We start from the raw sequence: 57671 nt of genomic DNA, 5'->3' as shown, positions 1-57671 counted from the left end.
CTTTTCCTTCACGGGCATCACGTCGTTTCTGTAAACTTCAATAGGAGGCAAGCCCACAGTGGTGGGTTTATCGGTCAAGAAGAACATTAAGAAAATGCTGTAACAAATACCCATAAAAGCAGGTACGATGAAGGCCATTTTCCACATATCCAATTTGAGCAGGTAAGAAATCAACACGCCCACAAAGAACGCGCCGAACGTGTGGGAAGAAGACCACAGCGTCCATTTGGTCGCTCTTTCAGAGGGGGAGAACCAGTACACCAAGCCTTTGGCTACCGGAGGAAACCCCATAGACTGCGCCACACCGTTCAAGCCCCAGGCAAACGCAGCCAAGGCTACGAGCGGCAAGGTAATGCCCATATTGCCCAAGAAGGTTTGGAATTGCGGCAAGAAGGGGAACGCCAAGTTAATAAGCGAAGATACAAACAACCCCAAGGCCATTACGCCGCGGATGTTGCAGCGGTCCGCCAGCACGCCACTTAAAAATTTACCAATACCATAGGTAAGATAAATCGTCGTGCCGATATACCCCAACTGAATTACGTCCAAGCCAAAGTTTTGGCTCAGCGCAGGTTTTACATAATCCAAATTTTTGCGGGTGAAATAAAACAAGGCATAACCAAAGTACATGCCGAAGAACATCTTAATACGCCAGTTACGGTACAAACGCTTAATCTGTGCCTCGTCGGAAATAGGTGTTCCGTCCGGCAAAGGTTTAAGCCAACCTACTAATTTTGCGAACATTCTTGTCTCCTATTTATAATTTAACGTGCAAAAGCCGCGCGTCAACACTCTCCGGCGCTGGCTTCCCGCCGGGGCGCTCCCTCGATTAGAAAGTGGACGAGCAGTAATGCAGAAGTTTAAGCAAATCATTTGCTTACATATCAATTATAACATATATAGGGAGTATAAAATCAAGTGTTTTCACCGTCGGTAAAAAAGATTTTTTCGCGCATTTTTTAAGGTTATTTTTGATGCCTTTTTTAATGCGTTTTTGACTCCATTTTTACGCACAAAAAACCCCGGGCTTTTTAAGGCCCGGGGTAAGGTCAAAAACAACTTGTTTAATGCTCCGCAACCGGCATATCCGGATAGCCTTTCAACACATCGCGCAACTGTAAAATATCAGCCGCGGAGGTCGGTCCGGCGTTTTCCTGCAACATGTTGTGGTTCTTATCCAGCGTTTTGAGCGCACTGCAAATGCGATTCAAGCGCTGAGTTTGTTCCAATACGCGGGGGGAATCGGCCGGGTTGAGTTCGGCGTATTCCTGCAAGGCGCGTTTGGCTTCGTTCTGGTACTGGATGAACAATCTGTACGTACCCGCACTGGTAGTGCCGTGTTTGATATCGGCGGCCAACTGGTCCAGTTCGTTAATCAGCACGAACACATCTTCAAATCTGCCCTTGTCCATAGATTTGACTTTCTTTTTGGGCATCAATCTGGCGTACCACGGTTTAGCGGCTTCGGACATTACCGGTCCGTTGTACATACCTTCCGGCACATAGGCCAATTTGGTATCTTTGGCAGTTGTATCAATTCCCGTCAAGGAATCGGAAAGTTGCTTATATTCACGGTTAAGCATTACGGACAGGTGGTTCTTTTCCAACATCACCCCGTAAGACTTTACAATGTTCTGCAACTTCTGCAACGCCGGCATCACCGTGGAATTGCCTTCCACTTCGCCGATGGCCACCAAGCGGTTGTAAGACTGGGTCATTTGTTTGAGCATATCCGTCATTTTATGCTCGGAACTCACACCGTAGTCCACCATTTGTTTTTCCAGTTTGGAAAGCGTACCGTTCACTTCGGACAGGCGTCTGTACGAGTTCTTTTTGCTGATACCGAAGGAACCCGCATTAACCTTGCCCGCTTCAATCGTTTCGGTCGTAATCTTGGTCTTGCGGAACAGGCCCAAGAAGTCCTTGGTCAATCCCCAGTTGCGCGCGGCCAAAATGCTCGCCACTACTGCGGAGTAACCCAAGATAATGCGGTTCATCCCCAAGGTAAACCCTTCGCCCGCATTGCCCGTCAAGGCGGAAACCTGATTCACCAAGTCCATCGCCCACTGCGGCCCCATATCGGCAAAGCCGAAAGCGATAGCGGACGCGGTCAAAATACCAATCAAACCGTGGGAGTTAAAGACGGAATAATCTTTACCCGCCAAACTGCCCCAAGTTTTTTCGCGGCGTTCAATGCGTTTCAACTGAGCCTCTTTTTCGGCTTCGGTCAAAGAGGTATTTTCCTGAACGGCAACCTTTTCCTTCTGCATTGCCGCAGAAACCATATTCTGCAAGCGGACGGAATCCAACTGACCGGGCACAGCCGTAGCCATATAGTGCATAATACCGAAACCGGCCGTAATTAACGCCAACGGGCCTGAATACGGCATAAGGGCAATCCCAGCCGCCGTGGCGGCCAACAACGGAAGCGAAGCGCCCGTCAATTGGTCGTCCGTCATTTTCTTGCTGGAAACCTGTTTAGAGGCAAACTTACGGGTCATAGCCGTGGCAAACATAAAGCCGGCCACCAACCATTGCCCAACATCGTTACCAAGCACAGCGTTAGCATCCTGGGAAAGCATCATCAAACTGGCCGCATAACTGGCATACACCAATTTCACACGGCTGGCAATGTCTTTCACGTCGCGCGTATTTCTAAAATTCTGTTTATATAAGGCCTTATCTTCGGCTTCTTCCTTAGCCAGTTGTTCTTTGGAAACTTCCGGCACTTTGGCAGCGGCTTTTTCCGCAACTTTGCCGGACGCCTTTACGCCTTTACCCATTTTGTAAATAGGCGTATTGAGGAAGAGCATTTCGGACGCGGCCAACAGCGCAAGGCCTACCGGCACAACAATCGTAAAGTTTAATCCGATAGAGGCCAACGCACCCGTAGCCGCCGTTAAGGCCAAGCGGGACCATTGTTTATTTTCAGAGAAGTCCAAGTGCGCCGCCGTGCGGGCAACCGGGTTCTTATAGTAGTTAAGCAAGGTCTGAATAGACGTATTGGCCATACTCGCGCCCAACACAAGGGCTACCGTCGGCAAAGACAGCGAGAGCAAGGACAAGGTCTTTACATCTATCGTACCATACATCCCAAGGCCCACTAAGGCGAAGGTCAAAGCCGCAGCGGCGCCACCATAAATCAACTGAATCGTGTTTTTATGGCCGATTTTCGTCATAAGCGGCATCAATTTGGCTGCCACTAACGGGGTAAAATACCCGATACCACTGACCAAGTTGGACATCAAGCCCGAATAACCCGGCAGAGATTTCAAGGCGGATTTAAACGGCCCCGTCAAAGAAGCACCGGCGTCATTGCCCACAAAGTAAGCGTGCAAGGTCAGGAACTGTCTTAAAGAGTGCGGCTCGTTGAGTTTAAGTTCCAAGTTGAGGCCTGGGTTCTTTTCCAACATATTGGCCATAGCCAACATATCAGTAGAGTTATACGGCGTATCAAGCGGGACCTGTACAGAACCATTGACCTGGATTTCTTCCAAAAGTTTGGCGGAGCGTTTGTTCGCACGGACCGCGGCCAAATTGCCGGACGGCATTACATATTTCCACTGGCCGGATTCATCCAAGGCAAGTACAAAGCCTTTGGGGATAACCAAGCCCGGTTTTTCAGACAAACCAAATTTGGACAAAAAGCGGCTGTACCAAGAAGCGTGCGGCTGGGACAAAATGCCCACCGGGGCGCTGCTGAGTTTGCCGGAGGCGGAGCGGTAATAGAACGGAATATTGTTGGAATAGAAGACGCCTTTTTTGGTTTCTTTACCCGTAATTCTGTTCTTGGACGCAAAGCCCGTCGGGCGGCAAGAGGAAACGATTAACTTTTCGTTGATATCGGGCATAGACGGTACGATACCCGCAAAACTTTCCGTTTCCAAGGGCAAAACTTTTACATTATCCCACGCACTTTGGACTTTCTTTTCCCAATTCGGATCGGAAATAATCGTTTCCAATTCCTTTTCAAAGGAAGATTGTGCCATAGCATCGGACACCGCGGCAATTGCCGTATTTAACGATTGGGAAGCATACAAGTGATACAACGCCTTACCCAATTCTTCGGGATTTTCTTTTTTAGATTCAATCCAGCGTTGGGTTTCCACCGGCATTTTGCTGATGGCTTCGTTAAATTTACCTTGGTTATACAAGGACACTAACGCCTCTTCTTTGTACTTTTGCGCGGCGGCGCTTTCCAAAATAGTGCGCAACTGCGTGGCCAAGGGGTATTCTTTGGATAAAATGTTTAAAGCCGTATTATTGGCGGCGCTTTCGGCATCGTGGGTGAACCAGCCGCGCACGCGGCTCGTTACTTTGCTCAGCCATTTGGGGCTGACCGGAACGACGCTGCTATATACCGTGCCAGCATTGGAGGAAGCGGCAGGCGTTTCGGCCACGGTGGCTTCGCCTTCCGTAGCAGCAGGCGTATAAGCCACGTGCAACCCGTCCGGCAAGGTAATATCGCCCAGTTTTACATCTACTTTCGGCGTTGCGGAGCCCGCAAATTTACCGGAGGTTTCGGTTACGGGATCGGCCACTACTTGACCTTTTTTACCGTTTAAGGCTACCCAATCGGCCGTGCCTTTGGCAGAAGCGTCCAAGTGGCGGGCGTTTAATTTACTCCAATAAGTAAGCGCCGTGCCCGCATTGGGGGCCAATTTGGCGGAGTTCATTTGCGCGGCGGTTACCTGGGGGAGCGTTACGGGCAGATTGTTAGCCGTAACATATTGGCTGACACCAGCCCAAAAATCGCCATACAATTTACCGTTAATCGCGGAAAGTTGGGCCAATTTTTCAAGCCCCTCATACGCCTGCAACGTAAGGAGCGAACGGCCGATGACCACCTCGCTGAACGTTTTTAAGGCTTGGGGGGTTTTGTTATAAGTATCTAATAAAAGGGAAGCATCCTTGGCAGAACCGTAAAAGCCCAAATCCGCGGCGGCAGCCATTGCCTGGCCCCAAGCGGACAAGTCTTTAAGCCCATCGGAATTAGCGGGCAGACGGCCGATATCCGCCATTGTTACGTCTCTGTTTAAAGCAGAAGAAGAGTGGTAGTCGCGCAGAACGCGCACATACGTTTCTTTGGCAAGAGAGGCCTGTTTTTGCGTAGTGGCAAAGCCCTTTTCCACCGTTACGCGCGTATAAGCGTTTAACAGCAGTTGCTCGTGGGCGGAAGCGGTGCGCTGTACATTAAAAATTTGTTTAAATACGTCGCCCGCATCCTTGGAGGAAAATTCCTTTCCGTCCAAAAGGGTGTTGACTTCTTTTAAGGTTTTAGAGGGAACGACCGCAGCCGCGGCTTGTGCAGCATCAATACTTCTGTTCAACGTGGCAGACAACTGCGGGTTTACACCAACCGTAGGAGCGACAATTCCGCTGGGAGTAACGGAACCTTGCCCATAGGACGGTGTAACATTTGGGGTAGTAATAAGGCCCCCAGGGACAACACCCTTTACCTTTACCCGGGCACTGGCTCCGGCGCGGGCGGCAGCCGCTTTGCCGACTTGTTTTCCAGCGGCTTCGGCTGCCTTTTCGGCAGATTTTACCGCTTTGCCACCGTTTTTGGGTACTTTATACAACTGGGCAAAGGAAGGTGTAAAACTCCCGAAGATGAGCGTAAAACTTAAAACTAACGAGATTAATTTATTCATATACTTGTCTCCCAAGAAGTACACTTCTACTTATATCTTTATACTATCACAAAACCCGACGGATAACAAGGGCCAAAGGTCCCATTTTATATATGGGTCCTTGGGCCTATCTCCGTCGGTAGTGGCTTACAATTATTATTGTAACACAAATTTTCCGCCGTGTCAGCCCCCCTAGCAAGCAAAAACCCCGCCTTTTGGGCGGGGTTTTGCAGTTTCTAAAATAAAAAGCACTAGGCCAAAGCCGTTTGTTTTTTCTTTACCAATCAGCGGCCTTGCCCATTGCGGAAACAGGGAGTTCGCTCCCGAAGGTGAAGGTGCGCGGCAATTCGTGTACGGTCAGGCGCTGGGCCAGATAGGTGCGGATGATACCCAAATGCTCTTGGGTATAGCCTTCGTTCAGCACGATAAACGCCTTTAACCGCTCGCCTTCTTCGGGGCGCATTAAACGCACGCGGCAAGCCTTTACCGCCGGATGCGCGGCAAGGACCTCTTCCACCCGCTTGGGAAAAACATTTATCCCGGCCACCTGCACGCACGCGTCGCTACGTTTTATGGGAATTAAAAAGCGACCCTGTGTAGTTTCCACTTCATCAGGCAAGGTAAGCCAACTATTTTGGCTTTTGCGTTTAATCTGCGGTTGGTCATCCGTCAAAGACAGGTCCCAAAACGGAAATAATTCAAAGGCATCCGTGCTGTGGTGGCGGCGGGCGATAGCGCCCGTTTCGCTTGCGCCGTAAATTTCGGTAAATTGCGAAGCCCCCAGGCTATACAAGGCGTCTATAATTTCCTTTTTGCAAGGCGCGGTGGAGGACATTGCGTGTACGCCCTTAGGGAACGGATTTTCCAAGCGGACCCAATAGTTCCAAAACAGGGGGAACCCGGCTATCAAATCGCCCTCTTGCAAAATGTCGCTCCACGGTTGGGTAGGCAATGCGGGCAACACCAGCGCGGGAACATTTAAGGCGTGCGGGAGCGTAACGGTAAAGGTAAATCCGTACATATGGTTAGACGGCACCAGCGACACCACGCGCTTAACGCCTTTAAAGTCTGGCGCCACGCCGTAGGCTTCTTCTTCAATCATTGCAAGCGTGTGAATACAGCGTTTGGGCGTACCCGTACTGCCCGAGGTCAAAAAGGTAAGTTTCCGCCCGTGTAAAAAAGCGGCGTAGGCGTAGTCCGTCATCAAATCCAAGGATGAAAACACGCGTGGTTCGTAGCCGAAAAAGATAGCGGCCTTATCGGACACGGTTTTTAAAATATCCTGCGGCACCCGTTCAAAAAAATCCGCTTGGCTATTTTCGTCAAACACGGCCAAGGCATCCGCCTTTTTGCGGGCCAACTCCGTGCGAAACATATCCGTCAGTATGCGTTTTACGTCATTTAACAGTAACATAAGGCTCCGCCTCCACTATCATTTCCGCCCCGGCAAAGTTATCCCGCAAACAAAACGCTTTTCCCTGGGATAACAGGCGCGCCGTTTCCACCGCATTATACGCGGCGGACGAATACGCAGTTTGCGCGGGGGCTATTTTATTATCCGTGCGGGTAAATTCAAATTTGGTAACAGTAAACAAAGTATGCGCCGTTGGTTTTAAAGACACCGCAAACGCAGCCGCGGCGCGTGTAAAAGCGCCCTGGCGCACCACAGGCGCAAAAAGCGCGGGATATTTAGGCGCAATTTCGGCGGCTACGGGGTTAATGTCCTCTGCCACCGCCACCAACACGTCCTGGCACAGTCCGCGCTCCATAATTTGCCGGGCCGTCAGTAAGGCTCCCGCAAAGGAAAAATCAAACTGACCCGTGGTAACGCTGGGGCCCGATAAATGCAGGAAAACGGACAAGGTATGCGCCGTAGAATTATGCACGGAGCCCGCAAAGGCGGTGGGGGAAGAAAGTTCATCACCGTCTGCAATAATGGTGTCCATAAATTTGCAGGTGCTTTCCAGAGAACCCGCCCCGACAGCCACACTAAGCCCGGTTTCCTTGGGACTAGCCGGATCTATTCCCGCCTGTTCAAATGCGCGGAACGAACACAACAGCGCATTTTTGGCAATGGCTTCCATACGGCGCAGTTGGCGCGGCTGGGCAAAGGGCGCAAAATCTTCCGCCGCGGCGTCGCCCAGTAAATAAGAAAAACCGTTAATAAAAATTTTACCCATTGTAATCCTCCGCGCCCAAGACAAGGGCCGCGTTGCACCCGCCAAAGGCCAAGGAATCGCTGATAGCCGCTTTTTTGGAAAGGGGTTCTTTGGAAACGGTGGGAATAACTTGCAAGGCTTCATCCGGCGTTGTAAAGCCCGCCGTAGGGGGAAGCAATCGGCGGTTTAAGGCTGTTAAAGTGAGTACGGCTTCCAACGCTCCCGCGGCGCCCAAGGTGTGGCCTGTAACGCCTTTTGAACCCCACACGGGCACGCCCGGCAATACCGCGCGGAAGGCGGCGGCTTCGGCGGAGTCATTGGCTTGGCTTGCCGTACCGTGCGCGTTTACAAAGGCCAAATCGGCGGCGGAGAGTTCCGCTTCCTTTAAAGCAAAGTTTATCGCCTTTTTAAGGCCTTTTCCTTCGGGGTCCGGCGCGGTGGGGTGGAACGCGTCGCACGCATTGCCGTAGCCTAATATAAAACCTTTTGGCGTAAGGGAAAATTGTTCTTTTAGTTGCGGGCTGACAAGCAGCAAAGCCGCCGCCCCTTCGCCAATGTTAATGCCGTTACGGTTCTTATCAAAGGGTTTGCACTTATCCTTGGAAGCCACCAATAAGCGGATAAAACCGTCATAGGGAATTAAATTTATCTCGTCCGTTCCGCCGCAAAGTACGGCATCGCACAGGCCGCTTTCCAGCCAACTTTTTCCAAGGCCCACAGCGTCGGTTCCGCTTGCGCAGGCGGTTACCACCGTTTGAAAGGGCCCGGTAAAGCCAAAATAGCGACTGACGGTTTGCGCAGTAGAGGAAGCGAAGTAATGTGCCAATCGGGCGGGGTCCTGTGCGTCCACCTTTCCGGCGCGCCAATGTTCATATACATTAAAACAATGGAAGGACGCATCCACCGACGTGCCGATAATCACGCCCACACGGTACGGGCGCAGGTCGTCGGGTGTCAAGCCCGCCTGCAAAAAGGCCTCGCGCGCGGCCCTTAAAAAGAAGAATAAACTAATGCTTTGGTCTTGCGGCTTATCCGCTAATACATCATCCGGCACCATAAAAACGGGGTACGAAGACGCATAAGCACTCTTTACACGGTCCGTTGGCAACGCAAAACGCGCACGCCCCAAAAGAGCCTGTTCAAATACTTCGTCCGCCGTTTTTCCGCAGGCGCAAACGCACCCGGTTCCGGCTACCGCAACACCCTTATAAGTCATTATTTTTTCCGGTTCTTTTCCACATATTCAGCCAAGGTGCCCAAATCTTTAAAAATGGCGCGGCCTTGCTGCATATTTTCAATCGTAATGCCGTATTTCTTTTGCAAGAGCATAATCAGTTCCACGGCGTCCAAACTGTCCAGCCCCAGGCCTTGCTCGCCAAAAATCGGGTCGCTTGCGCCAAATTTGGACAAATCCGCTCCGCCCAAATCAATGCCCGTGGCAATCATCTCTTTAATTTCATCAATCGTTTTCTGCATAGTTGCTCCACAAATTAAAATAATTGAAAAACTGATATGGATATTTTATACAAAATTTTTCCAACTCGTCCACGAATTGTTGCGCATACGGAACGTAATTTTCCTTTTTAGGCCCCAATTCGGGGATTCGCAGCACTTTTACGGTCTGCGTGGCAAACCGTCCGCGCTTTTCCCACGGGAAGAACTGCACCACCACCGGGGCCCCCGTGGCCGCCGCCAAGCGGTAAAAACTGTATGGCACTTGTATTTTTCCGCCTAAAAAGTTCACGCTCACCGCGTTCTTTTCCGCCCCAAACACGCGGTCCGCCATTGCGCATAATACTTCGCCCTTTTGCAAGGCAACCATCATTTCCGGCACTCCGCCAAGCGGCCCCGCCGGATTAATCTGGTTCAAACTTGCAAAACGGTGCCCGTGCTGAGCGACGGTTTTGTCGTTATCCTTGGGGTTGCGGTAATACACCACGTTTAAGGGGGCGTTAATAAAAGTAGCCAAATTGACGGCCATTTGCCAGCACCCGGCGTGCGCGGTCAGCAAAATAAGGCCCTTTCCCTCGGCTAATAACTGGCGGCACAGATTACGCTCTTCCTCAGTGGAGGACACGCCTGTTTGCCCTAAAATTCCCAAGGCGGCCCTATCAATAAGCGTGCGTCCAAAGGTTAAATTTAAACGGTAGGTATGCTTAAAAAATTGCCACTTGGAGCGGGGGGAAAAGCGCCGCGCTATATACGCCCGCGAACGCGCGGACACCGACGGCATAAGCGAATACACCAGCACCACAATATACAAAAACGCATACGCCAAAGTTCTCCCGCCCACAAAAATAAGCGCGTACATAAATTGGTGCTTTAATTTAGAGGCCAAACTGCGCCCGGTTTCATTTTTCCCTTGCACACAGCCCCCTGTTTACCAAATACCCAATGCTCCACACCACTAAAAAAGCGCACAGCGCCAGTATAGGCGCCACAATACACGACCCCAGCACCCACTCCCACACACGCTGCCAAAATTGGCGGCCCAAGGTGGTTAAGTTAAATTCCGTTAAAAACCGCCCATAACGCAGGAAAAAGCCAACCTCTATGCAAAGCGCAGGCACAAGGGGGCCAATACAAAACTTTTCAAACGAAATCGTCAAAATACGGTTTAAATTCCACCACCCGGCCCCGCCAAAAAGCATTAGTTGGCGAATCCCCGGCAAGGCAACCGCCCCGCAAAAAATACCCCACGCGGCGGATAGGGCATTTTTGGTAATATTTCCCGGGGTTTTTAAATTTAAAACCAAGGCTTCCCAATACCCGCGCTTTTCCACCTGCCCTGCGTTATCCACAAAATACTGGCGGTGCGGAATAGGGAGCATAGAGCGGACGGTCAAATGCGTATTGAGTACCGTTAGGCGCAGGTTGTCTTTCAGTTTGCTAAAATGCGACACACGCGTTTTGGAATATGATACCGACACAGGCACCTCCACCAGCGGAAATCCAGCCCACAGCGCGCGCACGGCAATTTCCACCTCAAAGGCGTAGCGTTTGGAAAAACATTTGATATGGTTTAAAATTTCTACGGGATAGCAACGGTACCCGCTTTGGATATCGTTTACCGTTTTGCCCGTTTGCAAATGAGCCCAAAAACCGCCGAATTTGCGGCCAAACTGCGAGGATTTGGGAGCGTCCGGGCCAAACTGCCGCACCCCGATAATCAGCGCGTGCGGGTGCTCTTCGGCTGCCTTGGCAATCAACGGGTATTCCGCCGGATCTAACTGTCCGTCCGCATCTATGCTGACGATATGGCTAAACCCGTGCGCCGCCGCCCATTTGGCACTTTCCTGCAAGATAGCGCCCTTGCCCCGGTTTTTTTCAAAACGGACCAAGGTAACCGGGAGCCCCTTTAAAATTTCTGCGGGCGAAACATCACTTCCATCGTCAAACACCGCCACATTTGGATTTTGGTCCAAGCACCGCTGTACCACACTTTTTAAGGTGGTTAAGTGGTTGTAGTGCGGGATGACGATAAGCAGTTTCATTTATTTTCTTTCCAGCGGGCTAAAAAGGTTCGCGTAAAGGCGGGCCACTCAAAAAGCAAATTAAAATCTTTATCCACCATTAATTGTACGGTGCAACCGCGGGCCATTACCTTTTGGTTCTTGTCAAGCACGGTAAAATCGTAATTGAGGCGGGCGGCCTCGGTGTAAAAAAGCCGGGCCTTAATTTCGTATGTTTCGCCGTATTGCAGGGGAGCCAAATAGTCGGTCTCCAAGCGGCGGACGGGAATCATCACCCCGTGGTTATAAAAATCTTGGTAGCCAATACCCAAACTGTCGCCCAACGCCACGCGGGCATCCTCAAAAAATCCCGCGTAATGCCCGTGCCACATAATGCCCATCGGGTCAATTTCGTTAAAGCGCACCGTGCGGAAGACGGATTTTTCAAGCGGTTTTGGGGAACCGGGCGCGGTGGTAAAATAGGATATATTTTTCATAAAACCTCTTTAAAGGAGCAAATCAGTTGGCTTAATTTTTTGCCCGTTTCGTCCGTCAGTTCGGCTAAATATTGGCCGTCCGGGCGAGGGATAAACGACAAGTTTACCTGACAATTTGGCAAAATAGGGCGCATAAATTTAGCGCGGGAAACGCCAGCAATTTCCTGTTTTTTACCGCTTTGGCGGCTAAACGCGTCAGCGCACAGGCCCATTTGGCACACCGCAGGCAACAGCGGGTTCCCCGGGAAATGACCTTTAAAGGCCGGGAAATCCGCCGGAATATGATACAAAAAACGGCCATCCTTCTGCGCTACAAAGCAAGCAGATAAGGCTTCATTTAATAGCATAATAAATCTCCTTGGGTTTTAATGTGCAGGACCCCGCGGCTGGGAGCATCCTTATACACAAACTCCTCTTGCGGGCAAGGGGTTATTAACTGCGCCCGCGCCATACGCCCAAACCCGCCCACCAGCCGCGCCGGGAGTTGCGGCATTTTGGAATAAATGGCTATTTCCGTTGGCGTAACGAATAAATCGGCCAGTTTACCGCCCATTACGGACAATATCACCAAGCGCACGCCGCCCTCTTTCGGTTCGGCAAGTGCGGTAAAATCAAGCCCATACGGCTGATACACACCCGATAAACGCACCGCTTGGCGGGTGTTTACCTGTTCCGCCGGGGCGGTTTTATACACAAGGCCCGATGAACACGCACTTAAAAAAACAGTAAATATAAAAAATGGTAAAAATTTCATTTTTGCTCCAAAAACGCGGGTAAAATAAATAACGACGCCAACATCGCTCCACCCACGCCTAAAAAGGACGATAAACCCATTATAAATAATACCCCGTGATTAGCCCCTATCAGCACGCCAAAGCCCGCCAAGGTGGATAACCCGGCCGCCAGCAGCGCAGACGGCGGGTAAGCGGTGGGCTTTCCGGCTTGGGTTTTCATTACCTGAAAAATACCGTAATCTATCCCAAGGCCCATTAAAAGCGGCAAAAATACCAGAATAAACAAATTTACCTGCACCTGTAACAGCCAAAAGCACCCAAAGGTAAATCCCGCCGCCAACACCACCGGGATAAAGGTTAAAAGCGCGGTTTTTAACTTTTTAAACGTCAGCCAAACGGCCGCCAAGTTAAAAAGAAATGCTAACAGCACAATTTTGAGGGCTTCGCGCCCAACGGCCCCAATTAAATCGCTTTTCAGTTCGTCCGCCGCCACAAAGACCGCGCCCGACTGCTGGGCCGCTTCCCGGTAGCGCCGTTCATTGGGCACAATATTTACCACAGCACTCCGCCCGCCCGGCAGAGAAACCAGCGGATTATAAAGGTCCGTAAAATCAAATGTATCCGGTGCGGGGGCGTTTAAAATACTTTCAAAAAACGGCGCAAACCCGGCCGGTTTTAATCCCAGTTTTTGCGCTTCTTCCGACACCAACAGCCGCGCGTAATTGGCGCGGGACGCGCTCCAAAAACTGCGCCAGCGCGCCACGTTTTCCGACCGCAATTTGTCCGACGGTACCACCCCGCCTACGGCCAGCGGCAGGGGGAAAGATTCGTTGTTTTCCAGTGCGCTTTCTTTGCTATTCCCAAACACAAATAAAAGCGCGTTATTTTGTGCAGTTTTAGCAAAAACGGAATCAAAAACCGCCTTATCTTTTTTAAAGGCGGGGGTGGAAGCGTTTAAATCCTCCACATTGCCGCTAAATTGCACGCGCCACACGCCAAGCACGCCAAACAAAATAAGCCCCGCGCTTACCCATACCGCCACCCGGCGGGACAAGGGGGACACGCTAAAAGCATAAGCGGGCTTTTTTACTTCGCCCAAGTGGGTCCAATAGTGGGGGAAAACATACAGCGCCAGCGCCAAGGAAAGCGTCAACCCTGCCACCGAGAACACGGCAATCTGCCTAAATAACTCCACGGACGAGCAAAAAAGCGCCAAAAAGCACAGCGAGGACGTCATAAAATTGCACAAAAGGTGCTTTTTCATATGGGATAGCGTTTCGCGGGCCGGGGTATTTCCCGCGCCGCGCAAGGCAAAAAATACATATACGGAATAGTCCACCGACAACCCCGCCACCACGCTCCCGAAACCTAGCGTAATGCCCGACAAATGCCCAAACACCGCGTATGTTATCAGCGCGGCGGGCGGCAAAATAAACACCGGGAGCAGGTAAATTAAAAGTGCGCTTTTGTGGCGGAAGAAAAAGATAAAAACAGCGGCCAGCGCAAGCAGGGCCAACACGGAAATTTTAATGAGGTCCGTTTGAATCATACGGACATTTTCCACCGTGTAGCGCAGGGCCCCCAAATAAAACGCGTGGACGGAAGGCCCTAATTTTTTTGCCGTCTGTTGAAAAGCGTCCGCAAAGCGTTGGGCCACCTTAAAATCTGCGGTTTGGCCCGGGAAATCATACGGGCCGATAAGTGTTTTACCGTCCTTGGAGGATAAAAAGCCGTCTTGGTATTCTAGCGCCGTGCCCGCGCCGAAAGCGGCCAGTTTTTGCGCCATTAATTCCGTAAAATTTAAGGGGTCTAATGAAATAAAATCTTTCAGCAAAAAACCTTGAAAGGACAGTAAATTTTCGTAATTGTCTGCCATACGCTTTTTTACAAATTCCGGCGTAAGGCGTAATAACAGCGTTTGCTCATCATCCGCCGAAAAGCGGTACGGGAGCGCACGGTAGAGCGTTTGGGCGTAGTCCGCGCCCGGAGTGGGGGGCAAGGATAATAAATCCGCCTGCGCCAGTTCGGCGCGTAAAGTATCAGCCGCCAAAGAAGCCTCTTCGGCAGACGGGGCGGAAACCCCGATAAAAACTTTTTTGTTAAGCGGGGAATATTCAAACAGTTCCACCCGCTCCCGCACAGAAGCGGGAATCATTGCGTGGATATTTTCGTCCGGTTTTAGGCGCGTTAAACCCCACGCGCACACAAGCACCGCAAGGCCCAACAGGGCGGCAACGGGCTTTTTGTACCGGGCAAAAAAGTTCCACACACTCATTTAAACGTGCCCTCCGCAAGCGGCTTATTAATTTGTGTTTCCGTAAACGACAAAACGGTATAATCGCCGCCGGGCTCCGTCATTTGGATTTTAGATAAGGCCTGCGGGTTATCCGTGGCGAACCAAACGGAAATTTCTTCCAGCATTTTGTTTTTGTCCGAAAGCGGCTTTAAGCGCACTCCGCCCTCAAACACCGTAATTGCGTACGTCTTGGAAAGCGTTTGCAAATCAAACGACAGCCACACCAGTATTTGCGCGGCAATATTGCGCGCCATAACGCCCTTTACGGGTGTTTTCTTGCCCCCTTCCAGGCGGAAGGCGGAAGCGCCGTCCAAGATAAAGCCGTTTTTAAACGGCTTTTCATATTCCCAGCGGATACGCGCCGGGGATTTTTCAAACGAAAAAACGCCCTCGCTGACGACGGGCTCGGTTAAAAGAGTCATATGCTTTTCCTGCGTAAAGCGGCTGTGAATTGTTTGGACGGCGGAAAAGCGCGCGGCAATTTGCGCCAGGTCATCAGTCTTTTGCGCGGCGGACACTTCGCCCGCGCTCGCGGCCTTTTGGGCAGGCTCCGCCCACGCAAACGGGGTAAAAAACAACACTAAAACAAGCAATAAAATTTTCATTTCATCTCCGGCGGGATATTGCCTTCCCACATAAAAATATACACGGTACCTTCGGCCAGTTTTTCACTTCCGCGAAACACCGCTCCCGATACAATACGCGTACCCATAAAGTCGTCCTGTTGGGTTACTTCGGTGGTTAATTCCTCGCTCGCGCGCGCGTAAGAAAAAACGCGGAAATTACGCACGCTGACCAAATACCCGCCACCCTCGGTGGACAGCCCGGCAAATTTGCGGCGTTGGGCCTCGCCGGCGGCGAAACTCTGCGCCATAATTTCGCAAAACGCTTCGGGCGCAAGCGTACCGTCCGCACGCAGGAAAAGATGATTTTTATGAATCACGCTCTTCACGCGGCAGACGGTATCGTCCACGCTTAAAATTTCGTCCACCAGCCGCATCGGCGGCTTATGGGGCACCAAGGTTTCAACAGGGGAAAAGGCGGTCATTATTTACCCGTTATGGCCGCACGGTAAATGGCTAAATCCAAGTTGCGCACCCATTGGTTGTATTTGGGGTGGATTTTATTCTTTTTGGCATTGTAGTGCATATTGTCGCTGCCAGCGTACTCAATAGAATAGGTGTTTTGCGTATAGGGGATATACACTTCCACCGAGTGCCCGCGCGCCACCAAAACGCCCTTCATAAGGCCTGGGCGGACGGCGCTCATCGTCCAGCGTTTGGCAGAGCCACCCTTCAAAATAGCCTGCTGCATAGTGTTTCCAGCGGACAAAACAACTGTTTTGTTTTCCACGTTATATACAGGGGCCAACGAACGGCAACCCGCCGCCATAAGCCCGGCCAATAACACCATTAGTAAAGTTTTCTTCATATATTCTCCTTTTCAAGTTCCTGCATAATTTGCTTTTTGACCGTTTGCGCCATTTCCAAATGCGCAAGCGGCCCTGTAAACGCTCCCGGCATTAACGCCGGAAGGGATTTCAAAACGATTTTGGCGGGGTGCAATTTGATTGTACCCGCGGGCAACATTTTGCCCGTGCCGCCAATCGCCACCGGCACTACGGGCAGTTTTAAAAGTTCCGCCAAATAAAAGGCTCCGCTTTTAAAACGCGCCTGCGGATTTTTGCGCGAACCCTGTGGGAACAGCACAATATCGCACCCGTTTTCCACCGCGGTTTTACAGCGAGCGAGCATTTCCTCGGGCGCGGTCTTTTCCGCGTCCATATAGCCGGCGGCCTGCATTACCGGGCGGAAAAACGGCAGTTTAAATACCCACCCTTTGGTAATATACACCACATTGTTAAACCCCAGCGCTGCCACCGTGTATAAGTCCAAGGCCGAGGCGTGGTTAGCCGCCACAATGCAGGGGCCTTGCGGGCGCGGGGCACGCTCCTCTTTCCAGCCACTGGAACACAAGCGCATACAAAACAAAATACCTTTGGACTGGATAAACACAAATTTCCGCACATTTTTGCCCGATTTACCGGGAAATAACCACAAAAAAGGCCCGGCCGCTAAGCCGGAAAGAAAAAGCCATAATATAGCCGAAGTGCCTATTATGGCTGTGTTAAAAAGGGTGCGCAGGGCGTACATACTATTTGGCTTCGTGTTCGCGGGCCAATTTTTCAATAAAATCGTATAAATCGCCCAACGTAACGATAGAGCGGATATCGTAACCTTGGCGCAAGGTCATACCGAACTTTTGCTCCAATACTACCACCATATCCACCGCATCCAAACTGTCCAAGCCCAAATCGGTCTGCATATGGGAGGTAGGCTTTAACTGTTCGTCGGTCAGTTCAAATTCTTTTTTAAGCGCTTCATTGGTTTTGTTGATAATTTCTTCTCTCGTAATCACAGGGGGCTCCTTAATACGGCGGTGCAGTTGTTTCCGCCAATAGCAAAACTGTTTTTAACAATAATATTTACCGGGCGTTGTTCTTGGGCGCGCACATAGGAAAGGGGCGCGCAACGCTCATCTAACTTTTCCAAATTTTGGGTGGGGAGTAAAACGCCTTCTTCCAGCATTTTAAGGCAGGCTATCGTTTCCAGCCCGCCGCTGGCCCCCATACTGTGCCCCAAGTGGCCCTTTAAACTGTTTATTTTTACGCCGGAGCCGAACACCGTTTGTGCGGCTTGGCTTTCGGCAATGTCGCCGATAATGGTGCCCGTGGCGTGTGCGTTTAATAAGTCCACGGCTTGCGGCTCTATGTGTGCGTCCGCCAGCGCGTTTTGCATACACTCGCGCAGGGTTTGGGCGGACGGATAGGCCATATTTTCCGTTTCCGTATTGGAGGAAAAGCCGATAATTTCAGCCAAAATTTTGACTCCACGCGCCTTGGCGCTTTCCTCACTTTCCACAAATAAAAGTCCGCATCCTTCCGAGGCAACCAGTCCCGTACGGTTTGCGTCAAACGGGCGGCAAGATTCGTTGGGTTTATCGTTAAAATTGTAACTGGTGGCCTGCATAATATCAAAGCAGGCGCTAAACATTGGGTGATATTCCTCGGTTCCGCCACAAAGGGCTTGTTTTACAAAGCCCGCCTTTACCGCTAAATACGCAAGGCCGATATTCATTAGCCCCGTGGCGCAAGCATCACTCGCCCCTACACACGGCCCGTTTATTTTTAACGCCTGCGAAACCGTGGCCAGCGGCGAGTGGTTCATAATTTGCAAAAAATCGGAAGTTTTAACCAGTTCCAAATGGTTCCCGTGGCAGTAGCCCGTGATTTCCATCCATTTGGAAATGCTGTTAAGTGTGGAGCCCATAAAAAAGCCCAAGCCTTGCGGGGCCTTTTCATAGCCGGCCTGCAAAAGGGCTTCCTTGGCCGCTGCATAGGCGTACAAGGCCATACGGCTCATAGAACGGCGGTCCCGGCGGGGAATATAGGAATAATCTATATCCGGCACGGTGGCGGCTACCTTGGTTTTAACCATTGGCAAAGATTGCAAGGCCTCTACCAAGTGCATACAGCCGCGGCCCGCTTTAAGCCCTTCCCATAGCGCCGTTACGCCCACCCCATAAGGGGACGTTGCGCCTGCGCCGGTAATGACAACTTTGGTAGGAATATTCATAAGGATATTATACTATTTATCCGCGCACGGTTAGGCTCACATACACACGCCGCCGTTTACTTGGAAAGCCTGCCCCGTAATGTAGGAGGCCTTGTCCGAACACAAGAAGGAAACCATATCGGCCACTTCCTGCGGGCGGCCCAAGCGGCGCAGGGGGATTAAAGGCAAAATCTTATCCATAGGCAGGCCCGTGAGCATTTCCGTTTCAATAAAGCCCGGGGAAACCGCGTTTACCAAAATATTGCGCTTGGCCACCTCTAACGCCAAACTGCGCGTAGCCCCCACAATGCCCGCTTTGGCGGCGGAATAGTTGGTCTGTCCGGGGACGGGTGCGTGCGCGGCGGCGGAGGCGATATTGACAATGCGCCCCTGTTTGGCGTGAATCATCGCGGCTAAAACGGTTTTGGTTACATTGTGGAACCCGCCCAAAACGGTATTAATTACTTGGCTCCACTCGTCATCTTGCATCCAAATGAGCAAATTATCCTTGCGGATACCCGCGTTGTTTACTAGCGCATAGGGCGTTTGCTTTTCTAAAAGCGGGTTTAAGGCGGCGCGCACGGCGTTGGCGTCGGCTACGTCAAAAGGGAGTAAAGTGCAGGCGGCGCCCTGTGCTTCCACTTGTTCCTTGGCCTTTTGGGCGGCCGCGTGATTGGAGTGGTAATTCAGCCAAATATCAAAGCCGTCCTTGGCTAATTGTACGGCTATGGCCAGGCCGATACCGCGGCTGGCGCCTGTAACTAATGCAATTTTGCGGGGGGTGTGGTTCATTGTAAACTCGTTCCAAATTAATTAAAATAGAAATATAGATATGATAACTAATAATAACACAAAAAACAATCAGCCCTACCGCCGGGCCCGCAAAAACACCCGCACAATGGCGGATATTGCGTTTGACGCGCAGAAAATCGCTTTTGCGCCTATCAGTTTTCAGGCCGCGCTCGCCCTGCGCGATTTGGGCATTTTGGAATTTTTAAATAATACGCCCGCGGACGATAAAACCATCGCCAAAAAATTAAAATTATCCCTTTACGCCGTGCAAACCCTGCTGGAAGTGGGACTTGGATTAGACTTAGTTACCTTGCAAAACGGCGTGTACAACATCAGCAAAACGGGCTGGTTTATTTTGTGCGACCCGATGACCCGCGTGAATATGGACTTTGTAAACGATGTTTGCTACCAAGGGATGTACACCTTAAAGGACTCTTTAATAAAGGGCAAACCTACGGGTTTAAAGGTCTTCGGCAAATGGAAGACGGTTTATGAGGGGCTTTCCAAACTCCCCAAAAAGAACCGCACCAGTTGGTTTGCGTTTGACCATTTTTATTCCGATATTGCCTTCTCGGCTATTTTGCCCTTGGTGTTTGAACTCAAACCGCACACTATTTTTGATATCGGCGGTAACACCGGCAAATGGGCAAAAAAATGCCTGGACCACGACCCGCAGGTACAGGTGGGCATTGTGGACCTGCCTGGCCAACTGGCAGTCGCCAAAAAGAATTTAAAGAAATACAAAAACCGCGTTTCCTTCCACTCCGTCAACCTCTTGGACGGCAAATCGGTTATCCCCGGCGGAGCGGATGCTTATCTGATGAGCCAATTTTTGGATTGCTTTTCTAAGGACGAGATTGTTTCTATCCTTAAAAAAGTAAAAAAAGCGGCTGATAAGAACGCCCGCATCTACATTTTGGAACCCTTATGGGACCGCCAAGAATACGCCGCCAGTACATTTTGTTTAAACCACACCTCGCTTTATTTTACGAATATCGCCAATGGCAACAGCAAAATGTATTCGCTGGGGGAAATGGAGGAGTGCATAAAAAAGGCAGGGCTGAAAACCGAAAAGGTGTTTGACGGGGTGGGCCGTTTTGCCTATACGTTAATCCGTTGCACAAAATAACGCTTATGAAACTAAAAACGCCGCACATTGCCTATAAATGGCTGATTTTTTCCGTAACGGCCATTGGGGTTTTTATGTCCACGCTGGACGGGGGTATTATAAATGTGGCCCTGCCCGTAATGGCAAAGGATTTAAACGCCAATTTGGAGCGAATCCAATGGGTAGTCAGCATTTACCTGCTTACCACCACCTGTTTTTTGCCCGTTTTTGGAAAACTTTCCGATATGTACAGCCGCAAATACCTGTATTTGACGGGCTTTTTGCTCTTTGGTATTGGTTCCTTTTCGGCGACGTTTTCGCAAAGTTTAAGTTGGATGATTTTCTCCCGCGCCCTGCAAGGGTTAGGAGCCAGCGCAATGATTTCCAACTGCCAGGCCATTATTGCCAAGGCCTTTAAAGGCAAGGACCGCGGACGCGCATTAGGTGGTATAGGCGCTATGGTGGCGGCGGGCTTTTTGGCAGGCCCTGCGGTAGGCGGTTTTTTAATCCAGCATTGGGGCTGGCAATCGGTATTTTGGATAAATGTGCCTATCAGTATGCTAGGCATTTGGCGCGGGATACAAATTATTCCGCACTTTAAGCCCGTAGAACAAGTGAAACTGGATTGGAAGGGCGCGGTTTGCTTTATTTTATTCTGTTTTTGCTTCCTTTATGCATTAGACGAGGGCGAAAACCAAAAGTGGACCTCTTTTCTGATCATCGGCTCGTTTGTGGCCGCGCTTATCTTTTTTGCGGGGTTTTATTGGCGCGAAAGAACTAGCAAAACGCCCTTTATTGGCCTATCTTTATTTAAAATACAGGCGATTTCGTACGGCTGTATCGTCTCTTTGCTGGGGTTTATTGCACTAAACTGCAACGGTATTTTATTTCCTTTCTATATGGCTAATGTAATGCACTTAAACCCGGTGCATATGAGTTTGCTGTTAATGCCGTTCCCGGTGGCTCTCGCTATTTCGTCGCCGTTTTCAGGCTGGCTTTCCGAGCGGTACTCGGCGCGCCTGATTACCACCGTAGGCTTTGGGTTTATTATCATCGGTGCCGCTATGTTTGTGGGCATTGGCAAAAATCCCTCTTATACCTATATTGTAATTGCGCAAATGATTATGGGCTGTGGGTCGGGCACGTTTCAGGCGCCCAACAATAACACCATCGTCAGCGCCGCACCCGCCGACCGCTTGGGTATGGTGGTAAGTTTGAGCGCACTTGCGCGCAATATGGGGGCGGTAATGGGAATTGCGCTATCGGTACTTATTTTTTCCACCATACGCCGCCATTATGTAAATATCGGGGCGGATTATGAAACCTCTTTTATGAACGCTTACCAATATTCAATGATTTTCTGCATAGTGGTTTCGCTGGCGGCGGCGTACTTCTCGGCCGCGCGCGACAAACGCAAGAAACGCAAGGCGCAGCCGCGGGGGTTCTATGAAACAACGACCGCTTAACCTTTCGCGCAAGTGGCTTATTTTTACCGTTACCGCCACCGGGACCTTTATGGGTACGCTGGACGGCGGAATTGTAAACATCGCGCTTCCCTCTATGGCGGGGGAATTTAACGCCGATATTGAAAGCATCCAATCCGTTGTAAGCGTATATTTGCTGGCGGTAACCTGTTTTTTGCCCGTATTTGGCAAACTTTCCGATATGTTCAGCCGCAAAAAGATGTATTTAAGCGGTTTTTTACTATTTGGTATCGGTTCGCTGTTGTGTTCTTTGGCAGGCAATTTGCCGCTGATGATTTTGTCCCGTGCCGTACAAGGATTGGGCGCGAGCGCAATGATGGCTAATGCGCAGGCAATTATCGCCAAAGCCTTTGTGGGTAAAGACCGCGGACGCGCCCTAGGCGGCGTGGGGGCTGTGGTAGCCTTGGGCTCTTTGGCGGGCCCGGCGGTAGGGGGCTTTTTAATCCAGCATTGGGGCTGGCAATCGGTCTTTTGGGTAAACATCCCCGTCAGTTTAATCGGCATTTGGCGCGGCATACAGATTATCCCGCGCTTTAACCCGAAAACAAAAATCCGTATGGACATCAGCGGGGCGGCCTTTTTTATCCTGTCCAGTTTAAGTTTCCTCTATGCGATGAACGAGGGACCCAACAAAGCCTGGACTTCGCCCGTTATCTTGTGCGCGTTTGCGGCGGCGGTGCTATTTTTCCTGCTGTTTTACTACCGCGAGCGCACCAGTCAAACGCCCTTTATGGGCCTAGACATCTTTAAAATTCCGGCCATTTCCTATGGGTATGTAGTGGCGGTGCTGGGCTTTATGTCTATTTTTACCAACGCCGTGTTATTTCCGTTTTATGCGGCGGATATTTTGCATATTGACCCGGTGCAAACGGGCCTTCTGGTCTTGCCGTTCCCGGTGGCGCTCGCCATTTCATCCACGATTAGCGGCGTACTGTCGGAGCGGTACTCTGCCCGGATTATTACCACGGTGGGACTTGGCTTTGCCTTTACGGGGGCAATGCTTTTTGCCTTTGTCGGCGCAAAACCGTCCTTTGCCTATATTGTGCTGGCACAGGTGATTTTTGGCTGTGGGTCAGGTACGTTTCAAATTCCCAACAATAATACAGTTATCAGCGCGGCCCCGAAAAATAAACTGGGCATTGTGTCCAGCGTAAACGCCCTAGCCCGCAACGCCGGGATGATTATGGGGATTGCCTGCTCCGTGGCCGTTTACGCGGCGGTGCAAAACCATTTTGTGCGTGCGGGCGCAGATAGCGAAACCGCTTTCTTGCGCGGCTATCAGGCGGCAATGTTTTTAGGTGCGGCCTTAGCGGCTGCGGGGGGAGTAATATCGGCCAAGCGCGACTAGCAGCCCCTTTTTCTACACGAAAAAACCCGCTCCAAGGAGCGGGTTTTTTATCTGTTTCAAACAGCAATTAGAAGTTTTCCGGGTGAATCATAAAGTAAGCCTGCGGATGAGCGCACACGGGGCACACTTCGGGGGCTTTTTCGCCGATGTGGATGTGTCCGCAGTTGGCGCATTCCCACATAACGATACCGGCTTTTTTAAAGACTTCGTTGGTTTCCACATTGTGCAGGAGTTTGCGGTAGCGTTCTTCGTGCATTTTTTCAATCTTGCCGACGGCTTCAAACAAGAAGGCGAGTTTGTCAAAGCCTTCCTCTTTGGCTTCCTTGGCGAAGGTGGCATACATATCAGTCCACTCGTAGTGTTCGCCGTTGGCGGCATCTACCAAGTTTTCAGCCGTGGTGGGGATATTGTTATCGTGCAAGGCTTTAAACCAAAGTTTGGCGTGTTCTTTTTCGTTGTTGGCGGTTTCTTCAAAAATTTTAGAAATCTGCACAAAGCCTTCTTTTTTAGCCTTGGAGGCGTAATACGTATATTTGTTTCTGGCTTGCGATTCGCCCGCAAAAGCCGTCATTAAGTTTTTTTCCGTCTTGCTTCCTTTCAATTCCATATTGTCTCCTATTTTATCCTATTTGTTGCCGCGGCACTTGTTGCAAAGCCCGCGCACTTGTAAATTAATCTGTTTTATTTCGCCCCAATGCGCCACGTCCGCCGGCAAAGGCAAGGACTCGCCTTCCTTTAAAAATACGTCATACACTTCCCCGCAGTTCGTGCACACAAAGTGGCAATGGGGACGCAAATCCCCGTCAAAGCGCGCCTTGGACGAGAGCCCGACACGCATAAGCAAATCCATTTCTTCCAGCGACGATAACGTGCGGTACACCGTATCCAAAGACACATTAGGCATCGTCTTGCGCACCGCCAAAAACACTTTTTCCGCGCACGGATGTTCGCACGAGGCCGCCACCGCACGGAAGATTTCCCGCCGTTGGTTGGTTACTCTTAATCCTCTTGCGCGGCATTGGTCCTCAAAAAAGGCCAAGCGTTTTTGCAATTCGTCGTTTTGTGTGTTGGTTTGCATAGTTTTTAAATTATTAATAATAATTCCTATTAAGAGTATAGCATATTTGAAAACAAAATCAAATTTTTTCTTTTTGTATAATATAGAAAACCTATATATATGAACTACAACGAACTTAAAAATACCGTTTTTCACACCGCTATTATCGGCGCAGGAGCCGGCGGGCTTTTTTGCGCAGGCAGCTTTTCAAGAAGCCCCAAAGTATTAATAGAACACAACACCCACCCGGGCCGCAAAATAAGCGTTTCGGGCGGAGGAAAATGCAATTTTTCCAACCGTTTTGCCCGCGCCACGGACTACGCCTGTGCAAATAAACACTTTGTCAAAAACGCTCTGGCCGCATTAAAACCACAAGATTTTGTTTCTCTGCTGGACGAAGCGGGAATAAAATGGGAAGAACGGAAAGACGGGCAACTCTTTGCTATGGACGCACGGGACATTGTACGCTTTCTCATCCGCCGCGCCCGCGAGGCCAACACCCAAATTTTAACAGACACGCAGGCCCTAGATGTAAAACAGGAAAACGGTCTGTTTGTGGTCAATACCTCGGCCGGGCCTATCCGCGCCCAGCGCGTAGTGTTGGCTACGGGGGGATTATCCTTCCCGGCCTTGGGCGCAAGCAACTTTGGTATCAAAATAGCGCGCCAGTTTGGCCTGAACATTATTCCCCAGCGCCCGGCGCTTGTAGGGCTTACCTTTGAAAAAAGTTTGCGGGAGCAACTTTTTAAACTGGCAGGGAACACGCTAAACGCCCGCGTATCGTGCGGGGAGCACTCTTTTGAGGGCTCGTTGCTATTTACACACGAGGGTATCAGCGGGCCGGCGGTTCTGTCTGCCTCGCTATTTTGGAAGGAAGGGGAAAAAGTAACCGTGGATTTCCTGCCCGGAGAGGATGCACACGCGCTGTTCACCGCGCAAAAAAATACGGCCCACACCTTTTCAGCCGCCTTGCACGGCAAAATAAGTGCAAAAATTGTAAAAGCCCTGCTTGGGGAACTGGACAATAAACTGCCCAACGCTTCCCGCACGGAAATAGAAAAGGCCGCCCAACTGGTAAACCGCTTTACCTTTGTACCAGCGGGAACGGGCGGATTTTCCAAGGCCGAGGTAACGGCCGGCGGCATTGATGTGCGCGAAATCAATCCGTCCACCTTTGAGGCACGCCATATCCCCGGCTTATATGTTATCGGTGAACTATTGGACGTAACGGGCCGCCTGGGCGGGTTCAACCTGCAATGGGCTTGGAGCAGTGGTTTTTCCGCCGCTAAGGCGTTAGAAAAATTATTCTGATTTTCTACGCAACGCGCGCGCGTTTTGCTATAATGTTTGTGTACTCTAATAAGGAGCGGTGAAATGGACCTCCGCGAACAACAAAATATATTTACTCTCTTTCTTAACAGTTTCCGCTTAACCAACCGGGCTGGGGGGGCTATTTTCGCCCTCATTTTATTGGGGATTTTGCTATATGCGCTCATCTTTGCTTTTGCCTGGCTGGGCCTGCCGCTGGTTATTGCCAAAATCTTGGTAATGCCCTTTTCCCTCTTTTGTGGGGCGGTATTTATGCGCCAGTTGGGTATTAAAGCGCAAAACGACGGGGAATCCTTTTCCAACTCCTGCACAAATGCGGCCTTACCCACCGTTTATTTGGTTATCTATTCCCTGATAATGGGTGTAGTAGCGGGTGGCTTGGCTATATTAATGGTGGCTTCCCGCTCGGTGCCGATTGCCGTTATCGGATATATCTTGTTTCTCTTTTTGCAATTCCGCACGATTTTCGTTCCGGCGGCGATTGTGTTAAGAGAACAAGGCCCCATTTCCGCCCTTATTTACAGTTGGCAATTAACCGGCCACCGCTGGGGGATGACCCTATCAATGTGTCTGATTTCCTTTTTAGCCCCTATTTTAGTGGTGGGAGCAGCAGGCTATGCGCTGTATGTGGGGATTCCGCTCTTCTTTGCGGACAGTTTCCATTTAGCCGCCCTTACCGCCCCGTGGCTGGTTGCGGGCGGTGTGCTGCTGGTGTTGTGGTTTCTCTTTTGGGTATCGCTTGCAGGCTTTTACATTTTGGTCTTTTTAAACCTGGACTACGGTGAAAACCGCGGTTCCTATACGCCCGCGCCCGAAGTACAACTGACGGATGAACCCACCCAAGTTTTTGGGGCGGACAATAACGTCCTGCCGCCCGGCATTGGCAAACCCGTTACCGAGCAGGACCTGCACCACCAAGTAGGCTTGCAGGTAACGCGTGCCTCTTTAAAATCCGCCGAGCCGGAAGCGATGAACCAACATTTAGATAAAGTTTACCAACCGCCCAAGAGCGAGGATATCGTTCAGTACGCGGATGAAGACCGTATGCCCACTATTTTGTTTGACGACGAAATGGCCAAACAAATTGAAGCCAATCAGCAAATGTGGGCCCAGCAAACCAAGCACGAAAAAACGGATAAACCGGATGACAATCAAACCTCCATTAAAATGTCCAAGTAACGCTTGCGTTTCTTTATCTATCCCCGCCGTACTTGCGGCGGGCCAGTGTATTTTTGTTACGGAAGGAGCCGATTAAACGGCTCTTTCTTTTTATATGAATTAAGGAGAACTCCCACAAATGTCAACCTTGCTTGAAATTTTAAACTTACTCGGCGGCCTGGCCGTGTTCTTATTCGGTATGAAGATAATGAGCGACGGCCTGCAAAAGGCCTCCGGTGAAAGGATGCGCCAACTGCTGGGCATCGCCACCACGAACCGCTTTGCGGCTACCGCTTGCGGCGCGCTGGTAACCAGCATTATCCAATCGTCTAGCGCCACGACGGTAATGGTCGTCGGCTTTGCGAGCGCGGGCCTTTTGAACCTGTACCAATCCTTAGGGGTTATCTTCGGGGCAAATATCGGTACGACAATGACAGCGTGGATTGTCAGTTTGTTCGGCTTTAAAATGCAAATTTCGCTCTTTGCCTTGCCCGTCATCGCTATTGGCTTCTTTGCGCAGTTCATCCCCAGATTTGCCATTATCCGCCGCATTGGGGAAACCTTGGTCGGCTTCGGCCTTCTCTTTTTGGGCTTGGACATAATGAAGAACGCCATCCCGGCCGATTTTGCGCAAAACCCGCAGGTGGTGGCCTGGATTTCCCGCTTCCGCCCGGACAATTTGTTTAATTTGCTTACCCTCATTTTCAGTGGCACTATTTTAACCGTTATTCTCCAATCGTCCAGCGCCGTTATGGCAATGACGCTCACCTGCGCCGCCGCCGGGATTATTGACTTTCCGACCTCGTGTGCGCTTGTGTTGGGGGAAAACATCGGCACCACCATTACCGCTAACTTGGCCGCTATCGGCGCGAGCAAAACTGCCAAGCGCGCCGCCCTCGGGCACTTTTTGTTTAACATTATCGGCGTCTTCTGGGTGGTGTGCATTTTTAAACACTTTGTGAACTTTGTGGACTGGATTGTGCCCGGCTCGCCTTACACGCAGGATCCGGAGCAACTAACGGCTGTCCTCCCATACCACATTTCCGCCTTTCACACCGTGTTTAACGTGATTAACACGATGTTAATGCTGCCGCTTTTAAAACAACTGGCGCACTTGACCTATTTTATTATCCCCAAATCCAAACGCGAGGACAAAAAGGAACACGAACTTATCTTTTTATCCACACGCTTTACGAGCACGCCTGAACTGGCGTTAATTGCGGTGCGCAAAGAGGTGGAACGTATGATGAGTTTTGTAACCAAAATGACGGATAAACTCATCCACGCCGTAAAAGTTGACGACGACAAAATGTTCTCCCGCTTGATTGAGGACGTAAAAGCCGCCGAAAAAACCACCGACGTTTTGGAACATAAAATTAATATTTACTTAACCGCCCTTACGCACGGGAACCTATCCCGCCAGGCGGTGGCGCAGGCGTTCTCGCTCTTTGACGTGTTAAACAGCATTGAGCATATGGGCGACTGCGGCGAAAAAATCGCCCGCATTTTGGAAAAATTCCACGATAAACAACCGTTTACCGAAGCCGACATTGAGGACTTGGAGGAAATCGCCAAACTGACCAAAAACATCACCAAGCGCACCCGCCGCATTTTGGTAGATATCCAACAGCCCACCCGCCAATGGCATTTGCAGGCGGAAAAAACCTTTGACGAAGCGCTCAAAGATGAGGAACTTTTAAACACCCTGCGCAAACGCTTCTTGCACGATTTGCGCGAACGCATTAACGCAGGCCAAAGTTCCACGCCGGACTCCATTACCGCCTACGCCGACATTTTAAATAACTTTGAAAGAATCGGCGACTATGCTCTGCGCGTAAACGAAAACATTTTGGGTATGCGCGCCGAGGAACGGGCGATGAACGACACGCCGGCCAATGCGCAAAAATAGCAGTGTGGAAAAAATGAAATTTAACCCCTTGGCAGTATTTAAGGACTTTGCTAGTTTCTTCCCAATGGTGTGGGCCATTTTGCGCGGCAAATACAAAATGCCGTGGGCCACGCTCTTTTGGGCGGTGCTGTGCCTGGTGTATGTTATTTCGCCCATTGACCTGTTGCCCGACGTGCTGCCCGTTTTGGGCATTACGGACGACGGGGCCTTTGCCCTATTAGTATTAGCGATGCTTCATAAGGATTTGGAAGCCTTCCGCCGCTCCCGCACCAAGCCGGAAGACGTGATAGAAGCCGAAATCGTCTCCGACGATACACACCCGCAAAAATAACCCTTTTGCGCGCTTGCCGGGCGAAAAAGAAAAGAAATACAATATAGATATGAAAAAATTATTCAAACTACTTGTAAAAATTGCGGTCGTATGCGTAATTTTGCTGGCGGCGGGGTTAATTGCCCTGCGGATTATGTTCCCGCCGGAAAAATTAAAGGCTATGGCCGTAGATTATGCAAAAACCAATTTGCAGCGGGAAATTTCTTTTGACAAAATTTCCTTTAACGTCATTGGGGTAACGCTGGATAACTTTGCCTTGTCCGAAAATACCACCTTTCAAAACGGTACCTTTGTTAAGGCCGATAAATTGGTGGTGAAACTGGCCCTAATGCCACTACTTAAAAAACGGGTGGAAATTTCCACCGTATCGGTGGACGGGCTGGATGTAAACGTCATTAAAAACAAAGACGGATCCTTTAATTTTGACACGCTTATCCCGGCTTCGGACGGGGCTGATACGCCTGCCGAAACCGCCCAAGAGGACAATTCCGGCCTTGCCTTTGTACTGCTGGCTGACAGAATTGTGCTTAACAACTGCAACTTTACCTATAAAGATTTGCAAACGGGTATGGACGCCTCCGTCAACAAATTGCAGGTGGAAATCCGCGAGTTTGATTTGGATAGTCCGTTTGACGTAAAAATCAAATTCACCACCGAATATTCCGCCGCCAGGCTCAATATGACGGTTCCCGTAAGCATTTCCCTGCGTACATTTTTGGCTAATTTAAATATGCCCGAAGCGTATGTAACGGTTAATGACATTTCCGCCTCTTACAAGACGGTAAAACTCCAATTAAAGGGCGGCGTAAAGAACTTTGAAGCCCCGCAGGCCGAACTGACGGGTACGTTAAGCGGCATCAGCAACGCAACGGTAGCCGAAATCCTGCCGGACTTGCCGCATTTCTCGCTCCCGGTTATCAATATGGCGGTAAAGGCTTCGGCGGATTTGGAAAAATCCACCGCGGTTATTTCGCTTATCAAACTCTCGGTAATGGACAGCGCCTTATCCGCTTCTGGCACAGCAGGCTGGGCAAGCGCCACGCCCACCTATTCCGTCAAGGCGGACTTATCCACCGATTTGGGCCAAATCGTCCAAATGACCGACACCGTGGCCGATTTCCAGCCCGGCGGACTGATTACGGGCTCGTTTAAGGCCACCGATAAAAATGACGGACAAGACGTAAGCGGCCAAGTAACCTTAAAAAACGTAAGCGCAATGTATGCGCCGTTTACGGTGAAGGATTTAAACGGCACGGTTAAAATCGCTTCCATTAACGATATTTCCTGCCCGTCGCTTACCGGCCTATTAAACGGGGAAAAATTTTCGTCCTCTTTCTCGTACAAAAACATTAAGGACGTAATGAATATCGTTTTTAACGCGGAACTGGACAAATTTACCTTAAAGGAATTTCCGTCCTACGCGTCGGCTGAAACGGAAGAGGGAAAAACTGCTTCCGCCGAACAAAAAACCGCGGGCCCGGAACTTTTAATGAATATTAAAAGTAACATTAAAGTAGGTCCTATCAGCGTGCCGTATTTCCGCGCGGACGGTTTTACCTTAAATGCCAACTTAACGGGCGTAAGCGAAACGATGAAAAAGGCCAACGGGCAGGTTTCCTTTGTGTTACAGCCAGGCGCCATTACGGATATTGATTCCTTTGTTAAGGGGAATAAATACGTCAAAATTCTGCTCCTGCCTATCACGCTCGTGCGCAAGGTGGCGGGCAAGTTAAATGTGGATATCTTCCCGGCCGAAGCCAACGCGCAAAAGGGTGAAATCGCCTTTACCAACGGCGAGGGCGTATATACCTTTACCAGCGGCGTAATGAAGGTGGATAAGACGACCTTTGCTTCCAAACTGACCAACATTAACGGAAGTGGGAATATCAATTTCCACACGCAGGCCTTGGATATGAAGGTATCCGCTACGGTGCTTACGTCGCAAACGCCTGTCATCATTAAAATCGGCGGGACGATGGATAACCCGTCAGGCAAGTTGGACGTGCTAAACACGGTGGGCTCCGTACTGGGCGGTATTTTAAATTACAAAACGCCCGGTAAGGTAGCCGCCAGCACCGCAAGTACCGCCGGAAACGTCGCCACCGGGGCCGTTAAAACCACAGGCCAAGTAGCGCAAACCGGGGTTGATACCGCCAAAAACGTGATAAAGGGCATCGGCGGGCTCTTTAAAAAGAAAAGCACAGACGATACCGCCACCGCTGAAACAGAAACCAAATAATTCTTTCCCAAGTCCCGGTTCACCCCGGGGCTTTTTTATTCCCCAGTAGCCGACGGACAGACAAATATCATATAATAAGATATATATGGGAAGAGTCCTTTTATTTTTGACTAACCTCATTTTTCCTTTGGCCGCATTAGGCGTGCTACTGGGCTTTTTGTGCTCGCCGCGGCGCGGACTTTTAAAGCACCTGTACCAGGAATTAAAGGAACGCTTCGGGCTTGAAAAAGAGGGGGAAATCCCCCAAGGGGCCCTGTGGCTCCATTGTGCAAGCGTGGGGGAAGTGATGTCTATGAAGGAGGTCATCTCCCGCCTAAAAGCGTTTTACAAAAAAGACGTTATCGTAACCACCACCACCGAGGCCGGCAAGGAAACCGCCCTCAAAAACCCCAACATTACCAAAGCCTTTTTGGCCCCGCTTGATTTTTACCCGTCCTGCAAACGCTTTATCCGTTTGGCTACACCGTACCGCCTGTTTGTGGTGGAGCGGGAAATTTGGCCCAATATGCTGGCCGCCGCGCACCAAGCGGGCGTTCCGGCGGCGGTGATTAACGGGCGCATTTCCGCCAAATCGGCCCGCGCTTACGGGCTTATCAAGCCGCTTTTTAAAGAAACCTTTAACACGCTGTCCTTTGCCGCCCTACAAACGCAAGAGGCCGCCCGACATTACGAAAAATTGGGTATGGATAAAAATAAAATCTTTGTTTGCGGCAACGTAAAGTACGACACCTTAAACGATAATCCCGCCAAGGTGGGCGAGGTGGAAAAAATGCTGACCGCCCTCGGCTGGAACGGGCGCAAAATTTTGGTGCTGGGCAGTACGCACCCGGCCGAAGAAACAATGCTTTTGCGGGCGGCGGCGGACATTATAAAAACGGGCGCCAAGATTATTTTCGCCCCGCGCCATTTGGAGCGCAAGCCGGAAATTGAAACCGCCCTGCGCCAAAGCGGGCTTCATTACGCGTTTGTCAGCCAAGGCCAATTTGATAAAAATACCGATATTCTCTGCGCCGATGTAATGGGACTGTTGCAGTCCCTCTACGCCTGCGCTTCGCTTACGTTTGTGGGGGGCTCGGTCGTACCGCGCGGCGCGCACAATTTGTTGGAACCGGCCATTTTATCCAAAACCGTTCTGTTCGGCCGCTATTTTTATAACGCGCCCTTAACCGCCCAAGCCCTGTTGGAAAACGGCGGGGGAGTGTTGGTAAACGAAACCAATTTTAAAGAAACGGTGCTGCGGTTGCTGGCTGACCCGGCACAACTGGAAAATATGTCCGAAAAAGCGCGCAAAACGGCGCTAAGTTTTAAAGGAGCAACCAACCGTATAATGGAAGTGGTAAACAACTATGAACGAAAATAACCCTAATATTTTAGTCGTGCGTCTTTCTTCGCTGGGGGATATTGTTTTGTCCTCCCCGGTATATAAGAATATCAAGGCCCAATGGCCCAACGCGCGCATTACGCTTATGGTAAAGCCGCAGTTTGCCCAAGTGCTCGCCGGGCACCCGGATATTGACGAAATTATGGTCGCCAAAAAGGGGCTGTGGGCCAACATCCGCCAAATCCGTGCGGGGCACTTTACGCACTATTTGGACTTACACGCTACCTTAAAAAGTATTTTAATGGGCTTTTTCAGCCGTATTCCGCACCGCGTCCGCTACGACAAAAACTCCGTGGCGCGCAGGATGTTCGTAAAATTCCACAAAACTTCCCCGGTACTTGAAAAACACACCTTGGAAAAATATTTGGAAGCCCTTAAACCGTGGGGCATTGAAATTAAATATAAAGAGCCGAAACTGGGCGACTGGGCCTACGAAGATGCCAACCTGGCCGGGAAAAAGGTAAACAAAATCGGTATCTTTCAAACCTCGTTCATCGGCGACAGCGTACTGACTACGCCGCTTATCCAAAAGACGGCTAAACTCTTCCCAGAGGCCAAAATCGTCGTTATTACCCGCCCGCAAACGGAAGATATTTTTAAACCGATGAAGGAAGTCTCCGAAATTATCCTAAACGACAAACGCGGCTGGAATAAAATCGTCGGCGTGTGGAAAACGGCCAAAGCCATTAAAGAGTCCCACATTGACATTTTGCTCGTGCCGCACCGCAGTTTTAGAAGCGCGCTTATTGCTTGGCTTTCCCGCGTGCCCGTGCGCATTGGGTTTACGTCCAGCGAGGGGTGGTTCTTATACACCAAAACGGTGCCGTTCTCTTGGATGATTCACGATGCCGAGCGCAACCTTTCGCTTTTGCAGGGCATTGTAAAGGAAAAATTCAAGGCCGAAAAACTCAATATGCGCTATGCGCCGTCCGCCGAGGAAAACGTCGCGCGCTTAATGAAGGACTTTAACTTGGAAGGCAAAACTCTCGTCGGTATTCACGCCGGAAGCGCGTGGCCGACCAAATGCTGGCCGATGGAGTATTTTGTCCAACTGATTAGCCGCCTGCAAACCGAACTGGGCGTACAGGCCGTACTCGTGGGCGGAGGGCATAAAGACGCCGACTTGGGCGAAAAAATCTGCCAACTGTCCCAAGGCCACGCCGCCAACTTATGCGGCAAAACCAGCCTGGCCGATTTAATGGCGTTAATGAAGCACTTTAAACTCTTTATCACCAACGACTCCGGGCCTATGCACATTGCCACCGCCTTTGACGTGCCGACCTTGGCTATCTTTGGGCCGACGACGCGCGAACTGGGCTTCTTTCCGTATGGGGAAGGGCACAGAGTGGTAGAGGTAAAGGATTTGCCGTGCCGCCCGTGTGCGCTGCACGGGGGGAAGAAATGCCCCTTGGGCCATTTTAAATGTATGCGGGACATTTTGCCCGACCGCGTTTTTGAAAACGCCAAGGAAATGCTGGCAGAACACCACAACTTGCCCACCCCGCACGAAGAATTACACAAATAAACAGACGAAAAGCCCCGCTCGTTTGAGCGGGGCTTTTTAATGTTACAGGGAAACGGCTTAAAAATCATCCTCGGGCTTTTCGTCCAAGGCCTGGCGGGTGGCCGCAAAAAGTTTTTTTATTTCTGGCAGTTTTTCTAGCGGCAGCCAAATGCCTTTTTTGGTAAACCCGACATCTTCCTGCCATTGGCGAAGGTCCAAGCCGCGGCGGCTCTTAAAAGTACCAATAGAAGCCACAATGCAAATGCCGGGGCGCTTGGCAAACTTACCAATCGTGCCGTCCTTTACGGCCTTAATGTCATCTGGCAGCGCAGACAACAGCGGCTCCAAGGCGCGCAAGATTTCCGGCGTCATCGTTACGCCGTCGCGCGTGGCCCCACTAAAAGAGTCCGTCAATAAATACCGCCGCACAGACACATAGCGGAACCCGCGGTACGCGTCAATACTAAAACGGACCTCTTCGTCATTTTCAAGTGGCAACGTACCAATATCCCTAAGTAACGTAAAACTGCTTTCGCTCATATAAAACACCCCCGTAAAAAGACTATAACTATTCCCGTAAAATATGATAAGATTAACTATAACTATATTCTATTGCTTGGTTATCATAAAATCAAGCAATTTTTGCACCATTTATTTAAAGTTTTTTATATTTGGGTTGTAAAGGAACATATGAACAATACTCCCTCGTTGGTTGGAAAAGAAATTTCCGGTTGCGAAATTTTAAACAAAGTCGCCGAAGGCGGTATGGGCGCGGTATATAAAGCGCGCCACAAAGCCTTAAACCGCATCGTCTGCGTAAAGATTTTAAGCCCCGCCTTGGCTAACGATAAAAAAGCGGTGGAACTCTTTTTAACCGAAGCCCGCGCTATTGCGGAATTGGACCACCCCAACATTGTAAACGTGTATAACGTCGGCAAGGAAAAGGGCTATTACTTTATTGTAATGTCGTTTATTGAGGGGCAAACCCTTTCAATGATGTTAAAGCGCAACAAGGTCCTGCCGATTGGGCTGATTTTGGACTTGTTTGAAGGCGTTTTACAGGGCTTGTCCGCCGCGCACGAAAAGGGGATTATCCACCGTGATATTAAACCCTCCAACATTTTAATTAACCCGCAAATGCAGCCCAAAGTGGTGGACTTCGGTATCGCCAAAAAAGTGGATAAAAGCAAAGGCTCCACCAAAACCACCGAACTGGCCGGTACGGCGTATTTTATCGCGCCGGAACAGGCCTTGGGCAAAGATTTGGATACGCGCGCGGATTTGTATTCCGTCGGGGCCAGTATGTACTATGTACTGACGGGCCAATTTCCGTACAATGGCAAAAACACCATTGATATCATCCAAAAGCACATCAACGACCCGGTGCCCAATCCGGCCAAAATCCGCAAGGATATGCCGGGCTGGCTTGCGCTTGCGGTGCAAAAACTGATGAGCAAAAACCCGGATGACCGCTTCCAAACCGCCAAGGAAACCTATCAGTATTTCCAAAAAATGCGCGCGGAGGACCAACTGCGCGTAAAAATGGGCAACTCCGGCCGCGCTATTGATTTGGGCGAGGAAGGTCCGTTAAAAATCGCAAAAGAGGAAATGCCCACCACGCAGAGCATTACCAAAGCCCGCGCACAGGAAGCGGCGGCCCGCCCCAAAACCACCTCTTCGGCCCGTCTGCCCTCGCTTATGCCCAGCATAAACGCGGCGGCGGATATTCCCGATACGCCCAAGGTTCCTAAAAAAGAGCCGGAACCGCAAATGATGACGGCACAAGATGTCAAACCCGTTAATGTGTTTGTACCCGCCAAACAGGTGCGCAAAATGCGCCCAAGCCCAGCACCAGCCATTAAAGCGGCGGCTACGGATATTGTAAAATTCATCCTTTTAGTACCGCTCTTTATGGCGTTTGCCGCCGGGATTATTTACGTTTTCTATACGTTCGGCAAGATTTGCTCCGTGCATACGGATTTAACAGCGGGCTTTTTATCCAACCTGATTAACCCGTTCTTTGCGGCCCAGTACGAACCCAACCAGGCGCTTATGACGGGCGTGGCGACCGTTACCCTGCTGCTTATCTTCGCCTCTTCCGCCATAAAAGCCTTTTCGCGCTCCACCACACTGCTTTTAGTGCTGGCGGCAGTGTCGTATATGACGGGGTTATTCACTCCCGAAGCGGCCTTTATGGACTTATCCCAAGTGGGGCAATACCTCTTTACGCCGGAATATTACCTGTGCTATTTGGTACTGGCCACCGCGTGGGGATTGTCGCTGTGCTGGCGCGTAAACCGCTCTATTGCGCAAGGCGTGCTGGGCGTCGCACTCCTTATCTTTTCTATGGTAACCGCATTTTTGGCGGCGCACTTGTCTATTCCGCCGGCCAGCCAAAACATTACCGTACAGGTAGTCTTTTATGCGGCCCTCTTCTGCGGCTTCTTATCGGCTTATTATTTGCTCATCAAGCGGGAAAACAGTATTCTCTTCCCGTTTGTGCTAATGCTGTTAGCCATTGGCGGAATGTGGGTATATGCGGTGTCCGGCCTGACGGAAACGACCAACAAGACCTTGGCGGCCTTAACCGACCATATTAAAGTAGCCTCTACCCACGACGCTGAATCTAATGCCCGTATGGAAAAATTGGTAGGCATTAAAAGCCAGCGCCAAACCTTTGCGGAAATTAATAAAACCAACGAACTGACTGGAAAGACCGAGGAAGAAACATACGCGTTCTTGGAAACCCGCATCAACCGCGTGGCCCCGGGTGTGTTTAATGAGCAGACAAGACCGATGTTTATCCATTTCTTACAGCAATATTATCACGGCGGGGAAAACAAAATGTACCTCTCTGTGTGGGATTATGCGGTCAGTTTGCCACTCTACAACTTCAACCATTACGCACAAGATAACAATGCCTACGGCTTCTTAATCGTAATGCTTTACCTGTTCGGCGTTTGCTCGTGCGCGGGCACTATTTTGTTTAAAGAGGAGGAGTTATGAGCAGTTTTGACATAGAATTTGCAGCCGTAACCGACATTGGCAAAATCCGTGAAAAAAACGAAGATAACGTCCTCATCTCTTCCGACTTGGGCCTTGGCGTAGTGGCCGACGGTATGGGGGGGCACAGCGCGGGCGAAATCGCCAGCAATATCGCCGTGTCCGTACTGGCGGAAACCATACGCAAGGTAAATACCAACCAATTAAAAATCCCGGAGAATTTTTTGCCCAAACTGGACCCAGCCGAGCGCAAACTGTTAATGGCCGCCAATTTGGCTAACGCCGCCATTTATTCCACGGCGCAATCGTCCGACATTTACCGTATGATGGGCACCACCTTGACGGGCGTACTCTTTGACGGGGATTTCGCCACCGCCGTACACGTGGGGGACTCTCGCCTGTACTTGTTTAGGGATAAAAAGATTGTCCAAATCACCACGGACCACTCATTGGCAATGGAACACGTCCGCCGTGGCCTTTTAACCCGAGCCGAGGCCGACCACTCCAAAATCCAAAATGTCCTCACCCGCGCAATGGGTATTAAAAAAAATATTGAATTTGACCTGTTAAAATTCCCGGTCAAAATTGGCGATACATTGCTATTGTGTTCAGACGGCCTTTATAAGGGGCTTTCCGAAAACGATATGGGCAATATCCTGCGCGAGGGAAGCCAGTTGCCTATTGTTAAACTCTGCAAGCAACTGGTGCGCGTATCTAACGAGAAAGACGGGCAGGACAATATTTCCGCCGTCCTTATTAAAATTCTTCCGGCACGCAAACTTACCTTTAAGCAACGCTTAAAAACGTTCTTTTCCAGAAGGTAATCTCCGCCTGAAAAAACCGTATTTTAACAACCCCTTTATTAGCACTCTAATAAGGGGGTTGACAATTTTAAACAGAAATGCTAAATTAGCATTAAGCCAAAGTGAGTGCTAACAACCTCACAGGCGTTATATTTACAATATCTTCATAAGGAGTGAGTGAAAATGGCAGAAGTAAAAATTAAACCGTTGGGCGACCGTGTAATCGTAAAGCCCATTGAAAGAGAAACGATGAAGGGGGGAATCATCATTCCCGACACCGCCAAAGAAAAACCGATGGAAGGCGAAGTTTTGGCCGTCGGTGCCGGCAAATTGAACGAAAAAGGCGAACGCACGCCGATGGACGTTAAAAAAGGCGACCGCGTGTTGTACGGCAAATACTCCGGAACCGAAGTAAAACTGGACGACGAAACGTATTTAATCATCCACCAAGACGAAATCTTGGGTATTTTAGGGTAATAGGGGGAAATAATCAGTATGGCTAAACAAATTATGTACGGCGACGATGCCCGCGCCAAAATGAAATCGGGTATTGAAAAAGTTGCAAACGCTGTAAAAGTTACGCTCGGGCCTAAGGGCAGAAGCGTAGTATTGGAAAAGAAATTCGGCTCTCCTCTTATTATTGACGACGGCGTAACCATCGCCAAAGATATTGAACTGGAAGACAAGTTTGAAAATATGGGCGCGCAGTTAATCCGCGAAGTCGCCTCCAAAACCAACGACGTAGCCGGCGACGGTACCACCACCGCCACGGTACTCGCCAACGCGATGCTGACCGAAGGGATTAAAAACATTACCGCCGGCGCCAACCCGACCCTCGTCAAAAAGGGTATTGAAATGGCCGTAGAAGCCACCAAGGCTGAACTGTCCAAAATGCACAAACCCGTAAAGACCAAAGAAGAAAAAGCCCAAATTGCTACTATTTCTTCCAACGACCGCGAAATCGGTAATATGATTGCCGAAGCGATTGAAAAGGTCGGCGCGGAAGGCGTCATCACCGTAGAAGAAGGCAAAACCGCTACCACCCAACTGGATATTGTGGAAGGTATGCAGTTTGACCGCGGTTACATTTCTCCTTACTTTGTAACCGATTCCGAACGTATGGAGTGCGTGTTGGAAAACCCGTACATCATCATTACGGATAAGAAGATTTCCTCTATGAACGACCTCTTGCCGGTTTTGGAAAAAATCGTACAAAGCGGCAAGCAGTTCCTCATCATCGCCGAAGATGTGGACGGCGAAGCGTTGGCTACCTTGGTAGTGAACAAACTCCGCGGCACCTTGAAGGGCTGCGCGGTAAAGGCCCCCGGCTTTGGCGACAGACGCAAAGAAATGTTGGAGGATATCGCCATTTTGACGGGCGGCGAAGTGCTTAGCGAAGAACGCGGCATTAAGTTGGACAAGGCCGAACTCGCTATGCTTGGCCAATGCGCCCGCGTAGTGGTAGATAAAGAAAATACCACTATCGTCAGCGGTAAAGGCAGCAAGGAAGCCATTGCGGCCCGCGCCGAACAAATCCGCAAACAGATTGAAAACTCCAAGAGCGAATACGATAAAGAAAAACTCCAAGAACGCTTGGCTAAACTTTCCGGCGGTGTAGCCGTTATCAGCGTAGGTGCTGCTACGGAAACCGAACTGAAAGCCAAAAAAGCCAAAGTGGAAGACGCCAAAAATGCTACCAAAGCCGGTGTGGAAGAAGGCCTCGTGCCCGGCGGTGGTGTAGCGTTGGCCCGCAGCCAAAAGGCCTTGGAAGCCTTGAAAGCCGACAACGACGATATCCGCACGGGTATCAACATTGTTAAGAAAGCCTTGACGGCCCCCTTGAAACAGATTGCCGCCAACGCTGGCCTGGACGGCGCGGTAGTAGTGGACAAGGTGCTTAGTATGAAAGGTGCCGCCGACGGCTACGATGCCGAAAACAACACCTACTGTGACCTTTTGAAGGCGGGCGTAGTGGACCCGGCCAAAGTGGTCCGCACCGCGCTTGAAAATGCGGCCTCTATCACCGGCACGGTACTCCTTACCGAAGCCTTGGTGGCTGATGCCCCCGAAAAAGAAGGTGCTCACGTCCCCGCGATGCCCGGTATGGGCGGAATGGGCGGTATGATGTAATTTAACAGTCTGGACGAAAAACCGGGGCATTTTAAAAGTGTCCCGGTTTTTTTTGTTTTTGGGGAAAAAGCAAGAACGAGCAACCCAGTATTGCCTTTTATAGGTCCTTTGGCCCTGGGGGAAGTGGGCCTTTTGGGAACTGGAAAAATGTTAAATAGTTGTATAGAATATATAAAAGAAACCAAAAGGAGAAAATATGAAAAAACTTTTAGCAGTTGCTTTAACACTTGGTGTATTAACCGCTGTGGCTTCGGCGCAGCCGTATAAGTCTGCTGATACCTACTCTTTCGCCCAATGGGCGCAAAATAACAAAAAGATTCTTTCGTATGTTGACTGGAAAAAAGCCCACGACAAGCAAGCCGCTCGCGAAAAAGCCGCGTCCAAACGGGCTTATAATGCTATCCCGGCCAAGGCAAAAACGCAGGCTCGAATTACTTGGTTTAACGACTATCAAAATATCCGCACAGACGAAATGGAAAGTTCGGCGGAACATTATACTTGCAGCGTAATTTTGATGGATTACCACAAAAAAAATGGCTTGGGTACGGTCAATGTGGCGTTCAAAAACGATTGTTTTAAGGAAATGCAAAAAAGAGCCCAGAAAGATTGGTTCACGTTCAGCATTAATTTGGACAAATTTAATGCACCCTATCAACAAGAAAGTTTTGAATACGAATACAACAACAAGGGCGACGGCGCCGCGGACAAGAATTTAAAAGCATTCAGACACGTTAAAATCGCCAATACCGATTATTACCAATTCGCTATGCCTGTGCGTACTCCGGCGTTGCAAAATGGCTTTAAAGCGCTCTTCCCAACAGCCAAGAGTTTCATTACCGTGGAAAAAGCCGCATACGCATTAAGGGCAATGCCCAGACACTCCCAAGTATCGACCTACGAGCAAAGATAACCACTCATCCGAAATAATTTAAATATCCCCTAGCAAATGCTGGGGGATATTTTTGTGGGCCTATACAAGGCCTGGGCCCTTTGGCCCTGGAAATTTGATACTAAAAATCATATTATTATAGAAAAGGCTATTTTTTAATTATGAGGAACTTTATGAAAAAATTATTAGTTTTGCTGTTTGCCTTTTGCGGTTGCGCGGCCGTCTTGAACGCGCAAACGCCAAATGTGTCCCAAAAACTTAACACCGCGCTTAAAAAGAAATTGGCGGCATCTTCTTCTACCAATGCACATAAAAAAGGAGTCATTATGATTAGAATGACGGTGCAAGCCCGCTTTACCGACGTGTACGCAAACAATGACCCCATTGTAAAAAAATGCCCCGCGGTACGCATCTCGCCCAATGCGCTTTTGGCCTCCCGAGCTTGCATTGATTTAAGTGGCAAAGGGGAGCATATTGTATATATGGGAAACGGCGTAGAACCCCAAATTACCACCCAAAGGGTACAGCGCTGGATTTCCAGCATCAAAGTGGCTGGGGTAACCATTAAACCCCGAGATTTCCGCCAAGAGGGCAAATTATTACTTATCGCTATTGACGGAACTAACGCCAAATTAAAAAAAGAAATTGAAAAATTGCCGATTACGGATCTGTTCGTTGCCAAAGATGCAAAGAAATTGGAAACGACTTTCCCCGAGATGATTCTCAACCGCGACGATATGATTTTTAGCGGACGTGAGTGCGCCGAAGTGGATATTGTAAACGTCTGCACAGGCACGCAATGCTTCCAAGTTTGCTGGAAAGTTATTGACGGCGACACGGGGGACCCGGTCTTTGGAAGAAACCCCAATAGAAGCAATTTGGATTATTTATTGGGATTTAACAATACCAACTCCAAAAAGGACGAACGCAAATCCGGCCGCTGGTATCATTTTTTGACTCAGAATTCTTTGCATTTCCTGCAAAAGAGTTTACCGGCTTCGGAATGGAATTATATTCGTTCTCACGTCAAAGACGAAACCATTTACAAATAACCCAATTCCATTTGCTTTTACACCCGCCCAAAAGGCGGGTGTTTTTTTACTATTTTTAACCAAATTTTTATAAAATAAAAGTATCTTACCAAAAGGGGGAAATATGGCTAATAATCCTATGTTTAACGAAGCCGCGTTTGAACGCGCGCAAGAATCTGCTCGTGCCGTACAACCAATGACGCTGCAAGGCACCATTAACAAAACCTTCTGCCTGCTGTTTTTATGCGTGGTAGGGGCGATGTTTACGTGGACGAACCCGCAAATTTCTGGTCTGGCGATGGGGATATCCGCCATCGGAGCGTTTGCACTGGCGATGGTTACATCCTTTAAACCGTCCATTTCTGCCTTTACCGCACCCATTTATGCGCTCTTGGAAGGGGCTTTATTAGGTGCCATTTCGGCCCAATACAACGCCCAATTTAAGGGCATTGTGTTTAACGCGGTGGCGATTACGTTCTTGGTATTTTTTGCGATGCTTTTTATCTACCGCACAAAAATTATCAAGGTATCCCGTGGGCTAATGATTGGCATTTTCTCGGCCACGCTCGCTATTTGTGTGTTATATATCGGTTCATTTATCTTGTCGCTCTTTGGCGTAAGCACGGCCTATTTAACGTCCAACTCGCCGCTGTCTGTCGGCATTAGCGTGGTGGTGTGCATTGTTGCCGCGTTAAACTTTTTGCTGGACTTTAATTTTATTGACGAAATGACCTCCCGCTTTGCCGCGCCTAAGTATATGGAGTGGTACGCCGCGTTTAGTTTAATGGTTACGCTTATTTGGCTCTACATTGAAATTTTGCAACTGTTAGCCAAATCGCAAAAGCGCTAATCGTGCCGAAGACGTCTAAATTTTGTAAAATTAAAGAGTAGAGAAACCCCGCTTTTACGGCGGGGGAATTATTAAAGGAGCCAAAAGAAACTATGAATTTTGACAGCATCAAAAAAATTCAGGATATGGACCTGAAAAACAAAAAAGTATTGGTGCGCGTAGATTACAACGTACCTTTGAAAGACGGTAAAGTAGATAACAACAAACGCATCGTCGCTACCGAAAAAACCATTAAATACCTGCTTGACAATAACTGCCGCATCGTGCTTATCGCCCACTTGGGCCGCCCGAAAGGCAAAGTAGTGCCGGAATTTAGTTTGGCTCCCGTGGCCGCCGAAGTGGAAAAATTGTTCGGCGTACCGGTGCATTTCGCCAAAGATTGTGTAGGCCCGGAAGCCGATAAAGTAGTAGCCGAAACCAAAAACGGCGAAATTGCCCTCTTGGAAAACCTCCGCTACCACCCCGAAGAAGAAAAGAACGACGCCGAATTTGCCAAACAGTTGGCTAAACACGGCGAAATCTTTGTGCAGGAAGCCTTTGGTACGGTTCACCGCGCCCACGCTTCCACCAGCGCCATTGCGGACTTTTTGCCCGGCTGCGCGGGTTTCCTCGTGCAAAAAGAAGTAGAATTTTTGGGTAAAGCCCTTGAAAACCCGGCCCGCCCGTTTGCGGCGGTGGTCGGCGGCGCCAAAGTGTCCGACAAAATTATGTTGCTCAACAATTTGATGGACAAGGTAAACGTCCTCGTCATTGGCGGCGGTATGGCTTACACGTTCCTCAAAGTACAGGGCCACGAAATCGGCAAGTCCTTGTTTGACGCCGAAAAAGAAAACGAAGCCAAAGCCGTTTTGGCCAAAGCCCAAGAAAAAGGCGTTAAAATCTTGTTGCCCGTGGACCACGTGTGCGGTAAAGAATTTGCCGAAACCACCGAACCCGTGTCCGTGGAAGACATCAACATCCCGGCTGATTTGATGGGCTTGGATATCGGTCCGAAAACGATTGCCGCGTTCCGCGAAGAACTGCTTAAATGCAAAACCATTTTCTGGAACGGCCCGATGGGCGTATTTGAATTCCCGAACTTTGCCAAAGGCAGTTTTGCCATTGCCCAAGCGATGATTGACGCCACCAAAGCCGGCGCGACCACCATTATCGGCGGCGGCGACAGCGTCAACGTGCTCAAAAAAGGCAAATTCAACCAGAAGGAACTTTCCCACGTTTCCACCGGCGGTGGTGCCAGTATGGAATTTGTGGAAGGGAAGGAATTGCCGGGCTTGGTGGCGTTAGCCAAATAAGCCGGAAATTCTGTCCGACCTTGCTTTTTCCCGCGTCCGCAAGGGCGCGGGCTTATTTTATACAGGCAGAACTTCCTGGACTTGTTGCTTTGGCTAAATAGTCTGCTGACACAAACAAAATCCTCCGCTTTGCGGGGGATTTTGTTATTTCGTCCAGAAAGAATTGCCGAGCTTGGTCGCGTTAGCGAAATAAGCCAGACAAGTACAAAACATTTGCTAAAAACCGGGCCTGCTGTTTAGGCCCGGTTTTATATATATAGTTTTTGGCGTCATCCCGTCAGAGTGGGCGGCCCCGCAGGGGCAGTTGGTGCGCTCTCTTGCTCAATATTTAAATAAAAAACCCAGACATTAAGTCCGGGTTTTTTGTGTAATTATAGGGCCTCGGCCACAAGTCGCCTCGTTGACCCTCGGCGCTCGCGGCCCCGCCCGTCCTGCTCGCCTTTCGGCTTTCAGCCTCAAACTCGTATAAGGCTCCGGCTTTCTCGTCCCTACGCAGGCAAAGCAGTTTGCCTGCTCTCTTGCTCAATATTTAAATAAAAAACCCAGACATTAAGTCTGGGTTTTTGTGTAATTATGGGGCCTCGGCCACAAGTCGCCTCGTTGACCCTCGGCGCTCGCGGCCCCGCCTCGCCATACTCGCCTTTCGGCTTTCAGCCTCAAACTCGTATAAGGCTCCGGCTTTCTCGTCCCTACGCCTTTGGCGCCCCCGCAGGGGCAGTTTGCCTGCTCTCTGCGTATAAATTAAAAAAACCGGACTTTCGTCCGGTTTTTAAATTTATTGCGCAGAGAGGGACTCGAACCCTCAAGCCTTGCGGCATGCGCCCCTCAAACGCACGCGTATACCAATTCCGCCACCTGCGCGAAAATCTTACTACTGAGGGTTTGAAAGAACATCTTTGCGACTACATATATATATTACTAAAAAACTATGCGCCGCGCAACTAAATTACCGCTTTTTTAGGCGGAAACTTAATTATTTGCCGGGTACAGCCGGGGCCGTAGCGGCCGGAACTTTTACCGAGTCCAACACCGAGGCGGACGATTTTTTATTGGAAGCAATCGTCAGCACGACGGAGGTGCACATCAAAATAAGCGCCAAAATAGCGGTAAATTTGTTAATAGCGTTAAAGGCAGTAGGGCTGGCAAACAAGTTATCCGCGCCCGACGCGCCGAAGATTCCAGCGGCGGAGCCTTTGCCGCTCTGTAAAAGGACGAGCAAAATCAACAAAATACAAACAATAAAGTGCAAAACCAAAGTTAAGGTGTACATTTGCAAATCTCCTATAAAAATAACACTCTTATTATACAAATTTTTTTTATTTTTGGCAGTATTTCTTGGCCTTGATAAATGGGGATATTTTAGTTACAATATCCACAGCAGTACAAAAGGAGGACCTTATGAAAAAAGGGTTTACATTAATTGAATTATTGGTTGTCGTATTAATTATCGGTATTTTGGCGTCGGTAGCGTTGCCGCAATACCAAAAGGCGGTAATGAAAGCGCGCCTGATGAAATGGGTTCCTGTGGTGCGCAACATCGCCGATAACGTGGCCGTGTGCAAACTGGCGACGGGAAACTCCCTGTGCACCTTGGACGAAATGGGTATTGAAATAAAGGATAAAAACGGTAATATCATTACCACCGGTGGGGATAATACGATGTTAGATGATTTCTTTTATTTCAAACGCGAAGGCGATGCTTGGTATGCAGTGGGCACTTATCCCTATGGGGGGGAATATATGATTCAGTTACTGGCAAGAGCAAACGGGGAGTTCAGGGTTCGCGCTAATTCCAGTTCCAGCCACGCTAAGGGATATAAGTTAGTTAGAAGTATGTGGAGCGATTGCGAGCAAGATGGCGGCTGGGTATATTGCAAATAATGTTTAATATGTTTTAGAAAACCCCGGGATATCAATATCCCGGGGTTTTTCATTTATATCCTTACGGCAGTTCGTACATACGGTAACCCCAATTTGTCGCCACATAATGCCCCTGCATTACACGCTCGCAAAAATCACCCGACTGGGCCGTATAGTGGCTGCCCGCCCATTCCCAGCAATACATTTTGTCTTCACTTATCCCGGTGGCTACCGTATTTGGGTGGACATACGTAAACCCGCCACATTTATAGGGTCCCTTTAAAAACATAGAAGAGGATAAAAAGTGCCTAGAACCCCAATTATTATTTACAATCAGTTCATAATTATCATTTCCGCGGCTATCCTGCGTGGTTAAACCGCATTGGGAATACCGCCCGCGGTTAGGTAAGTTAATATCCAAATCCAATTCGTCAAACTGATGCGGATAATCATTATTAGCCAAATAAAAGGCTTCCTGCGCCGTAGCCAAAGTACGCGTATTGGTCCGCAGTTCCGCCGCGCGGCTTTTCCAAACGGCCTTTTCGTATTGCGGTACAGCCACCGCCGCCAATATGCCAATAATCAAAACCATCACCAATAACTCAATGAGCGTAAAGCCGCCTAATCGGCCCGTAAACAAGTTTTTCACACGACACCTCATTTTTGATAAATTTTACTACATCTTAAAATTTATCAAAAAAAAAAAACGATACAACCCCCTTTAAAAAACGGCAGCCAACAAAGCCAAAGTCTAGCGTCCAAAATGCTATAATATAGCATCTTAATTACCGTCGGAGTTTTACAAAAATGAAACCTTTACTAGCCGCCTGGGTCTGCTGGGCCATTGTGGGCCTGTCGCCCGTAGCGGGCAAATATGCCGTTGGCGTGATTAGCCCCGCCTTACTCGTTTTTTTGGGCACGCTTATCGGCGTACTGTATTTTACGCCGTGGATTACCAACAACCACAAATGGGGGGAACTCTTAGCCAAGGAAACCTTATGGAAATTCCTCTTTATCGGCACCTTTGGCACGGCTCTGCCGTTTACCATTTCGCTTATTGCGCTCCACTACACCACGCCGGGCAACGCGGCTATTTTACAGCAGAGCGAACTTTTTTATTCTCTTTTATTTGCGTGCATTTTCCTGCGCGAATTTCCCAGCCGCCAACAACTGGCCGGAAGCGCGCTTATCGTGCTGGGCGTGCTCATCATCCTCGTCAAAGAGCAATACACTCCGCGCTGGACGGGCGATTTGCTCATCGTCGGCAGTACCTGGATGTTGCAGGCGGGCTCCACATTAGCCAAAAAACTCCCTCAAAACTTGGACCACCGCGTAATCGGTATGGCGCGCAACTTGTTTGCCTTGCCGGCGCTCGTGGTAATTTTAGCCGTAATGTGGGCAATGAAGGAAACCTTTGTTTTAAAACCCAATGTGCAAATGTTCTCCGTTTTGGCCTATACGGGTATTTTGAAATACGGCCTTGCAATGGTGGTATGGTACAAGGCTATCCGCGCGCTGGATTTAAGCAAAGTAACCGCCATTTACCTTTCTTACCCGGTGCTCGCGCTCTTAATTTCCACCTTGGTCGGGTTTGAAAGCATTACCCTGCACCAAGTAATCGGCCTGGCCGTAACGTGCGCGGGGGCGTATTGGGTCAGCGTTACCGTTAAAAAAGAGGGCCATTAACCCTACAAATTAGGTAAAATATAATATATGTTTAAAGTATCCCCGGTAGCCGCCATTTGGCTGGCTTGGTTTTTTGTAGCGTCCAATGTCGTGGTAACTAAATTTGCCACGCCCTATGCGGCCTCTGCGCTGTATATGCTTGTCAGTTGCGTGGTTGCCACGGTGCTTTTTACGCCGTACCTGCTTAAAACGGGCGGGCATAAAGTTTTATTTAAAAAGGGCGTCTGGCTGCAATGCTTGCTGATGGCCACCTTCGGCACCGCTTTGCCGATGACGATTTTTATGTTGGCCCTTAATTACACCACGCCGACTAACGCCGCCGTTTTAAACCAGTTTGAAATGGTCTATTCCCTCGTAATGGCGTACTTTTTATTGGGGGAAAAACCGACCGGGAAACAACTCTTTGGCTCGGCGCTCATTATTTTGGGCGTAGGCGTTTTGCTGTGGCAGACGGGGATGTCTGTACAGTTAAAGGGCGATTTGATGATTTTGGGCAGTCTGTGGATGTTCCAATTAAGCCACATTTTTGCCAAAAAACTGCCCGCCGATATGCCGCCCGCTTTGATTGCGGCGGCGCGCGCTATGTTTGCTATCCCGGTACTGGCCGTTTTGACGGGTGCGCTGTGGGCGATTCAGGGCCCGCAGTTGTTTGTTACGTCCTCAGGCATTTTGTGGGGGACCTTGGCTTTTAGCGCGGTGTGCAATTATTTTATCGGCAACACGTTTTGGTACACGGCTATCCGTAATATGCACTTGGGCAAGGCAACGGCTATTATTTTGTCTTACCCGGTGCTGACGTTTGTTTTGTCCGTTCTGCTTAAACAGGACACAGTTACGATTCACAAAGTGCTGGGTATGGCGCTTGCTATGGCGGGCGCGTATATCGTTACCGGCATTATCAAAGGAGAAAAGAAATGAAAAAACTCGTTTTATTTGACTTGGACGGCACGCTCGTAAACGCGGGCGGCGCGGGACGCACGTCTTTGCGCAAAGCCATTAAAGAACTCTACGGCGTGGAGCCGGAGTTTGACCACAGTTTAATTTCGGGCCGGACAGATTTAGATAATTTCTCCATTGTCTATTCCCTTGTCAAAAAAGGCAAAAAACCCACCGCCGCCGAAATGAAGAAAATGAAGGCCAAATATTTGGAAATTTTGCCTACCGAAGTGCACGCCGTCGTCCGCTGCAAAAAGTATGACTTGGTGCCCGGCGTGGAAAAATTCTTAAAAATGCTCTCCAAGGACAAGGATGTTATCTTGGGATTAGGAACCGGGAACTTGGAAGAGGGCGCAAAAATTAAATTGGAACCCAGCAAACTGGGCTCTTACTTCTCCGTCGGCGGTTACGGCGAAGACGGACACACCCGCGAAGAAATGCTCCAAGCGGCCGTTAAACGCGCGGAAAAGAAATTTAAAACCAAACTGGAACCCGACCAAGTCTATGTCATCGGCGATACGCACCGCGACATTTGCGCCGCCAAGAACTGCGGCTTTCACAGCGCGGTACTGACCAACGGCTTTGGCGATGCGCAAAAAATCCAGCGCGCCGCGGCCGAACTGGAAACCAAAGATTTTAACGACATTACCACCTTCTGCGTGTGGCTCGGTTTAAAAACGGACCCCAAAGGCGTAAAACGCGGCAGTTACATTATGCCCGCCAGCGCGATTGAGCACGTCTTTTTCAGCCGCACGGGCATTGACGAGGACCGCCTCAAAATGCTGCGCATTAAAAAATATTCCGACCTTGAATCCGGAACCATTATGTAAGGCGGGCGCTATGGAATGGTACACCGCCGCGGATAGATTTACAGAAGCGTTAGCCTCCTCGGACCCGACACCGGGCGGGGGGGCCGCCGCCGCTATGGCGGGGGCAATGGGTTGCGCGCTGGCGATGATGGCGGTAGGCACTACGCTTAAACGCAAGGCCACGCCCGAGGATATCCGCCCCAAACTGACCCAAAGTTTAAAACGCTTGGCCGCCTTTAAAACGGAACTCAAATCCTATATTCAAAAGGACGGCGACGCTTACGCCGCTTATCTAACCGCCAAAAAACTGCCCAAAGAAGCCCCGGAAAGAGAGCAAGCCGTGCAAGATGCGCTCTTGTTTGCGGCCCGCGTTCCGGCCGATGCGGCCAGCGCCGCGCTACATTGTTTAAAGGAAGTGGAAGCCGTTAAGGGCGATATTGCCGAAATTATTATGTCGGACGTCGCCTGCGCGCGCCACCTGTTGCAAGCCTGCATTAAATGCTCGGTGGAAAGCATACGCGCCAACCTGGCGTTTATCAAAAACGAAGACCGGGTAAACGAATTAAATAAGCAGATTTCCACCTTTTTAAAGGCCTGCTGAAAGGATACGTTATGAGCGAAAAAGCCAACAAAAGAAGCGGTATGCTGGGCACCATTTACAATATGCTCCCCGGCATTGACGACGACTACGCCGCCAAACTCGTCTATACGCTGGAAAACAAAAAATCCCTGCCGCGCTTGCAGCAGGACATTGCCGACATTGCCGCCCAGTTAAGTTCCGACTCGCCGATGACAGACACGATTATTGCCAAAATTTTGTTGGACGAAATCACTATCCCGGCGGCCCTGCGCCAACTGCGCATTTACAACAACGCTACTTCTATGACCGAACTTTGCGCCGCGCTGGAAACGCCCGCCAAGGATACGGCCAAACTGTTAGAGGTGTATTCCTCGTTTTCCTCGCGCAAATATTTTGACGAGGAATTTGCCGCCGCTTTAAAGGATGTGCAAGACTCCGACTTAAAGGATGAGGAAAAAGCCCAGCACGCTGTAAACAAACTGTTGGAACAGGCCAATACGATTTTGCAAAACTCCCCTAAAACCATCCGCCAAAACCGAAAGGATATTTTTAAAATAGCGGACAAATACCATTTAACCGTTAAATTAACCGCCGAGTTGCAACTCTTATACACGCAGCCCGCCAGCATTTTGTTTAAGCCGGAATTTGACCGTCTGCACAAAGAACTCTTATCGCTCAACCCGGACGAACACCTCTGCGCTTCTTTAGCCGCGCACGCAATGCTTTGCAAAATTACGCCCAAAGACGCGCAGGACGTGGCTACATTATCCAAACTCTTAAACGGACAATTATTGGAAGAAGATTTGCTGATTATCGCCTGCCGCTATTTAAAGGTCAAATCCCCGCGCGACATTGCGGCCACCTTTGAGGCCGTGCTTAAAAAGTTGCCGCACGTTTCCAGCCCCGAAAAAAACCTGGGCCTTGCCGTGCGCGTCCTGTTGGACGGCACCGCCGACAGTTTTGATAATGCTTGCCGCCAAGCCTCGCTGGTGCGGGAGAGAGAAATCTTACGCCAAAACCTGTCCAAAAAGGACTTATACAGCGGCTATGAATACGACCTCGCGGACCGCTTTGGCGGCAAAAAAACCTTTGTACAGTTGGAGCACGAAATGGCGGACCTGTTAAAGGCCTTGCCCCATTGCTCCGACGAAAAAGACAATAAAGAACTCGCCTGTAAGGTGCTTTTGGGCACAATGAGCCAAGAGGAAGCCGCCAAGCAGGCCCAGTACCTGCGCGACATCAAGGCCAAAACCATTACACAAGGCCTCGCGCCCGAACTGATGAAGAGTTACCTCGGCACCAAGCCTGCGGAAGAGTTACTGCAATTCTTTGACCGCTCGCTCGCGCCGTTTACATTTTGGAAGTCGGACCGGGAAAAACATATGTTCGCCCTGCGCACCTTGGTGGGGGAACTAAACGGCACCTACAACCGCCGCATTTCGCAGTTTGTGCTGGAAATGTTGGAAAATGGCTCGTCGGTGGAACTCTTAACCGATATGTTAAGCAACATCCAGCAACGTAAAACCAGCCGGGCGGAATTAGAGGAACTGTTGGAAAGTTACAAACAGGCCCGGGCCGCTTCAAAATAAAAAACTAAAAAAATACTGTTAAATTACGCGATAATTTGCTATATTTTTATCGTACCGTGTTATATTTATTTTATATAGGGTGAATACACAATGAGATATTGGGTCTATATCAATGATAAAGTAGAAGGTCCTTACGAAGAGAACAAACTGGTAACGCTTAACGGCTTTACCCCTGATACGCTGATTTGCTCGGAAAATTCCGCTTCCGGCGGCAACCAAGAGTGGGTAAAGGCATCCAGCGTGTTTGAATTTGACACTGTTGCCGACCAACAGCCGGCTGCCGAAACCGCGCAAACGCAAGCGGCTGAACTTGTTGCTTCCGCCGCGCCTGCCGACGGAAAACTCTCGCTTTTATTAGAGAAGTTGGAACAATTAACCAGCCAAATTACGGGATTGCAGTCCAAACTGGACAATATGCAATCTAAACTGGACGAGGCCATCGCCACGCAAAACACCCGCAATATGGAAACCAGCGACCACCCGGCCTATATTCCTCCGCAAGACGACGCTCGTGCCAACACCATCACCCTTACGCGCAAACCGCTTGAAGAAGAACATTTAGAATCGGACACCATTGAAAACACGGAAAATTTGGTTTCCCAGGCGGAAGATATTGTCGCAGCGGCCAATAAAGAGGAAAAACCGCTTGATATGTTGGGCCCCGTGGACTTGGGCGAAACCAAGCACGACACGCCAACCGAAGTAACCTTAGGCTCCAAAGCCGAAGAAGCCGTGGTGCTCCGCTCCGCGCTTGATTCCTTATACGGACAAAAGCCGATTCAGACCCAGGAAGAAAAAGAAAGCACCTTCCAAGATTTGCTTACGCCCCAACAGGCCAAAATGTTAGCCAGCCAAGCCGACGCCAACAAAAAAGCCCAAGAGGAAAAAGCCAAAGAAGTTTCCGGCCTTACCGCCGAAACCGTAGAAGCGGCCCCCAAAGCGGAAGAAGCTGCCAAAGAAGCCTTCTTGGCTGAACTGGGTGCCGCCCCCAAAGAAGATGTTTTAGACCAAGTCATTAAAGAAAAAGAAGAAGAAAAGAAGGAAGCCACCTTTAAAATGGCCGCCGCGGCCGCCGCCGGTGCGGTAGCCGGGTTGGCCGCCGCCGAAGGGCTTAAACAACAAAAGGAAGAACAGCCCGCGCAAGGCTTTGAAACGGTGGAACAAGCCGCCGCAGAGCCGTTGCCGGAAAATAAAACCTTAGATTTTACCAACGAAGCGCCCGCGCTCTCCATTGCGGCGGATAAAGAAGAACCCGCCAAGGAAGAGCCCGTGCTTCCGGCCAACCAGTTGCCTGCGGATATGCCCGCCGATACTCCGGCCGAGCAGCCGAAAGAGCAACCGGCCGGATCCGCGGCTCCGGCCTTTAACGGCGATTTGCCGTCCTTGGACGAAGCGGGAGCAAAACCCGCCGCTCAGGCCGACACCACCGACGAAAAAGAAGAAACGATGCAAGAACTTGTCCCGGGTGCCAAGGCCGAAAAGCCCGAAGGCGTGCTGATTACCGATGAAGACTTAAACGAAGCCTTTGCCGAGCGCGACAACCAGCCCGAACAATCGGTGGAACAGATGTTTGGTATTGACAACAATCAACAAACCCAGCCCCAAACGCCTGCGGCGCAAGAAGAAGCCCCGGCGCAGGAAGTGCCGCAATTTAGCGACCAAACGGCTGATAAACCGCTCCCGGTAGGCAATCCCAACGATTTGACCGAAATTGAACTCAAAGAGGGTTCCACCTATTTAATTTCGGACTTTGTTCCTCCTGCCCAGGCTTCTAACGAACTGCCCAAGGAACTGACCAACTTAAACGCCAAAAAGCAAAGCGTTGACCCGAACGAGGGCAAAACCGAATTGCAGGAAATGGTAGCCCCGCTCAAACAGACCGAAAAAGAGGCCGAACCCGCCGCCGACGCACCGAAAGATGTTACGGTTTCCCAAGTGATTTTGGAAAACACCATTAAAACCAAACGAGGTGCGAAACTGGACATCAAAACGGTGCCTATGGTGCCGGAACCGGCCCAAACGGAACGCTTGCATTTTGAAGGGTTAGACGACGATATCAACACCCAGCACGATGTAAAGAGTGCCGACGTAAAGCCCTCTGGCAATATGACAAAGGCCATCGTAGGCGTAGTGGTTGCCGTAGTATTGGCCGCACTCATTTATGTAATGCTGGCGTTTATGAACTTAATCCCGGCGCAGTTTAACCTGCTTGCCGATAAACAGCAACCTACCCAAACGGTAACGCAGAGCGCTGAAATGGACGAAATGTTGGGTAACCAGCCCCAGCAGGCCGCCCCGGTAAATGTGGCGCAGCCTGCCGCTAACCCGCTTGATACGGTGTTAAGCGACGTGAAGAACTATCCGTTGATGAACGGCTACACATTACAGCAGTTTATTGAAGCCAAGCACCCGGCCGCCAAGAATTTAATTACCTGGGATATTTCCACCGCCGTGGACCCGGACAATTATTCTATTTTGGTAAAGGTTCCGCCGGAGAATCCGCAGAGTTTCAAAATCTCTTACCGCTTTAACTATAACGCGGTAACCAAAGCGTTGGACCCGACTATTTCCGACGCTAAAAACCTGTTAGATTCCGCAAACCAAGGCGCGATGCCCGCCCAACAAGCGGCCCAGCCGTACCAAGGCCAATAAGCCTTTTAAAAGTAAAAATACCCCTGCACTAGCGGGGGTATTTTTTTATGTACTTTTTACGGTACGCGAATAGATATTCTTTCATTAAAATGGCTCGTAGAGCAGGCCACACCTTGCAGGCCGCACCTTAGCAGGCCACCAAGTCAGGATTAATAAAAAAGCCCCAAGGAAAATCCCCGGGGCTAAAACAATCAAAAGCACTACCACTTATTTGGCGGCATCCTTAATCACGCTTTCCAACACGTGGAAGGCCTTTTCCGCCCAATTCATACTCACCCACTCATACGGGCCGTGCGGATTTTCGTACCCCGCAAAAATGTTGGGCGTAGGCAATCCGCGCAAAGAGAGTTGGGAGCCGTCCGTCCCGCCACGCGCCTGCGTCAAGCGGTAGGGAACCTGGTTTTCCTTTAAGGCTTTTTCCAACAAATCCATAGACTGCGGATTTTTCTTTAAAATATCGCGCATATTGCGGTATTGTTCCTTGAACTCCACCTCAATTTTGGCCGCTGGGTATTTTTTTCTCTTTTCTTCTACGAGGGCGGTCAAATCCTTTTTAAACTGCTCAAATTTCGCCAAATCGTGCTCGCGGACGATACCTTGCACGCAAGCGGTATCCAAGGCGCCGGTAATGTCTTTAAACAGCACAAAGCCGTCCTCGCCGTCCGTAGTTTCCGGCAGTTTGTCCTCCGGCCAGGAAGAAATAATATCCGCCGCAATACGCACCGGGTTGGCCATAAAGCCCTTGGCTGAACCGGGGTGGCAGGATTTGCCCGTGATATTAATGGTTACAGTATCGGCGTTAAAATTACCGCAGTCAATATCGCCCAAGGTTGCGCCGTCAATGGTGTAGGCGAAATCAGCCGCGAATTTCTTCACGTCAAAATAGGCGATGCCCGTACCCGTTTCCTCGTCAATGGTGAACGCGGCCTTTACCGGGCCGTGTTTAATTTCGGGGTGCTGCAACAGGTACTCACCCAAAGACATAATGACGGCAATGCCCATTTTATCGTCGCCGCCAAGCAAAGAATTGCCGTCTGCGGTAATGATAGTGTCGCCCTTGCAAAGTTTCAAATTAGGGGCCGTTTCGGGCGATAAAAACATCTTTTTATCCGCGTTGATAGCCAGCGTACCACCGTCATAATTTTCGTGGATTTGCGGGCGGATGTTGGCGCCGTTGTAATCGCAAACGGTGTCCATATGGGCAAAAAGGCCAATAGTCGGAGCCTTTTTATCGGTATTGGCCGGGATAAGTCCGGTTACAAAGCCATATTCGTCCACCTCTACTTCGGCAAAGCCGATTTTGCGCATTTCGTCCGCCAATTTATGCGCAAAGGAAATTTGGCTGGACGTGGTGGGGGTTACGTTGCTGGTGGGGTCGCTGGTGGTATCCACCGCCACATAACGGGCAAAGCGGTTGTAAATGGTTTGTTGCAAAGGATTCATAAAATTCTCCATAAAAGGGTTAATTTATTATACAATTTATTATCTTGTGATTTGGGAGGATTAAATGAAGAAACTGTTTTTATTTATTCTTTGCGCGGGTATGCTTGCCGCGTGCGCCTCGGTAAAGGAAGCGCAAAACGTAGCCAACTGTCAGTTCGCCTTAAAGAGCGTGGAACTGACGGATTACAATTTAACCTCGTTCGGCTTTGACGTGGTGGTAGCCATCACCAACCCCAATAAAACCGAAGCCGCCACGGTGAAACGCTTTGAAGGAGTATTAACTGCCAACGACGATAAAATGGCTGACGTTACGCTAAAAGATGTGCGCATTGAACCGCGCGCGACCAAGAACGCCAAGGCCAAAATCACGGTGCCGATGTCCGCCTTTAACAGCAAGTTATTAGGGCTTATCAGTATGGGCAGCGGCACGCTGGACTACCACTTAACGGGCACGATGTATTTTGACGGCCCGCTGGGAACGGAAATCCCAGTGCCTGTGGATATCGGCCGTTACGGCAGTTATAACATTACGGACTAGGAGGAGGGGAGTTCCCTCCTAGATTTAAAAAATTCATCTGTTTTTGGAACCGTATGCAGAATACGGAGAGCCGCCGAAAGCGGCACAGAAACGCTCCAAAAACAGCCGATTAAGGAGTGAAGCAAGCGGCCTAATTACCCGCGCGGTTCACTCCTAGCGTTTGCCGCCCGAAAGGGTGGCAAACCACGGCTGTTATATGCTTGGGTTAGCGTTTCTGGCTCAAATATAGCAGCCGTTTTTTTGCGTCAATTTTCCAAAAACAGTTTATAAAGGAGAAACTGATGCAAACAAAATCATCCGGCTTCACGCTTATTGAGTTGTTGGTTGTTGTACTTATCATAGGCATTTTAGCCGCCGTCGCCCTGCCGCAGTATGAAACCGCCGTTTTAAAGGCGCGCTTGGGCCGCTTAATGCCCAATGTGCGTACTATCAAAAACGCCGTAGAAGCCTATTATATGGCGACGGGCTCTTATAACCAAGCCCAAGATTTAGACTCGCTGGATGTGGGGGGCTTAAACGGATGTGCCTCCAACACGGCGGGTCATATGCATTGCAGTGATTACTGGGTAGATATCTCTTCGGGCGTAATCAATCGGGCCGGAAACGCGGTAGTAGGGTTTGCTGGGAAATACGGTACGCGCAATATCCCGTTAGCCTACGCAATGTATTATGACAATTCTCCTTATCCGGGGCGCATTGAGTGCTGGGCGCAATCCACCAATGCGGCGGCCGTTGCGGCCTGTAAAAGTATGGGGGGAACGCCCGCCGAACAAAATCTCTCCCACTCCCAACCCTACGAAATGGGTACACCTATTGATATTTTTATTTTACAACAGTAATGGAAAGCCCCCAGTAAAAATGTTTGCCGGGGGCTTTTCATATATCTTATCTGACAATTTTTATTACATCAAAATCAGCCGTAACACCCACGACGATAAGAACGCCATACAAAGCGTTAAGGCAATCACTCTAAATGTATCCTTCCAGCCACTCTCACGCAGCATTACAAAGAACGTCGCCACACACGGCAAGTACATTGCCATAAACACGCACGCTACGACCAATTCTTGTGGCGGCAAGTTAAACGGCTGTAACAAGGCGATAGACACGTCCTTGCGCAGACAGCCCAAAATCAGCAAAGGAGTTGTGTCCGCGGGCAAGCCCAAAATGTGCTCCACAGGGTAGCGCGCAATTTTGGCAATCCAGTTTGTCAGGCCGGAAAGTTGCATTAAATCCACAAACAGCACACCCACCAAAATAAGCGGCAGGGCATCGCCCAAGTATTCCTTCATACGAATCCACAACTTACGCAGCAAAGGCCGCCATTGCGGAATTTGCCACGAGGGAATTTCCATAAACAGTTCAGGCGTTTCGCCCTTCATCAGTTTATTTAAAATCGTCCCCGCCAAAATACCGTTTACAAACAGGGCGAAAAATACAATCAGCATATATTTTAGGCCGTAGGGGGACAAAATGGAAATAATCATTGCGGTTTGGGAAATACACGGCGCCAGCACCAAAATAAGCGCCAAGGCAATAATGCGTTCGCGGCGGG

Annotated in this window: 53 protein-coding genes and 1 tRNA gene (1 of these 54 cut by a window edge); 27 read left to right on the top strand and 27 right to left on the bottom strand. The window is 49.8% G+C overall.

Features of this window, described 5'->3' with window-relative positions:
• The 19 genes from B2118_RS04485 to fabG form a co-directional block, all read right to left on the bottom strand.
• Positions 1-744: the 5' portion of an MFS transporter gene (locus B2118_RS04485; RefSeq protein WP_428053563.1), read on the bottom strand. The gene continues 642 nt to the left of window position 1, outside the view; only the first 744 of its 1386 coding nucleotides appear in the window; its start codon is at positions 742-744; its stop codon lies beyond the left edge, outside the window.
• Between the two features lie 320 nt (positions 745-1064).
• Positions 1065-5654: a hypothetical protein gene (locus B2118_RS04480; RefSeq protein ID WP_428053561.1), complete on the bottom strand. Its 4590-nt coding sequence runs from the start codon at positions 5652-5654 to the stop codon at positions 1065-1067.
• Between the two features lie 256 nt (positions 5655-5910).
• Positions 5911-7047: an AMP-binding protein gene (locus B2118_RS04475; protein WP_428053559.1), complete on the bottom strand. Its 1137-nt coding sequence runs from the start codon at positions 7045-7047 to the stop codon at positions 5911-5913.
• Positions 7031-7813, bottom strand: coding sequence for a beta-ketoacyl synthase N-terminal-like domain-containing protein (locus tag B2118_RS04470; RefSeq protein WP_428053557.1), 783 nt, complete (start codon positions 7811-7813; stop codon positions 7031-7033). The genes B2118_RS04475 and B2118_RS04470 overlap by 17 nt, the downstream gene beginning before the upstream one ends.
• Entirely contained in the window at positions 7806-9008 is a 1203-nt protein-coding gene (locus tag B2118_RS04465; protein ID WP_428053555.1) for a beta-ketoacyl-[acyl-carrier-protein] synthase family protein, read from the bottom strand. Before B2118_RS04465 ends, B2118_RS04470 begins: the two co-directional genes overlap by 8 nt.
• Positions 9008-9268 (bottom strand): phosphopantetheine-binding protein, encoded by a 261-nt coding sequence (locus B2118_RS04460; protein ID WP_428053553.1) that lies wholly within the window; start codon positions 9266-9268, stop codon positions 9008-9010. Before B2118_RS04460 ends, B2118_RS04465 begins: the two co-directional genes overlap by 1 nt.
• Complete coding sequence (locus B2118_RS04455; RefSeq protein WP_428053551.1) at positions 9252-10160, bottom strand: lysophospholipid acyltransferase family protein; 909 nt, start codon at positions 10158-10160, stop codon at positions 9252-9254. The genes B2118_RS04460 and B2118_RS04455 overlap by 17 nt, the downstream gene beginning before the upstream one ends.
• Positions 10144-11286 (bottom strand): glycosyltransferase family 2 protein, encoded by a 1143-nt coding sequence (locus B2118_RS04450; RefSeq protein WP_428053549.1) that lies wholly within the window; start codon positions 11284-11286, stop codon positions 10144-10146. Before B2118_RS04450 ends, B2118_RS04455 begins: the two co-directional genes overlap by 17 nt.
• Positions 11283-11741 carry an acyl-CoA thioesterase gene (locus B2118_RS04445; protein WP_428053547.1) on the bottom strand — a complete coding sequence of 153 codons (459 nt, stop codon included), beginning with the start codon at positions 11739-11741 and terminating at the stop codon, positions 11283-11285. The genes B2118_RS04450 and B2118_RS04445 overlap by 4 nt, the downstream gene beginning before the upstream one ends.
• Entirely contained in the window at positions 11738-12088 is a 351-nt protein-coding gene (locus B2118_RS04440; protein WP_428053545.1) for a hypothetical protein, read from the bottom strand. Before B2118_RS04440 ends, B2118_RS04445 begins: the two co-directional genes overlap by 4 nt.
• Positions 12079-12495 carry a hypothetical protein gene (locus tag B2118_RS04435; RefSeq protein WP_428053543.1) on the bottom strand — a complete coding sequence of 139 codons (417 nt, stop codon included), beginning with the start codon at positions 12493-12495 and terminating at the stop codon, positions 12079-12081. Before B2118_RS04435 ends, B2118_RS04440 begins: the two co-directional genes overlap by 10 nt.
• Positions 12492-14750: an MMPL family transporter gene (locus B2118_RS04430; protein WP_428053541.1), complete on the bottom strand. Its 2259-nt coding sequence runs from the start codon at positions 14748-14750 to the stop codon at positions 12492-12494. The genes B2118_RS04435 and B2118_RS04430 overlap by 4 nt, the downstream gene beginning before the upstream one ends.
• Positions 14747-15376 (bottom strand): LolA family protein, encoded by a 630-nt coding sequence (locus tag B2118_RS04425; RefSeq protein ID WP_428053539.1) that lies wholly within the window; start codon positions 15374-15376, stop codon positions 14747-14749. The genes B2118_RS04430 and B2118_RS04425 overlap by 4 nt, the downstream gene beginning before the upstream one ends.
• A complete protein-coding gene (locus B2118_RS04420) occupies positions 15373-15819 on the bottom strand; it encodes a hypothetical protein (RefSeq protein WP_428053537.1) in 447 nt (148 codons plus the stop codon). Before B2118_RS04420 ends, B2118_RS04425 begins: the two co-directional genes overlap by 4 nt.
• Positions 15819-16202, bottom strand: coding sequence for a hypothetical protein (locus B2118_RS04415; RefSeq protein WP_428053535.1), 384 nt, complete (start codon positions 16200-16202; stop codon positions 15819-15821). The genes B2118_RS04420 and B2118_RS04415 overlap by 1 nt, the downstream gene beginning before the upstream one ends.
• Complete coding sequence (locus tag B2118_RS04410) at positions 16199-16798, bottom strand: lysophospholipid acyltransferase family protein (protein WP_428053533.1); 600 nt, start codon at positions 16796-16798, stop codon at positions 16199-16201. Before B2118_RS04410 ends, B2118_RS04415 begins: the two co-directional genes overlap by 4 nt.
• A gap of 127 nt (positions 16799-16925) precedes the next feature.
• Complete coding sequence (locus B2118_RS04405) at positions 16926-17189, bottom strand: phosphopantetheine-binding protein (RefSeq protein ID WP_428053531.1); 264 nt, start codon at positions 17187-17189, stop codon at positions 16926-16928.
• Positions 17186-18406: a beta-ketoacyl-[acyl-carrier-protein] synthase family protein gene (locus B2118_RS04400; RefSeq protein ID WP_428053529.1), complete on the bottom strand. Its 1221-nt coding sequence runs from the start codon at positions 18404-18406 to the stop codon at positions 17186-17188. Before B2118_RS04400 ends, B2118_RS04405 begins: the two co-directional genes overlap by 4 nt.
• Positions 18407-18442: 36 nt before the next feature.
• Entirely contained in the window at positions 18443-19177 is a 735-nt protein-coding gene (fabG, locus tag B2118_RS04395; RefSeq protein ID WP_428053527.1) for a 3-oxoacyl-ACP reductase FabG, read from the bottom strand.
• Positions 19178-19217: 40 nt separating this feature from the next.
• On the opposite strand from fabG, the gene B2118_RS04390 reads away from it, so the two are divergent.
• From B2118_RS04390 to B2118_RS04380, 3 genes are read left to right on the top strand one after another with little or no spacing between them, the layout of a single operon-like run.
• The gene (locus B2118_RS04390; RefSeq protein ID WP_428053525.1) at positions 19218-20306 is read left to right on the top strand and encodes a methyltransferase; all 1089 of its coding nucleotides are present in this window, start codon (positions 19218-19220) and stop codon (positions 20304-20306) included.
• A 5-nt stretch (positions 20307-20311) separates the two neighbouring features.
• Entirely contained in the window at positions 20312-21751 is a 1440-nt protein-coding gene (locus B2118_RS04385) for an MFS transporter (protein WP_428053523.1), read from the top strand.
• Positions 21732-23117: an MFS transporter gene (locus B2118_RS04380; protein WP_428053521.1), complete on the top strand. Its 1386-nt coding sequence runs from the start codon at positions 21732-21734 to the stop codon at positions 23115-23117. The genes B2118_RS04385 and B2118_RS04380 overlap by 20 nt, the downstream gene beginning before the upstream one ends.
• 67 nt (positions 23118-23184) lie before the next feature.
• On the opposite strand, the gene rbr is transcribed toward B2118_RS04380, so the two are convergent.
• The gene (gene rbr, locus B2118_RS04375) at positions 23185-23724 is read right to left on the bottom strand and encodes a rubrerythrin (RefSeq protein WP_428053518.1); all 540 of its coding nucleotides are present in this window, start codon (positions 23722-23724) and stop codon (positions 23185-23187) included.
• Positions 23725-23742: 18 nt separating this feature from the next.
• Positions 23743-24195 (bottom strand): Fur family transcriptional regulator, encoded by a 453-nt coding sequence (locus B2118_RS04370; RefSeq protein WP_428053516.1) that lies wholly within the window; start codon positions 24193-24195, stop codon positions 23743-23745.
• Positions 24196-24294: 99 nt separating this feature from the next.
• Between B2118_RS04370 and B2118_RS04365 the strand changes: the two genes are divergently transcribed.
• From B2118_RS04365 to waaF, 7 genes are all read left to right on the top strand, one after another.
• Positions 24295-25485, top strand: a complete 1191-nt coding sequence (locus tag B2118_RS04365; protein WP_428053514.1) for an NAD(P)/FAD-dependent oxidoreductase — start codon at positions 24295-24297, stop codon at positions 25483-25485.
• A gap of 63 nt (positions 25486-25548) precedes the next feature.
• Positions 25549-26682, top strand: coding sequence for a hypothetical protein (locus B2118_RS04360; protein WP_428053512.1), 1134 nt, complete (start codon positions 25549-25551; stop codon positions 26680-26682).
• Positions 26683-26800: 118 nt separating this feature from the next.
• Positions 26801-28570 carry a Na/Pi cotransporter family protein gene (locus B2118_RS04355; protein WP_428053510.1) on the top strand — a complete coding sequence of 590 codons (1770 nt, stop codon included), beginning with the start codon at positions 26801-26803 and terminating at the stop codon, positions 28568-28570.
• 13 nt (positions 28571-28583) lie between these two features.
• Positions 28584-28901, top strand: a complete 318-nt coding sequence (locus tag B2118_RS04350) for a YkvA family protein (RefSeq protein ID WP_428053579.1) — start codon at positions 28584-28586, stop codon at positions 28899-28901.
• 49 nt (positions 28902-28950) lie between these two features.
• On the top strand, positions 28951-31140 hold the full coding sequence (locus B2118_RS04345) for an AsmA family protein (RefSeq protein ID WP_428053508.1): 2190 nt from the start codon (positions 28951-28953) through the stop codon (positions 31138-31140).
• Between the two features lie 106 nt (positions 31141-31246).
• Positions 31247-32500, top strand: a complete 1254-nt coding sequence (locus B2118_RS04340) for a 3-deoxy-D-manno-octulosonic acid transferase (RefSeq protein ID WP_428053505.1) — start codon at positions 31247-31249, stop codon at positions 32498-32500.
• Positions 32487-34046, top strand: coding sequence for a lipopolysaccharide heptosyltransferase II (waaF, locus tag B2118_RS04335; RefSeq protein WP_428053503.1), 1560 nt, complete (start codon positions 32487-32489; stop codon positions 34044-34046). Before B2118_RS04340 ends, waaF begins: the two co-directional genes overlap by 14 nt.
• 57 nt (positions 34047-34103) lie before the next feature.
• On the opposite strand, the gene B2118_RS04330 is transcribed toward waaF, so the two are convergent.
• On the bottom strand, positions 34104-34565 hold the full coding sequence (locus B2118_RS04330) for a hypothetical protein (RefSeq protein ID WP_428053501.1): 462 nt from the start codon (positions 34563-34565) through the stop codon (positions 34104-34106).
• 150 nt (positions 34566-34715) lie between these two features.
• On the opposite strand from B2118_RS04330, the gene B2118_RS04325 reads away from it, so the two are divergent.
• The 8 genes from B2118_RS04325 (at position 34716) to B2118_RS04290 (ending at position 44023) form a co-directional block, all read left to right on the top strand.
• Positions 34716-37031 (top strand): serine/threonine protein kinase, encoded by a 2316-nt coding sequence (locus tag B2118_RS04325; protein ID WP_428053496.1) that lies wholly within the window; start codon positions 34716-34718, stop codon positions 37029-37031.
• Positions 37028-37852, top strand: a complete 825-nt coding sequence (locus tag B2118_RS04320; protein ID WP_428053494.1) for a PP2C family protein-serine/threonine phosphatase — start codon at positions 37028-37030, stop codon at positions 37850-37852. The genes B2118_RS04325 and B2118_RS04320 overlap by 4 nt, the downstream gene beginning before the upstream one ends.
• A gap of 162 nt (positions 37853-38014) precedes the next feature.
• On the top strand, positions 38015-38308 hold the full coding sequence (locus B2118_RS04315) for a co-chaperone GroES (RefSeq protein ID WP_428053492.1): 294 nt from the start codon (positions 38015-38017) through the stop codon (positions 38306-38308).
• 18 nt (positions 38309-38326) lie between these two features.
• Positions 38327-39961 (top strand): chaperonin GroEL, encoded by a 1635-nt coding sequence (gene groL, locus B2118_RS04310; protein WP_428053490.1) that lies wholly within the window; start codon positions 38327-38329, stop codon positions 39959-39961.
• 196 nt (positions 39962-40157) lie between these two features.
• Positions 40158-40871 carry a hypothetical protein gene (locus B2118_RS04305; RefSeq protein WP_428053488.1) on the top strand — a complete coding sequence of 238 codons (714 nt, stop codon included), beginning with the start codon at positions 40158-40160 and terminating at the stop codon, positions 40869-40871.
• A gap of 152 nt (positions 40872-41023) precedes the next feature.
• Complete coding sequence (locus tag B2118_RS04300) at positions 41024-41902, top strand: hypothetical protein (protein ID WP_428053486.1); 879 nt, start codon at positions 41024-41026, stop codon at positions 41900-41902.
• A 103-nt stretch (positions 41903-42005) separates the two neighbouring features.
• Positions 42006-42731 (top strand): Bax inhibitor-1/YccA family protein, encoded by a 726-nt coding sequence (locus B2118_RS04295; protein WP_428053484.1) that lies wholly within the window; start codon positions 42006-42008, stop codon positions 42729-42731.
• Between the two features lie 92 nt (positions 42732-42823).
• Positions 42824-44023: a phosphoglycerate kinase gene (locus B2118_RS04290; protein ID WP_428053482.1), complete on the top strand. Its 1200-nt coding sequence runs from the start codon at positions 42824-42826 to the stop codon at positions 44021-44023.
• 779 nt (positions 44024-44802) lie between these two features.
• Here B2118_RS04290 and B2118_RS04285 read toward each other — a convergent pair.
• Both B2118_RS04285 and secG read right to left on the bottom strand, forming a co-directional pair.
• Positions 44803-44884: transfer RNA gene (locus tag B2118_RS04285), tRNA-Leu, on the bottom strand.
• 112 nt (positions 44885-44996) lie between these two features.
• Positions 44997-45293 carry a preprotein translocase subunit SecG gene (gene secG / locus B2118_RS04280; RefSeq protein ID WP_428053480.1) on the bottom strand — a complete coding sequence of 99 codons (297 nt, stop codon included), beginning with the start codon at positions 45291-45293 and terminating at the stop codon, positions 44997-44999.
• 128 nt (positions 45294-45421) lie between these two features.
• Here secG and B2118_RS04275 point away from each other — a divergent pair, with 128 nt between their 5' ends.
• A complete protein-coding gene (locus B2118_RS04275; RefSeq protein WP_428053478.1) occupies positions 45422-45904 on the top strand; it encodes a pilin in 483 nt (160 codons plus the stop codon).
• A 61-nt stretch (positions 45905-45965) separates the two neighbouring features.
• Here B2118_RS04275 and B2118_RS04270 read toward each other — a convergent pair whose 3' ends face one another.
• Positions 45966-46532 carry a type IV pilin protein gene (locus B2118_RS04270; RefSeq protein ID WP_428053476.1) on the bottom strand — a complete coding sequence of 189 codons (567 nt, stop codon included), beginning with the start codon at positions 46530-46532 and terminating at the stop codon, positions 45966-45968.
• A 158-nt stretch (positions 46533-46690) separates the two neighbouring features.
• Between B2118_RS04270 and B2118_RS04265 the strand changes: the two genes are divergently transcribed.
• The 6 genes from B2118_RS04265 (at position 46691) to B2118_RS04240 (ending at position 54135) form a co-directional block, all read left to right on the top strand.
• On the top strand, positions 46691-47569 hold the full coding sequence (locus tag B2118_RS04265) for a DMT family transporter (RefSeq protein WP_428053474.1): 879 nt from the start codon (positions 46691-46693) through the stop codon (positions 47567-47569).
• A 27-nt stretch (positions 47570-47596) separates the two neighbouring features.
• A complete protein-coding gene (locus tag B2118_RS04260) occupies positions 47597-48487 on the top strand; it encodes a DMT family transporter (RefSeq protein WP_428053472.1) in 891 nt (296 codons plus the stop codon).
• Positions 48484-49335 (top strand): HAD family hydrolase, encoded by an 852-nt coding sequence (locus B2118_RS04255; protein WP_428053471.1) that lies wholly within the window; start codon positions 48484-48486, stop codon positions 49333-49335. The genes B2118_RS04260 and B2118_RS04255 overlap by 4 nt, the downstream gene beginning before the upstream one ends.
• Positions 49336-49345: 10 nt before the next feature.
• Entirely contained in the window at positions 49346-49915 is a 570-nt protein-coding gene (locus tag B2118_RS04250) for a cyclodeaminase/cyclohydrolase family protein (protein ID WP_428053470.1), read from the top strand.
• 11 nt (positions 49916-49926) lie between these two features.
• Positions 49927-51483 (top strand): hypothetical protein, encoded by a 1557-nt coding sequence (locus tag B2118_RS04245; RefSeq protein WP_428053469.1) that lies wholly within the window; start codon positions 49927-49929, stop codon positions 51481-51483.
• Positions 51484-51573: 90 nt separating this feature from the next.
• Positions 51574-54135, top strand: a complete 2562-nt coding sequence (locus tag B2118_RS04240; protein ID WP_428053468.1) for a hypothetical protein — start codon at positions 51574-51576, stop codon at positions 54133-54135.
• A 207-nt stretch (positions 54136-54342) separates the two neighbouring features.
• Here B2118_RS04240 and pepT read toward each other — a convergent pair whose 3' ends face one another.
• Complete coding sequence (gene pepT, locus B2118_RS04235) at positions 54343-55578, bottom strand: peptidase T (RefSeq protein ID WP_428053467.1); 1236 nt, start codon at positions 55576-55578, stop codon at positions 54343-54345.
• Between the two features lie 64 nt (positions 55579-55642).
• Between pepT and B2118_RS04230 the strand changes: the two genes are divergently transcribed.
• Positions 55643-56116 (top strand): LEA type 2 family protein, encoded by a 474-nt coding sequence (locus B2118_RS04230; RefSeq protein WP_177746837.1) that lies wholly within the window; start codon positions 55643-55645, stop codon positions 56114-56116.
• 281 nt (positions 56117-56397) lie between these two features.
• Positions 56398-56955, top strand: a complete 558-nt coding sequence (locus B2118_RS04225) for a pilin (RefSeq protein ID WP_428053466.1) — start codon at positions 56398-56400, stop codon at positions 56953-56955.
• A gap of 63 nt (positions 56956-57018) precedes the next feature.
• Here the strand turns inward: B2118_RS04225 and B2118_RS04220 are convergent.
• A partial coding sequence (locus tag B2118_RS04220; protein ID WP_428053465.1) for a nucleoside recognition domain-containing protein occupies positions 57019-57671 on the bottom strand: 653 nt, incomplete at its 5' end.

Source organism: Candidatus Avelusimicrobium stercoris (assembly GCF_002437085.1).
Lineage (GTDB): Bacteria > Elusimicrobiota > Elusimicrobia > Elusimicrobiales > Elusimicrobiaceae > Avelusimicrobium > Avelusimicrobium stercoris.
Note: the sequence above shows the minus strand (reverse complement) of the source record. Positions and strands in the feature narration are given on the sequence as shown.

Excerpts from the sequence above, each read along its gene's own strand:
- B2118_RS04225 (WP_428053466.1), top strand. The coding sequence starts at position 56,398 with ATGCAAACAAAATCATCCGGCTTCACGCTTATTGAGTTGTTGGTTGTT.
- fabG (WP_428053527.1), bottom strand. The coding sequence starts at position 19,177 with ATGAACCACACCCCCCGCAAAATTGCATTAGTTACAGGCGCCAGCCGC.
- B2118_RS04295 (WP_428053484.1), top strand. The coding sequence starts at position 42,006 with ATGGCTAATAATCCTATGTTTAACGAAGCCGCGTTTGAACGCGCGCAA.
- B2118_RS04345 (WP_428053508.1), top strand. The coding sequence starts at position 28,951 with ATGAAAAAATTATTCAAACTACTTGTAAAAATTGCGGTCGTATGCGTA.
- B2118_RS04480 (WP_428053561.1), bottom strand. The coding sequence starts at position 5,654 with ATGAATAAATTAATCTCGTTAGTTTTAAGTTTTACGCTCATCTTCGGG.
- B2118_RS04245 (WP_428053469.1), top strand. The coding sequence starts at position 49,927 with ATGAGCGAAAAAGCCAACAAAAGAAGCGGTATGCTGGGCACCATTTAC.
- B2118_RS04265 (WP_428053474.1), top strand. The coding sequence starts at position 46,691 with ATGAAACCTTTACTAGCCGCCTGGGTCTGCTGGGCCATTGTGGGCCTG.
- B2118_RS04445 (WP_428053547.1), bottom strand. The coding sequence starts at position 11,741 with ATGAAAAATATATCCTATTTTACCACCGCGCCCGGTTCCCCAAAACCG.
- B2118_RS04255 (WP_428053471.1), top strand. The coding sequence starts at position 48,484 with ATGAAAAAACTCGTTTTATTTGACTTGGACGGCACGCTCGTAAACGCG.
- B2118_RS04440 (WP_428053545.1), bottom strand. The coding sequence starts at position 12,088 with ATGCTATTAAATGAAGCCTTATCTGCTTGCTTTGTAGCGCAGAAGGAT.
- secG (WP_428053480.1), bottom strand. The coding sequence starts at position 45,293 with ATGTACACCTTAACTTTGGTTTTGCACTTTATTGTTTGTATTTTGTTG.
- B2118_RS04350 (WP_428053579.1), top strand. The coding sequence starts at position 28,584 with ATGAAATTTAACCCCTTGGCAGTATTTAAGGACTTTGCTAGTTTCTTC.
- B2118_RS04425 (WP_428053539.1), bottom strand. The coding sequence starts at position 15,376 with ATGAAAATTTTATTGCTTGTTTTAGTGTTGTTTTTTACCCCGTTTGCG.
- B2118_RS04430 (WP_428053541.1), bottom strand. The coding sequence starts at position 14,750 with ATGAGTGTGTGGAACTTTTTTGCCCGGTACAAAAAGCCCGTTGCCGCC.
- rbr (WP_428053518.1), bottom strand. The coding sequence starts at position 23,724 with ATGGAATTGAAAGGAAGCAAGACGGAAAAAAACTTAATGACGGCTTTT.
- B2118_RS04435 (WP_428053543.1), bottom strand. The coding sequence starts at position 12,495 with ATGAAATTTTTACCATTTTTTATATTTACTGTTTTTTTAAGTGCGTGT.
- B2118_RS04475 (WP_428053559.1), bottom strand. The coding sequence starts at position 7,047 with ATGTTACTGTTAAATGACGTAAAACGCATACTGACGGATATGTTTCGC.
- B2118_RS04260 (WP_428053472.1), top strand. The coding sequence starts at position 47,597 with ATGTTTAAAGTATCCCCGGTAGCCGCCATTTGGCTGGCTTGGTTTTTT.
- B2118_RS04325 (WP_428053496.1), top strand. The coding sequence starts at position 34,716 with ATGAACAATACTCCCTCGTTGGTTGGAAAAGAAATTTCCGGTTGCGAA.
- groL (WP_428053490.1), top strand. The coding sequence starts at position 38,327 with ATGGCTAAACAAATTATGTACGGCGACGATGCCCGCGCCAAAATGAAA.
- B2118_RS04465 (WP_428053555.1), bottom strand. The coding sequence starts at position 9,008 with ATGACTTATAAGGGTGTTGCGGTAGCCGGAACCGGGTGCGTTTGCGCC.
- B2118_RS04320 (WP_428053494.1), top strand. The coding sequence starts at position 37,028 with ATGAGCAGTTTTGACATAGAATTTGCAGCCGTAACCGACATTGGCAAA.
- B2118_RS04355 (WP_428053510.1), top strand. The coding sequence starts at position 26,801 with ATGTCAACCTTGCTTGAAATTTTAAACTTACTCGGCGGCCTGGCCGTG.
- B2118_RS04380 (WP_428053521.1), top strand. The coding sequence starts at position 21,732 with ATGAAACAACGACCGCTTAACCTTTCGCGCAAGTGGCTTATTTTTACC.
- B2118_RS04400 (WP_428053529.1), bottom strand. The coding sequence starts at position 18,406 with ATGAATATTCCTACCAAAGTTGTCATTACCGGCGCAGGCGCAACGTCC.
- B2118_RS04460 (WP_428053553.1), bottom strand. The coding sequence starts at position 9,268 with ATGCAGAAAACGATTGATGAAATTAAAGAGATGATTGCCACGGGCATT.
- B2118_RS04240 (WP_428053468.1), top strand. The coding sequence starts at position 51,574 with ATGAGATATTGGGTCTATATCAATGATAAAGTAGAAGGTCCTTACGAA.
- B2118_RS04365 (WP_428053514.1), top strand. The coding sequence starts at position 24,295 with ATGAACTACAACGAACTTAAAAATACCGTTTTTCACACCGCTATTATC.
- B2118_RS04370 (WP_428053516.1), bottom strand. The coding sequence starts at position 24,195 with ATGCAAACCAACACACAAAACGACGAATTGCAAAAACGCTTGGCCTTT.
- B2118_RS04290 (WP_428053482.1), top strand. The coding sequence starts at position 42,824 with ATGAATTTTGACAGCATCAAAAAAATTCAGGATATGGACCTGAAAAAC.
- B2118_RS04415 (WP_428053535.1), bottom strand. The coding sequence starts at position 16,202 with ATGAAGAAAACTTTACTAATGGTGTTATTGGCCGGGCTTATGGCGGCG.
- B2118_RS04230 (WP_177746837.1), top strand. The coding sequence starts at position 55,643 with ATGAAGAAACTGTTTTTATTTATTCTTTGCGCGGGTATGCTTGCCGCG.
- B2118_RS04420 (WP_428053537.1), bottom strand. The coding sequence starts at position 15,819 with ATGACCGCCTTTTCCCCTGTTGAAACCTTGGTGCCCCATAAGCCGCCG.
- B2118_RS04330 (WP_428053501.1), bottom strand. The coding sequence starts at position 34,565 with ATGAGCGAAAGCAGTTTTACGTTACTTAGGGATATTGGTACGTTGCCA.
- pepT (WP_428053467.1), bottom strand. The coding sequence starts at position 55,578 with ATGAATCCTTTGCAACAAACCATTTACAACCGCTTTGCCCGTTATGTG.
- B2118_RS04305 (WP_428053488.1), top strand. The coding sequence starts at position 40,158 with ATGAAAAAACTTTTAGCAGTTGCTTTAACACTTGGTGTATTAACCGCT.
- B2118_RS04360 (WP_428053512.1), top strand. The coding sequence starts at position 25,549 with ATGGACCTCCGCGAACAACAAAATATATTTACTCTCTTTCTTAACAGT.
- B2118_RS04250 (WP_428053470.1), top strand. The coding sequence starts at position 49,346 with ATGGAATGGTACACCGCCGCGGATAGATTTACAGAAGCGTTAGCCTCC.
- B2118_RS04450 (WP_428053549.1), bottom strand. The coding sequence starts at position 11,286 with ATGAAACTGCTTATCGTCATCCCGCACTACAACCACTTAACCACCTTA.
- B2118_RS04390 (WP_428053525.1), top strand. The coding sequence starts at position 19,218 with ATGATAACTAATAATAACACAAAAAACAATCAGCCCTACCGCCGGGCC.
- B2118_RS04470 (WP_428053557.1), bottom strand. The coding sequence starts at position 7,813 with ATGGGTAAAATTTTTATTAACGGTTTTTCTTATTTACTGGGCGACGCC.
- B2118_RS04385 (WP_428053523.1), top strand. The coding sequence starts at position 20,312 with ATGAAACTAAAAACGCCGCACATTGCCTATAAATGGCTGATTTTTTCC.
- B2118_RS04300 (WP_428053486.1), top strand. The coding sequence starts at position 41,024 with ATGAAAAAATTATTAGTTTTGCTGTTTGCCTTTTGCGGTTGCGCGGCC.
- B2118_RS04275 (WP_428053478.1), top strand. The coding sequence starts at position 45,422 with ATGAAAAAAGGGTTTACATTAATTGAATTATTGGTTGTCGTATTAATT.
- B2118_RS04315 (WP_428053492.1), top strand. The coding sequence starts at position 38,015 with ATGGCAGAAGTAAAAATTAAACCGTTGGGCGACCGTGTAATCGTAAAG.
- waaF (WP_428053503.1), top strand. The coding sequence starts at position 32,487 with ATGAACGAAAATAACCCTAATATTTTAGTCGTGCGTCTTTCTTCGCTG.